Source organism: Stenotrophomonas sp. STEN225 (genome assembly GCF_056756445.1).
Genome location: NZ_JBRRBV010000002.1, coordinates 216,174 through 272,505, shown reverse-complemented (window position 1 = coordinate 272,505; position 56,332 = coordinate 216,174). Strand labels below are relative to the sequence as shown.

Annotated in this window: 51 protein-coding genes (2 of these 51 only partly in view); 22 read left to right on the top strand and 29 right to left on the bottom strand. The window is 66.5% G+C overall.

Annotated elements, in window-relative coordinates; genetic code table 11:
* From ACVOJ1_RS03685 to ACVOJ1_RS03670, 4 genes are all read left to right on the top strand, one after another.
* Positions 1 to 1,303 carry the 3' portion of a PAAR domain-containing protein gene (locus tag ACVOJ1_RS03685; protein ID WP_346480028.1) on the top strand. 410 nt of this gene lie to the left of the window's left edge, so the window shows 1,303 of its 1,713 coding nt (coding positions 411-1,713); its start codon lies off the left edge, out of view; it ends in the stop codon at positions 1,301 to 1,303.
* Positions 1,304 to 1,312: 9 nt separating this feature from the next.
* Positions 1,313 to 2,080, top strand: a complete 768-nt coding sequence (locus ACVOJ1_RS03680) for a PoNe immunity protein domain-containing protein (RefSeq protein WP_111185753.1) — start codon at positions 1,313 to 1,315, stop codon at positions 2,078 to 2,080.
* Between the two features lie 401 nt (positions 2,081 to 2,481).
* Positions 2,482 to 3,255, top strand: coding sequence for a PoNe immunity protein domain-containing protein (locus ACVOJ1_RS03675; RefSeq protein ID WP_111185751.1), 774 nt, complete (start codon positions 2,482 to 2,484; stop codon positions 3,253 to 3,255).
* A 332-nt stretch (positions 3,256 to 3,587) separates the two neighbouring features.
* Entirely contained in the window at positions 3,588 to 6,614 is a 3,027-nt protein-coding gene (locus ACVOJ1_RS03670) for a ligand-binding sensor domain-containing diguanylate cyclase (RefSeq protein WP_111185749.1), read from the top strand.
* 63 nt (positions 6,615 to 6,677) lie between these two features.
* Here the strand turns inward: ACVOJ1_RS03670 and rnt are convergent, their stop codons facing one another.
* The 15 genes from rnt to ACVOJ1_RS03595 form a co-directional block, all read right to left on the bottom strand.
* On the bottom strand, positions 6,678 to 7,262 hold the full coding sequence (gene rnt / locus ACVOJ1_RS03665; RefSeq protein WP_053518226.1) for a ribonuclease T: 585 nt from the start codon (positions 7,260 to 7,262) through the stop codon (positions 6,678 to 6,680).
* A gap of 140 nt (positions 7,263 to 7,402) precedes the next feature.
* A complete protein-coding gene (locus ACVOJ1_RS03660; RefSeq protein WP_111185747.1) occupies positions 7,403 to 7,933 on the bottom strand; it encodes an HvfX family Cu-binding RiPP maturation protein in 531 nt (176 codons plus the stop codon).
* Positions 7,934 to 7,956: 23 nt separating this feature from the next.
* Positions 7,957 to 8,712, bottom strand: coding sequence for an HvfC family RiPP maturation protein (locus ACVOJ1_RS03655; RefSeq protein ID WP_346480027.1), 756 nt, complete (start codon positions 8,710 to 8,712; stop codon positions 7,957 to 7,959).
* A complete protein-coding gene (locus tag ACVOJ1_RS03650) occupies positions 8,705 to 9,583 on the bottom strand; it encodes an HvfB family MNIO-type RiPP peptide maturase (protein WP_111185743.1) in 879 nt (292 codons plus the stop codon). Before ACVOJ1_RS03650 ends, ACVOJ1_RS03655 begins: the two co-directional genes overlap by 8 nt.
* Positions 9,570 to 9,920 (bottom strand): HvfA family oxazolone/thioamide-modified RiPP metallophore, encoded by a 351-nt coding sequence (locus ACVOJ1_RS03645; protein ID WP_053518199.1) that lies wholly within the window; start codon positions 9,918 to 9,920, stop codon positions 9,570 to 9,572. Before ACVOJ1_RS03645 ends, ACVOJ1_RS03650 begins: the two co-directional genes overlap by 14 nt.
* 257 nt (positions 9,921 to 10,177) lie before the next feature.
* Entirely contained in the window at positions 10,178 to 10,885 is a 708-nt protein-coding gene (phoU, locus tag ACVOJ1_RS03640; RefSeq protein WP_053518201.1) for a phosphate signaling complex protein PhoU, read from the bottom strand.
* 67 nt (positions 10,886 to 10,952) lie between these two features.
* The gene (pstB, locus tag ACVOJ1_RS03635; protein WP_053518202.1) at positions 10,953 to 11,783 is read right to left on the bottom strand and encodes a phosphate ABC transporter ATP-binding protein PstB; all 831 of its coding nucleotides are present in this window, start codon (positions 11,781 to 11,783) and stop codon (positions 10,953 to 10,955) included.
* A gap of 19 nt (positions 11,784 to 11,802) precedes the next feature.
* A complete protein-coding gene (gene pstA, locus ACVOJ1_RS03630) occupies positions 11,803 to 12,666 on the bottom strand; it encodes a phosphate ABC transporter permease PstA (RefSeq protein ID WP_053518203.1) in 864 nt (287 codons plus the stop codon).
* Entirely contained in the window at positions 12,666 to 13,634 is a 969-nt protein-coding gene (gene pstC / locus ACVOJ1_RS03625; protein WP_053518204.1) for a phosphate ABC transporter permease subunit PstC, read from the bottom strand. The genes pstA and pstC overlap by 1 nt, the downstream gene beginning before the upstream one ends.
* A gap of 82 nt (positions 13,635 to 13,716) precedes the next feature.
* The gene (gene pstS, locus ACVOJ1_RS03620) at positions 13,717 to 14,805 is read right to left on the bottom strand and encodes a phosphate ABC transporter substrate-binding protein PstS (protein WP_346480026.1); all 1,089 of its coding nucleotides are present in this window, start codon (positions 14,803 to 14,805) and stop codon (positions 13,717 to 13,719) included.
* Positions 14,806 to 15,124: 319 nt separating this feature from the next.
* Positions 15,125 to 16,144, bottom strand: a complete 1,020-nt coding sequence (gene pstS / locus ACVOJ1_RS03615) for a phosphate ABC transporter substrate-binding protein PstS (protein ID WP_053518207.1) — start codon at positions 16,142 to 16,144, stop codon at positions 15,125 to 15,127.
* Between the two features lie 208 nt (positions 16,145 to 16,352).
* Positions 16,353 to 17,564: an OprO/OprP family phosphate-selective porin gene (locus tag ACVOJ1_RS03610; RefSeq protein WP_065174723.1), complete on the bottom strand. Its 1,212-nt coding sequence runs from the start codon at positions 17,562 to 17,564 to the stop codon at positions 16,353 to 16,355.
* A gap of 193 nt (positions 17,565 to 17,757) precedes the next feature.
* On the bottom strand, positions 17,758 to 18,447 hold the full coding sequence (nth, locus tag ACVOJ1_RS03605) for an endonuclease III (protein ID WP_065174724.1): 690 nt from the start codon (positions 18,445 to 18,447) through the stop codon (positions 17,758 to 17,760).
* The gene (locus ACVOJ1_RS03600) at positions 18,447 to 18,800 is read right to left on the bottom strand and encodes a hypothetical protein (protein ID WP_053518210.1); all 354 of its coding nucleotides are present in this window, start codon (positions 18,798 to 18,800) and stop codon (positions 18,447 to 18,449) included. The genes nth and ACVOJ1_RS03600 overlap by 1 nt, the downstream gene beginning before the upstream one ends.
* A 4-nt stretch (positions 18,801 to 18,804) precedes the next feature.
* On the bottom strand, positions 18,805 to 19,587 hold the full coding sequence (locus ACVOJ1_RS03595; RefSeq protein ID WP_065181203.1) for an enoyl-CoA hydratase/isomerase family protein: 783 nt from the start codon (positions 19,585 to 19,587) through the stop codon (positions 18,805 to 18,807).
* 167 nt (positions 19,588 to 19,754) lie between these two features.
* On the opposite strand from ACVOJ1_RS03595, the gene ACVOJ1_RS03590 reads away from it, so the two are divergent.
* The 3 genes from ACVOJ1_RS03590 to ACVOJ1_RS03580 all read left to right on the top strand — a co-directional run bounded on the left by ACVOJ1_RS03590 (position 19,755) and on the right by ACVOJ1_RS03580 (position 22,334).
* Complete coding sequence (locus tag ACVOJ1_RS03590) at positions 19,755 to 20,456, top strand: FKBP-type peptidyl-prolyl cis-trans isomerase N-terminal domain-containing protein (protein ID WP_005408797.1); 702 nt, start codon at positions 19,755 to 19,757, stop codon at positions 20,454 to 20,456.
* Positions 20,457 to 20,631: 175 nt separating this feature from the next.
* A complete protein-coding gene (locus ACVOJ1_RS03585; RefSeq protein WP_111185739.1) occupies positions 20,632 to 21,435 on the top strand; it encodes a CoA pyrophosphatase in 804 nt (267 codons plus the stop codon).
* Positions 21,432 to 22,334 carry a sulfurtransferase gene (locus ACVOJ1_RS03580; RefSeq protein ID WP_065181205.1) on the top strand — a complete coding sequence of 301 codons (903 nt, stop codon included), beginning with the start codon at positions 21,432 to 21,434 and terminating at the stop codon, positions 22,332 to 22,334. Before ACVOJ1_RS03585 ends, ACVOJ1_RS03580 begins: the two co-directional genes overlap by 4 nt.
* A 71-nt stretch (positions 22,335 to 22,405) precedes the next feature.
* Here the strand turns inward: ACVOJ1_RS03580 and ACVOJ1_RS03575 are convergent, their stop codons facing one another.
* Positions 22,406 to 22,972, bottom strand: coding sequence for an N-acetylmuramoyl-L-alanine amidase (locus tag ACVOJ1_RS03575; RefSeq protein WP_065174726.1), 567 nt, complete (start codon positions 22,970 to 22,972; stop codon positions 22,406 to 22,408).
* A gap of 72 nt (positions 22,973 to 23,044) precedes the next feature.
* On the opposite strand from ACVOJ1_RS03575, the gene ACVOJ1_RS03570 reads away from it, so the two are divergent.
* Positions 23,045 to 23,572, top strand: coding sequence for a hypothetical protein (locus tag ACVOJ1_RS03570; RefSeq protein ID WP_197571505.1), 528 nt, complete (start codon positions 23,045 to 23,047; stop codon positions 23,570 to 23,572).
* Positions 23,573 to 23,717: 145 nt separating this feature from the next.
* Entirely contained in the window at positions 23,718 to 25,856 is a 2,139-nt protein-coding gene (rlmKL, locus tag ACVOJ1_RS03565; protein ID WP_263177877.1) for a bifunctional 23S rRNA (guanine(2069)-N(7))-methyltransferase RlmK/23S rRNA (guanine(2445)-N(2))-methyltransferase RlmL, read from the top strand.
* Positions 25,857 to 25,887: 31 nt separating this feature from the next.
* Here the strand turns inward: rlmKL and ACVOJ1_RS03560 are convergent, their stop codons facing one another.
* The 6 genes from ACVOJ1_RS03560 to aptA all read right to left on the bottom strand — a co-directional run bounded on the left by ACVOJ1_RS03560 (position 25,888) and on the right by aptA (position 32,123).
* The gene (locus ACVOJ1_RS03560) at positions 25,888 to 26,214 is read right to left on the bottom strand and encodes a DUF3325 domain-containing protein (RefSeq protein WP_053518217.1); all 327 of its coding nucleotides are present in this window, start codon (positions 26,212 to 26,214) and stop codon (positions 25,888 to 25,890) included.
* Positions 26,211 to 27,839, bottom strand: coding sequence for a PepSY-associated TM helix domain-containing protein (locus ACVOJ1_RS03555; protein ID WP_128987830.1), 1,629 nt, complete (start codon positions 27,837 to 27,839; stop codon positions 26,211 to 26,213). Before ACVOJ1_RS03555 ends, ACVOJ1_RS03560 begins: the two co-directional genes overlap by 4 nt.
* Complete coding sequence (locus ACVOJ1_RS03550; protein WP_053518219.1) at positions 27,836 to 28,150, bottom strand: DUF3649 domain-containing protein; 315 nt, start codon at positions 28,148 to 28,150, stop codon at positions 27,836 to 27,838. Before ACVOJ1_RS03550 ends, ACVOJ1_RS03555 begins: the two co-directional genes overlap by 4 nt.
* 276 nt (positions 28,151 to 28,426) lie before the next feature.
* The gene (locus ACVOJ1_RS03545) at positions 28,427 to 29,713 is read right to left on the bottom strand and encodes a DUF445 domain-containing protein (protein WP_065174730.1); all 1,287 of its coding nucleotides are present in this window, start codon (positions 29,711 to 29,713) and stop codon (positions 28,427 to 28,429) included.
* A gap of 115 nt (positions 29,714 to 29,828) precedes the next feature.
* Positions 29,829 to 30,707 (bottom strand): ParB N-terminal domain-containing protein, encoded by an 879-nt coding sequence (locus tag ACVOJ1_RS03540; protein WP_111185731.1) that lies wholly within the window; start codon positions 30,705 to 30,707, stop codon positions 29,829 to 29,831.
* 63 nt (positions 30,708 to 30,770) lie between these two features.
* Positions 30,771 to 32,123, bottom strand: a complete 1,353-nt coding sequence (gene aptA / locus ACVOJ1_RS03535) for an omega-aminotransferase AptA (protein ID WP_111185729.1) — start codon at positions 32,121 to 32,123, stop codon at positions 30,771 to 30,773.
* Positions 32,124 to 32,270: 147 nt separating this feature from the next.
* Between aptA and ACVOJ1_RS03530 the strand changes: the two genes are divergently transcribed.
* Together ACVOJ1_RS03530 and ACVOJ1_RS03525 are read left to right on the top strand one after the other, a co-directional pair.
* Positions 32,271 to 33,767, top strand: a complete 1,497-nt coding sequence (locus tag ACVOJ1_RS03530; RefSeq protein ID WP_346480025.1) for an aldehyde dehydrogenase — start codon at positions 32,271 to 32,273, stop codon at positions 33,765 to 33,767.
* A gap of 149 nt (positions 33,768 to 33,916) precedes the next feature.
* On the top strand, positions 33,917 to 35,197 hold the full coding sequence (locus ACVOJ1_RS03525; protein ID WP_053516563.1) for an MFS transporter: 1,281 nt from the start codon (positions 33,917 to 33,919) through the stop codon (positions 35,195 to 35,197).
* Here ACVOJ1_RS03525 and ACVOJ1_RS03520 read toward each other — a convergent pair whose 3' ends face one another.
* Both ACVOJ1_RS03520 and ACVOJ1_RS03515 read right to left on the bottom strand, forming a co-directional pair.
* Positions 35,198 to 35,659: a bacteriohemerythrin gene (locus tag ACVOJ1_RS03520; RefSeq protein WP_053516564.1), complete on the bottom strand. Its 462-nt coding sequence runs from the start codon at positions 35,657 to 35,659 to the stop codon at positions 35,198 to 35,200.
* A gap of 86 nt (positions 35,660 to 35,745) precedes the next feature.
* Positions 35,746 to 37,089: a diguanylate cyclase gene (locus tag ACVOJ1_RS03515; RefSeq protein ID WP_111185685.1), complete on the bottom strand. Its 1,344-nt coding sequence runs from the start codon at positions 37,087 to 37,089 to the stop codon at positions 35,746 to 35,748.
* Positions 37,090 to 37,447: 358 nt separating this feature from the next.
* Here ACVOJ1_RS03515 and ACVOJ1_RS03510 point away from each other — a divergent pair, with 358 nt between their 5' ends.
* Positions 37,448 to 37,858, top strand: coding sequence for a hypothetical protein (locus ACVOJ1_RS03510; protein WP_227255205.1), 411 nt, complete (start codon positions 37,448 to 37,450; stop codon positions 37,856 to 37,858).
* 39 nt (positions 37,859 to 37,897) lie between these two features.
* On the opposite strand, the gene ACVOJ1_RS03505 is transcribed toward ACVOJ1_RS03510, so the two are convergent.
* The 3 genes from ACVOJ1_RS03505 to ACVOJ1_RS03495 form a co-directional block, all read right to left on the bottom strand.
* Complete coding sequence (locus ACVOJ1_RS03505) at positions 37,898 to 39,478, bottom strand: MASE1 domain-containing protein (RefSeq protein ID WP_065176206.1); 1,581 nt, start codon at positions 39,476 to 39,478, stop codon at positions 37,898 to 37,900.
* A 194-nt stretch (positions 39,479 to 39,672) separates the two neighbouring features.
* Entirely contained in the window at positions 39,673 to 41,274 is a 1,602-nt protein-coding gene (locus ACVOJ1_RS03500) for an MASE1 domain-containing protein (protein WP_164152733.1), read from the bottom strand.
* A gap of 98 nt (positions 41,275 to 41,372) precedes the next feature.
* On the bottom strand, positions 41,373 to 42,650 hold the full coding sequence (locus ACVOJ1_RS03495; protein WP_111185689.1) for an NAD(P)/FAD-dependent oxidoreductase: 1,278 nt from the start codon (positions 42,648 to 42,650) through the stop codon (positions 41,373 to 41,375).
* A 161-nt stretch (positions 42,651 to 42,811) separates the two neighbouring features.
* Between ACVOJ1_RS03495 and ACVOJ1_RS03490 the strand changes: the two genes are divergently transcribed.
* The 10 genes from ACVOJ1_RS03490 to ACVOJ1_RS03445 all read left to right on the top strand — a co-directional run bounded on the left by ACVOJ1_RS03490 (position 42,812) and on the right by ACVOJ1_RS03445 (position 55,078).
* A complete protein-coding gene (locus ACVOJ1_RS03490) occupies positions 42,812 to 43,573 on the top strand; it encodes a gamma-glutamyl-gamma-aminobutyrate hydrolase family protein (protein WP_065176208.1) in 762 nt (253 codons plus the stop codon).
* Positions 43,570 to 44,967, top strand: a complete 1,398-nt coding sequence (locus tag ACVOJ1_RS03485; protein WP_053516570.1) for a glutamine synthetase family protein — start codon at positions 43,570 to 43,572, stop codon at positions 44,965 to 44,967. Before ACVOJ1_RS03490 ends, ACVOJ1_RS03485 begins: the two co-directional genes overlap by 4 nt.
* A gap of 93 nt (positions 44,968 to 45,060) precedes the next feature.
* On the top strand, positions 45,061 to 46,170 hold the full coding sequence (locus ACVOJ1_RS03480) for a polyamine ABC transporter substrate-binding protein (protein WP_346480024.1): 1,110 nt from the start codon (positions 45,061 to 45,063) through the stop codon (positions 46,168 to 46,170).
* 150 nt (positions 46,171 to 46,320) lie between these two features.
* The gene (locus ACVOJ1_RS03475; protein ID WP_346480023.1) at positions 46,321 to 47,487 is read left to right on the top strand and encodes an HlyD family secretion protein; all 1,167 of its coding nucleotides are present in this window, start codon (positions 46,321 to 46,323) and stop codon (positions 47,485 to 47,487) included.
* Positions 47,484 to 49,040 (top strand): DHA2 family efflux MFS transporter permease subunit, encoded by a 1,557-nt coding sequence (locus ACVOJ1_RS03470; RefSeq protein WP_053516574.1) that lies wholly within the window; start codon positions 47,484 to 47,486, stop codon positions 49,038 to 49,040. The genes ACVOJ1_RS03475 and ACVOJ1_RS03470 overlap by 4 nt, the downstream gene beginning before the upstream one ends.
* A complete protein-coding gene (locus tag ACVOJ1_RS03465; protein ID WP_346480022.1) occupies positions 49,040 to 50,581 on the top strand; it encodes an efflux transporter outer membrane subunit in 1,542 nt (513 codons plus the stop codon). The genes ACVOJ1_RS03470 and ACVOJ1_RS03465 overlap by 1 nt, the downstream gene beginning before the upstream one ends.
* 164 nt (positions 50,582 to 50,745) lie before the next feature.
* On the top strand, positions 50,746 to 51,882 hold the full coding sequence (locus ACVOJ1_RS03460) for an ABC transporter ATP-binding protein (protein WP_193395569.1): 1,137 nt from the start codon (positions 50,746 to 50,748) through the stop codon (positions 51,880 to 51,882).
* Entirely contained in the window at positions 51,879 to 52,811 is a 933-nt protein-coding gene (locus tag ACVOJ1_RS03455; RefSeq protein WP_053516578.1) for an ABC transporter permease subunit, read from the top strand. Before ACVOJ1_RS03460 ends, ACVOJ1_RS03455 begins: the two co-directional genes overlap by 4 nt.
* Entirely contained in the window at positions 52,808 to 53,650 is an 843-nt protein-coding gene (locus ACVOJ1_RS03450; RefSeq protein WP_005415928.1) for an ABC transporter permease subunit, read from the top strand. Before ACVOJ1_RS03455 ends, ACVOJ1_RS03450 begins: the two co-directional genes overlap by 4 nt.
* A 63-nt stretch (positions 53,651 to 53,713) precedes the next feature.
* The gene (locus tag ACVOJ1_RS03445; protein ID WP_065181219.1) at positions 53,714 to 55,078 is read left to right on the top strand and encodes an NAD-dependent succinate-semialdehyde dehydrogenase; all 1,365 of its coding nucleotides are present in this window, start codon (positions 53,714 to 53,716) and stop codon (positions 55,076 to 55,078) included.
* Positions 55,079 to 55,135: 57 nt separating this feature from the next.
* Here the strand turns inward: ACVOJ1_RS03445 and ACVOJ1_RS03440 are convergent, their stop codons facing one another.
* Together ACVOJ1_RS03440 and ACVOJ1_RS03435 are read right to left on the bottom strand one after the other, a co-directional pair.
* The gene (locus ACVOJ1_RS03440) at positions 55,136 to 56,158 is read right to left on the bottom strand and encodes a magnesium and cobalt transport protein CorA (protein ID WP_053516581.1); all 1,023 of its coding nucleotides are present in this window, start codon (positions 56,156 to 56,158) and stop codon (positions 55,136 to 55,138) included.
* A 6-nt stretch (positions 56,159 to 56,164) separates the two neighbouring features.
* Positions 56,165 to 56,332: the final stretch of a lipoprotein N-acyltransferase Lnb domain-containing protein gene (locus tag ACVOJ1_RS03435; protein WP_346480021.1), read on the bottom strand. 1,062 nt of this gene lie beyond the right edge of the window; 168 of the gene's 1,230 nt are visible here — the last part of the coding sequence; the start codon falls outside the window, past its right edge; it ends in the stop codon at positions 56,165 to 56,167.

Here is a 56,332-nt window from a genome sequence, read left to right as displayed (position 1 = left end):
CGGCGACCTGGACTGCACGCCCGCGCGCGGTGTCAGTTACCGGGCGACCCTGTCCGATGGCCGCGTGCTCAGCGGCCATCTCGATGACGAAGGTCGTGCACGCCTGCCGCAGGTAAGCGTGGGGCCGGTGCAGGTAATCTACCAGCACGAGGCCGACAGCACCGACTCGGCTGAGATCGAGGCCTGCCGCGAACGCCTTCGCGCGGCCCTGCAGCGCATCGTGCAGCAGACCCGGCAGGATTTTGCTGCGGACTGGCGGCAATGGAACAGTGCCAGCGCTGCGCATCAGGCCTTCCTGATGGAACTGAATCGCATCGAAGGCCAGGCCAGAGGCACATGGGACTGGGCCAGCGGCAGCGTGGAAGCGGTGTGGCAGCTGGCGGTGCTGCGCTTCAAGGCCGATGCGGAACTGCGCGAACTGAGCGGACTGCTGCTGACGGGCGACTGGGACGGGCTGGATGCACGCATCGCGGGGCATCGTGCAGCAGGCGAGCAGGTGCTGGACAAGGCCAGTGCGATCAAGGAGCAGCTGATCCTGCTGTTCGACGACGGCCCGACCTGGCAGTTGTTGGCGGCGTTCCCCGCGGACTGGGCGAAGGCGGTGCCGCCAGACGAGCTGCAGGAGCTGACCCAGCGCTACGGCAGCCAGTTTGCGCTCGATGTCGTGATCAGCGTGCTGCTGGGCGCGTTCAGCGCAGGCACGGCGGGAACGGCCTATGGCGGCGCAACCTGGGCGGCCCGGATCGGGCGGTTGGGGCAGCGTCTGGCAGCACTGCTGGACGAGCTGGGCGAGGCGTTCACGGCACTGGCGCGGGCATTGCGCTCGCGCAAGCGTCGGCACACGGAAAGCCGGGCGCCGGATGCCGATGGGGTGGTGGAAACCCGGCTGCCGCGCACGCGCGCCGCAGGTGCCGCGTTCGGTGAGGCGAGGGCGCATCAGGCGATGCTGGACAAGGGCCTGACGCCAGTGGGAAAGACCGATGGCGTGTATCGTCCGGGAGAGAATGGCATCGATGGGGTCTACAGCCACCCGGATCCGCCGCCCGACTATGTGATCACCGAAGCGAAGCACAACACGGGCCGGTTGGGTGGACCGTACAGGGACGGTACGCGGCAGATGGACAGCGAATGGATAAACGAGCGTCTTGATTCCAAGGTGGGGGTCGTAGAGGCAAGAAGGATGAGGGATGCGATGAATCAGGGGCGGGTTGAGTCGATTCTGATCAGGGTGGCCGAAGATGGCACGACGCAGTCCTACAAGCTTGGCGTGGACGGAAGGGTGATTGGCCCTTCATCATTTTGAACTGGACCGATGATGCGCGATAGCAGGAAATCCAAGGCATATTTCTCTGGAATCATCGAGTTCCGGCTGGATGAGGTTGCAGAGGTCGTTGATCGTATTGATTCACACAGGTACACCGACGTCGGACGCGCCAATGCATCGAGTTCCGTGTTTTCCCTGCTCCTTCAGATAATGGTCATGCGCTACTCGCGTGGCGACGATCTGGTTGAAGTACTGGGGGGGCTGGAAGAATTGCTGCTTGCAAGGCGGCGCGTTGATCTGTGCGCCGATGCCTTGGGCGCACAGGATCAGATGATTCGTGCAGTGTGGGAGGATCTTCGGCCGGACAGGTACACAAAGTACCTCTGGTGGTTGGCATTCTCGGTTGCCGCGGGTATGGAGGGCTCTTATGTGCGAAGTGCACTTGGCTTGATGAAGCACGCCGGGGAAGACGAGCTTTTCGACAGAGTTGCGATTGCATTGGGAGACACAGGCCGACCCGCTGCCAATCACGTGCTGTATCGCCAGTACCTTCCGCTAGCAAAGGCCGTCGCATCGATCCAGGACCGACCGGGGCTCGTAAAGAAGTTCCTGGATGGCTGGTATGCGGGCAGCCGCAACCTCTATTGGCACGGGAATCACCGTGACGACGACAGCGGCTACATGGGCTACTGGGCCTTTGAGGCCGCGCTGGTCGTGATGCTGTTCGATATCGACGATTCGAGCTTCCGCGACCACGAGTACTACCCGGCCGATCTGGTGGCTTATTACAGGCGTTGTGCTGGCGCAGGTATCTGATGGTCAGGCGGCTCAGATGCTTGCACCGGGTGCGGGGACGAATCGAGCGCGGCGGCGATGCGATCAGCCAGCGGCTTCGTCGCCCGCGACGCGGTCGCCGGAGGTGAGGTGGTGCTGCATCGCCACTACGGCGCCCCTACCCGATACCGAGTGCTCAGCGGCCACATGGATGGCGAGGGCGGCGCACGCGCGCCGCAGGCGCCGCGTTCGGCGAGGCGATGGCGCATCAGGCGATGCTGGGCAAGGGCCTGACGCCAGTGGGAAAGACCGATGGCGTGTATCGTCCGGGAGAGAATGGCATCGATGGGGCCTACAGCTACCCGGATCCGCCGCCTGACATACATTGGTGATGAAAAAATCGGCGACACCGTTTCTTTGATCGGCCCGTGGGACGATGGCGCATGAGTGCGCAGCGTGACACCCGGATGCTGGAGCCGTACTTCACGGATTGGATCGATTATGACTCCGTGGAGGTGGCGCGTATTGATCATTCAATCGCGACTCGAGCCTATCCTCCCAGGGGATGTGTTCTCGGCGCGTCGGATGTGTCCGGTCGCATCCTTCGTCGGTTGGTCATGCGATTCTCAAGGGGCGACGCTATTGTTTCGCTTCATGATGACCTGAACCAGCTGCTTGTTTCGCGTGGGCAGCTTCTGCATCAGTGCGATCAATTGCCTTTGGAGGACCAGAACTATCGCGCACAGTTCGAGGATCTTCGTGAAGATCACTACGTCGATCACCTCTGGTGGCTGGCGATCGCGGTCAGCGCCGGTATGGGCTCGACCTACCTTGCGAGGGCCCTCACGCTGATTGGGAATGCGGGAAAGGATCGACTCTTTGACGAAATCGCGATACTGCTGGTTGAAGATGAAAGAGTTCTGGGGAGGCAGGTGCTGTATCGCCAGTACCTTCCGCTCATGGAAGCAATCGCCTCACCCTCGGACCGGCCCGGTCTCGTAAAGAAATTCCTGGACGGCTGGTATGCAGGCAGCCGCAACGTGTACTGGCACGGCAACCACCGTGACGTCGACAGCGGCTACATGGGCTACTGGGCCTTCGAGGCCGCGCTGGTCGTAATGCTGTTCGACATCGACGATGCGGGCTTCCGCGACCACGAGTACTACCCGGCGGATCTGGTGGCCCATTACAGGCGTCGTGCTGGCGACAGGACGTAGCTGTCCCTCCGCAGAGGCGCCAGGCGAGGGGTCTTCTGGTCCTGCCTGTGGTCACCGCCTGGGCTCGGGAAGGTGTGCCGGACCACGCCCTTCCGCCAGAAATCCGTACCGCCTGCACGGGTGAGCCAGAAAGCCCGCCGTTGCTGCCCGGGGGAGGGGGGGGCACGGCTGGGCAGGCGCGGCGGGCTGGCGTTTGCCCTATCATTCGCGCATCTCCCCAGACGCCCCCCGATGAGCCAGCCTGTTCCCGTCGGCACGCCGCCCCGCGCTGCCTGGGCATTTCCACCTGCCGCCCCGCCTGGCCGCAGTACCCGGCCGCCACTGCTGCGGTGATGGGCGGGCAGGGGGACGACGGGCGCTGGGTGGAGCGTCACGCGTGGGACTGGAGGGCGGTGCTGCGACACAGCCTTCTGTGGCTGCTGCTGGCTGCTGCATTGCCGTTGCATGCACAGAGCGGTGCACCGCCGCTGCGCGACTACGCCATCGATGTGTGGACCTCGCGCAACGGCCTGCCGCACAACTCGCTGCGCGACATCGCGCAGACGCCGGAAGGCCATCTCTGGTTTGCCACCTGGGAAGGCCTGGTGCGCTACAACGGCCTGGATTTCACCGTGTACGACCGCAGCACGCGGCCCGGGCTGCGCGACAACGGCATCGGCGCGTTGTTCGTCGACCGTCAGGGCGGGCTGTGGATCAGCGACTCGCGCGGCAATGTCAGCCGACGTGGCAGTGATGGCCAGTGGCGTGTGTGGGAGCACCAGCCGGATACCCCGCAGGTACTGATCCAGTCGATGCAGATGGACAGCCAGGGGCGCCTGTGGCTGCTCTACGAAGGCAAGGGCCTGGGTTATCTCGCGCCGGACAAAGGCCTTGTCTATCAGGCGCCGGCTGCCGATCTGCCGATGGCGATGAGCTTCACCAAACTGGTGGTGGATGCGCAGGATCGGGTCTGGGTCGGCACGCTCGATGGCCTGGTACTGCGTGACAACGATGGCGTGCTGAAGCGCGCGCCCGCCGCCTGGGGGCTGGGCGCGGGCAGTGGCCTGTCCTGGCCGTACCGGGCGCCGGACGGTGCGCTGTGGATCGTGGCGGGCGAGCGCCTGTACCGGGTCGAGGATGACCGGCTGGTGCTGGTGCACCGGCTGCCGGGCCAGCTGCACCTGACCTCGATGCTGCAGGACCGCCACGGTGATCTCTGGCTGGGCACCGAGAACCAGGGGCTGCTGCGGATTTCCTCGCATGGACTGGAGCGGCTGCCTGCGGGCCTGAGCCTGCCGGGCGGGCGCGTGGTGAGCCTGCGCGAGGATGACGAGGGCAGCATCTGGGTGGGGGCCAACGGCGGCCTGTACCGCCTGCGCGAGACCCTGTTCAGCAGCTACACCGAGCGCGATGGGCTCAGCGGCGATTACGTGCGCACCGTGCTGGAAGATCGTGACCGCCAGCTGTGGGTGGGCAGTGCCAGTGGCCTGGATCGACAGAATGCCGATGGCCGTTTCCAGGCCATGCCGCTGCACAACCGCGGTGGCAAGGCGCCGTCGGTGCTGAGCCTGGCGCAGGGGCCGGACGGCGATCTCTGGGTGGGAACCTTCGGTGACGGCGTCTACCGCCTGTCCCGGGACGGCCGCCTGCGCCACAACTACGCCGCCGACGATGGCATGCCGGGTGGCAACATCCGCGCGATCAGCGTGGATTCGAGCGGGGCGGTCTGGGCCGGAACGCAGAAGGGAGTGGTGCGCATCGACGGCGACCGGGTGCAGGTGTCGCCGGTGGCGGGCATGCCGACCGGGCTGATCACAGCGCTGGAACACGATCACCAGGGCAACCTGTGGATCGGCACGATCGAGGGCATCCGCGTGCTGCGCGGCAACCGTGTGCAGGCGATCGATCTGGCGCCGCTGGGGGGCGGACGCAGTGTGTTCGGCTTCCACCAGCTCGGTGACGCGATGTGGATCAGCAGTGATCGCGGCCTGTACCGCTGGCAGGGCGGGCGGCTGGCCCGCGTCGGCCTGGAGCAGGGCATGCCGGTCGACGCGGTGTTCCAGCTGGTACCCGACCGGCTGGGCAACGTATGGATCAGCAGCAACCGTGGCGTGCTGCGCACCGACATGGCGACTCTCAATGCCGTGGCCGACGGCCGCGCGCCGCGGGTGAGCGTGGAGCGCTACAACGAGATCGACGGCATGGCCAATGCACAGGCCAACGGCAGCTCCGGCCCCTCGGCGATCCTGCGCCAGGATGGCACCTTCTGGGTGGTCACCGCGGGGGGCCTGAGTACGGTCGATCCGCAGCGCCTGCAGCGCTTCCGCGAACGGCGGGCACCGCCAGCGGCGATCGAGAACGTGCAGGTGGACGGCGCGCCGGTGCACTGGGAGGGCGCCGAACGCAATCTGATTCCCGGTGGTCGTCGCCTCGCGGTGAGCTATGTCGGCCTGAGCTACCTGATGTCGGACCGGATCCGCTACCGCACGCGCCTGGATGGACTGGACAGCGGCTGGGTCGAGCGCGGTCCACAGCGCAGCGTGGAGTTCGTTGGCCTGCCACCGGGCGATTACACGCTGCACGTGGCCGCCGCGCACCCGAGTGGCGCCTGGGGCCAGCAGGAAGCCGTATGGAGCTTCAGCGTGGAGCCGTTCTGGTGGCAACGGCGCAGCGTGCAGGCGCTGGGCGGCATCCTGCTGCTGGCCGGGCTGGTGGCGCTGTACCGCTTCCTGCTGCAGCAGCTGAAGGCCAGCAACCTGCGTCTGGCTCGCCGCGTGGACGAGGCCACCTTCGACCTGCAGGCCCAGACCGTCCATCTGCAGGCGGTGAACCAGGAGAAGACCGAGCTGGCCGAACGCCTCGCACGGCAGGCCGAAGCGTTCGAGCGCCAGGCGCGGGAGGATGCGCTGACCGGATTGGCCAACCGCCGCGGCTTTGATGAAACCCTGGCGCGTGACTTCGCACGATCGCAGCGCAGCGGCCACCCGCTATGCCTGGTGGTGCTGGATATCGATCACTTCAAGGCTGTCAACGATCGCTACAGCCACAGTACCGGTGATGCGGTACTGGTCGAGGTGGCGCGGGTGATCGCCACGGCCTGTCGTGACTCGGACCTGCCTGCGCGCACGGGCGGCGAAGAATTCGCGCTGCTGCTCAACGACACCCGGCTGGAGGAAGCCGCGCAGCTGTGCGCGCGGTTGCGGGGGCTGTTCCATGACCACCCGGACTGGGCGGGCGTGGATGGGCTGAGGGTGACCTTCAGTGCGGGACTGGTCGAACTGGAGGCCGAAGACCGCACCCCGGCCCTGCTGTACCAGCGCGCCGACCGCGCGCTCTACCGTGCCAAGAGCGACGGGCGGGATCGCACGAGCATCGGTTGACGCGCCGGCGGTGCCGGCCCACGGTGGGCACCCACGCCTGCGCGGCGAGAGGGGCGCTGACGGTTACCGCGGCCAGGCGTTGGCGATCGTGCAGAACAGCCGTGCCGTCTGCTCGGTGTCGTACACCGCGCTATGCGCTTCGTTGGCATCCCAGCCCAGTCCCGCCGCATTGGCAGCACGTGCCAGCACCGTCTGCCCGTATGCGATGCCGGCCAGCGTCACCGTGTCGAATACGCTGAAGGGGTGGAACGGATTGCGCTTGTGCCCGGTACGGGCGACGGCGGCATTGACGAAACCGAGGTCGAAATGCGCGTTGTGGCCGACCAGGATTGCGCGCTGACAGCCGTACTTCTTCATTGCGGCGCGAACCGGGGTGAAGATATGGTCCAGCGCGGCGCGCTCTTCCTTGGCCAGCCGGAACGGGTGATCCAGGATGATGCCGGTGACTTCCAGCGACTTCGGATCGATTTCCAGCCCTTCGGCCGGCACGACATGCGCGCTGGCGGTCTGCCCGGGGAAGAGCAGGCCGTTCTCGTCCATCTCGATCGGCACCGCCGCGATCTCCAGCAGCGCGTTGCGCTGGGCGTCGAAGCCGCCGGTCTCCACGTCCACCACCACCGGCAGGAAGCCACGGAAGCGTTGTGACATCGCACGCTGCGCCTGCGGTACTGCGGAAACGGGGGCGACGTCAGGTGCGGGGGTGGGGTCGGTCATGCGTGGATTCTAGCAGAGCGTTCCTGAGCGCCCGGTGCGCGCAGCCGGATGGGGCGTTGCGGGCGGCGCGCCAATCAGCGGCATCGCGGACCGGCTCCCGCCCAGGTGCCCCCGCCAGCGCCATGCCGGGCCAGCAGTGCATCGACGCTCAGCCTGCCGGCGCCAGCGAACAGCAACGGCAGCAGCATCGCCATGAACAGCACGGGCAGTTTGAAGTTGCCGAAGCCCTGGTCGCTGATTGCATACCCCATGGCGAGGTCGCCCAGCGAGTGCCATTCCATCGGCCAGTGCACCGCATGGGTCGCCACCACGGTCAGCACCAGCAGGCTGGCAGCGGCAAAGCGGGTGCCGAAACCGACGAGCAGGCAGGCGGCACCCAGCAGTTCGAACCAGGTGGCCAGTTGCCAGTTCAGCGCGGCCGGCAAGTGGTCGAATGGAAACGGAAAGGCCTGCTGCAGGTCAGCGAACCAGTTCTGGCCGTGCAGTTTCTCGAGGCCGGATTCGAAGTACTCCCAGGCCAGCAGTACGCGCAGGCCCAGCGGGGCCAACCAGGGGGCGAGACGGTCCAGCTGGCCACGCGCGGTGGCCAGGATCGGGTAGTTCATCGGGAATCTCCGGGAGTGGGGCGTCAGGGCGGCGGCGTGATCGGGCCGATTACGCCGGCTTGCAGGAACTGTTGCAGCAGGGCGGCACCGGCCTCGTCCAACGCGTGCTCCTCCAGCCCGTGTGCCAGTGCCAGCTGCCGCAGGTAGGTGTTGCCATCGGCGCCGGGCTGCTCGCCGATGCGGGCCAGCAGATGCACCGCCAGTGGGCTGAGGCTGGCGAAACGCACCTCACCGTCAGCATCGCGCCGGACCAGCAGGCCGGTCGGCTCGGCCGGAGCCGTGCGCGGCGCATCGTCCGCGCCAAGCCGGTGGACCGGCCATTGATACAGCAAGGGCCAGGCCAGCGGCGAACGCTGCAGGGCGACCACCCGCGGATCGATCGCGCCGGCCACCGGCAGCGGCTCGGCCTGCAACTGGTACAACGCCGTTTCCACCCACTCGTAGTGGGCCAGCTCGGCCAGCGCCGGATGCGGAAGCTGCGGCTGTGCCTGCAGCCACTGCACGAACTCGGCAGCCAGTTCGGTGAACAGCGGACTGCGGCAGCGATGCGTCGCGAAGTAGCTGCGCACCAGGGCATTCCAGCCCGGTTCACCGAGCAGGCGCACGCAGACCGGGAACCCGTTGCTCAACAGACCCAGCAGGTTGTTGAACAGCAGGCGCTGGTACACCGCTACGCGTCGCGGCTCCATGCCGGCCGGCGCGGCCACGGTGTCCGGGTCGCGCAGATGGGCGGTGAACGCGTGCTGCTGCGCACGCAGCCGTTCCGGCGCTTCAGCCATGCGTGCTGCCTCCGGCTGGGTCGGCCTGCAGGCGGCGGATGGTCTGCAGCTCGCTCTGGAGCTCGGCGTATGGGGGGAAGTTGAAGTCGCGTTCGAGCAGGGTGGGGCGGGGGCCGATGCGCGCATAGGTACGTGCCAACAGCTCCCAGACCGGATCGATCACGGCGCTGCCATGGGTGTCGATCTTCAGGTCCGGCGCTTCATCCAGGTGCCCGGCCACGTGCAGGCAGACGATGCGCTGTGCCGGCAGGCCGGCGATGAACGTGTCGGCGTCGTAGCCATGGTTGCAGGCGTTGACGTAGACGTTGTTGACGTCCAGCAGCAGGTCGCAGTCCGCTTCGGCAAGCACCGCGTTGGTGAAGGACAGTTCGTCCATGGACGGTTCCGGTGCCAGGTAGTAGGACACGTTCTCCACCGCGATGCGCCGGCCGAGCAGGTCCTGCACACGGGCAATGCGCGTGGCGGTATGGCGCACGGCTTCATCGGTGAACGGAATCGGCAGCAGGTCGTACAGATGGCCGTCGTCGCTGCAGTAGCTCAGGTGCTCGCTGTAGAGCGGCACGCGGTGCTCGTCCAGGAACCGGCCAACCTGTGCCAGCAGCTGCGTGTCCAGCGGTGCACTGCCGCCCAGCGACAGCGACAGGCCGTGGCAGCTCAGCGGATGCCGCGCCGCCAGTTCGGCCAGTGCATCGCCTGCCGGGCCGCCTACGTGGATCCAGTTTTCCGGCGCACATTCGAGGAAGTCGAAGTCGCCGGCCGGTGCCTCGCGCAGCGCCTGCAGCAGCGCGCGGCGCAGGCCCAACCCGGCGGCCGCCGCGGGAAGCGGCGACCGCCGGTGGACAGCGCTGGCGCGGACGTCAGTGCTTGCCACCGCACTTGCCTTCGCCGCACTTGCCTTCGGCCGCCTTCTTGTCGCCGGTGCTCTTGGCCTTTGCATCGGTGCCGGCGGCGGCCTTGCCCTTGTCGCCACCACACTTGCCTTCGGCGCTCTTGCCATCGGCGCCGCACTTGCCTTCGGCATGCTTGGCGGCGTCGCCGGTACGCGCGTCGGCAGCCTTGGCATCGGTGGCCTTGGCGGCCTGGCCGGCCACCAGATAGCCCTGCGCCAGATCGCTCATGCTCAGAGCCGAAGCGCTGGCCGTCATGCCCAGGCCGGCGACAAGGGCGGTAGCGGTCAGCAGGGACAGGGTCTTGTTGGTACTGCTCATCGGTTGTGCTCCTGGGTGGTGTGGGCGGGTGCCCGGGTGGCCGGCAGAGGTGCCGGTGGAAGCGATCGTGCGCCGATCCTACTCAACGAATCCTCGCAGAGAACTCAAATTTTCGTGAGATTTTCCGCGCAGTCAGGGGGCGGGGCCTTGCCAGCCAGGCGCGGCGCCTTTGGAAATGCTGGAAGGCCCAAAAAGAAAGGCCGCTGTCGCGCGGACAGCGGCCACTCTGGAGTCGACTCCCGTGTTGCAGTGCAGCGTCAGGGCTGACCGGTGCTGGAGGTTTCGTCGCGCTTCTCGCGCGGCGGCAGCGGCTGCTCTCCATGAACGAGGAACCAGACGTTCTCGGCGATGTTGGTGGCGTGGTCGCCCACGCGTTCCAGATTCTTGGCCATGAACAGCAGGTGGGTGCACGGTGTGATGTTGCGCGGATCTTCCATCATGTAGGTCAGCAGTTCGCGGAACAGCGCGGTGTACTGCGCATCCAGGCGCGCGTCATCCTCGCGCAGGGCCAGCGCCGCCTCGGCATCATTGTCGCGGTAGGCCGCGATGGCGCGGCGCACCTGCTGTGCGGCCAGCCGGCCCAGGGCGCGCAGGCCCTGGATCTGCGGCAGCGGCGGCACCTTGCCCAGTGCGATCGAACGCTTGGCAACGTTCGCCGCGTAGTCGCCGATCCGCTCGATGTCGGCGGGGATGCGCAGGCCCGCGAGGATTTCGCGCAGGTCGCGCGCCATCGGGCCGCGCAGCGCAAGGCGCATCACGTCGTGGCTGATCTGCTGCTCCAGTGCATCGATCGCCTCATCGTTGGCGATGATGCGATGGGCGGCGTTCTCATCGCGCTTCTCGATCACGTCCATCGATGCTTCGAGCTGGGCGACGGCCATCTCGCCCATGCGCACGATTTCGGCCACCAGGCGCTGCTGCTCTTCGTCGTAGCTCTTGACGATGTGGTCGTTGGGAAGATTCATGGTTGTTCCGTCATGTAGAGCCGGGCCATGCCCGACTGGCGTTGTCTGTGAAGAAGCCGCGGTCCGGTCAGCCGAAGCGACCGGTGATGTAGTCCTCGGTCTGCTGCTTGGACGGCTGCGAGAAGATCACTTCGGTGCGGTCATGTTCGATCAGGTCGCCCAGGTACATGAAGGCGGTGTAGTCCGATACGCGGGCGGCCTGCTGCATGTTGTGGGTGACGATGACGATGGTGTAATCGTTCTTGAGCTCTTCCACCAGCTGCTCGATGCGGCTGGTGGAGATCGGGTCCAGTGCCGAAGTCGGTTCGTCCAGCAGCAGCACGTCGGGGCGCAGGGCGACGGCGCGGGCGATGCACAGGCGCTGCTGCTGGCCACCGGAAAGACCCAGCGCGCTCTGGTTGAGCTTGTCCTTCACCTCGTCCCACAGCGCGCCCTGACGCAGTGCCTGCTCGACGCGGTCGCTCATCTCACCCTTGGACAGCTTCTCGTGGTGGCGGATGCCGTAGGCCACGTTCTCGAAGATCGTCATCGGGAACGGCACCGGCTTCTGGAACACCATGCCTACTTTGCTGCGCAGCCGGTTCATCGGGAACTTCGGCGACAGGATGTTCTCGCCGTCCAGCAGCACTTCGCCGCGTGCTTCCAGCTTCGGGTACAGCGCGTAGATGCGGTTGAAGATGCGCAGCAGGGTCGACTTGCCGCAACCGGAGGGGCCGATCAGCGCGGTGACGCGCTTTTCCGGGATCTCCAGGTTGATGCCCTTGAGAGCGTGGAACTTGTCGTAGTAGAAGTCCAGGCCACGCGCAGCGAGCTTGACCGGAGCCGGGGTATGCAGGTTCTCGTGCGAGGCCGGCACGGCGATGCGCTGCATCGGCACGGCATTGGAAAGATCGTTCATGGTGGTTTCCACGGAAAGGTCAGTCATGGGAGATGCGGTTGCGCAGCAGGAGGCCGCGGGCGGCGAGGCTGACCAGCAACACGAAGACGGTCAGCACCAGGGCACCGGCCCAGGCCAGCACCTGCCAGGATTCGTACGGGCTGCCGGCGAACTGGTTCATCACCACCGGCACCGAGGCCATCGGCTGGAACACGTTGCTGTTCCAGTACTGGTTGCCGAAGGCAGTGAACAGCAGCGGTGCGGTCTCACCGGAGATGCGGGCCAGCGCCAGCAGGATGCCGGTGATGATGCCGGCCGAGGCGCTGCGGTAGAGCACCTGCACGATCACCTTCCATTGCGGGATGCCCAGCGACAGCGCCGCTTCGCGCATCTGCGAGGGCACCAGGCGCAGCATTTCGTCGGTGGTACGCACCACCACCGGCAGCACGATGAAGGCCAGCGACAGCGCGCCGGCGAAGGCGGAGAACTGGCCGCCGGTCTGCATCACGTACAGGGTGTACACGAACAGGCCCAGCACGATCGACGGGGCCGACAGCAGGATGTCGTTGACGAAGCGGACCACGGTGCCGGCCTTGCGGGCATTGCCGTACTCGGCCAGCCAAGTGCCGGCCAGGACACCCAGCGGGGTGCCGATGCCGATCGCCAGCGCACACATCACCGCGCTGCCGAAGAAGGCGTTGGCCAGGCCGCCTTCCTGCATCGGCGGCGGTGTCATCTTGGTGAACAGGTCCAGGTTGATGCCGGCCAGGCCCTTCGCGGCCAGGGTGAACAGGATCCAGCCCAGGAAGAACAGACCGAACAGCGCGGTGGCGCAGGACAGCGCGATGGCGACGACATTGCCGATGCGGCGGCGCAGGTACAGCGAGTCAGCGGTGGTGGACATCAGTTGCCCTCCTTGCGGGCCAGGCGCATCAGCATCAGGCGGGCGATGGCGAGCACCACGAAGGTGACGATGAACAGGACGAAGCCAAGCAGCAGCAGCGCCGAGCGGTAGGTTTCAGTGGCCTCGCCGAAGTCGTTGGCGATCAGGGCGGCGATGGTGGTGCCCGGCTCCAGCAGCGACGGCGATAGGCGCACGCTGTTGCCGATCACGAAGGCCACGGCCATGGTCTCGCCCAGTGCGCGGCCAAGGCCGAGGAAGACGCCGCCGATCACCGCCGAACGGGTGTAGGGCAGCACGATGTCCCAGCTCACTTCCCACTTGGTCGATCCCAGCGCATAGGCCGATTCCTTCAGGCGGGTCGGTACGGTCAGGAACACCTCGCGCATGACCGAAGAGATGAACGGGATGACCATGATGGCCAGCACGAAGCCGGCGGTCAGCATGCCGATGCCCAGCGGCGGGCCCTGGAAGATCGGGCCGATGACCGGCCATTCGCCCAGCGTTTCGTTGAGGAACGGGGTGACGTACTCGGTCATCACCGGTACCAGCACGAACAGGCCCCACATGCCGTAGATGATGGAGGGAATGCCTGCCAGCAGTTCGATGGCGGTGCCGACCGGCCCCCGCAGCCAGCGTGGCGCCACTTCGGTCAGAAAGAAGGCGATGCCGAAGCTGACCGGCACGGCGATGACCATCGCGATCAGCGCGGTGACCAGGGTGCCGTAGATCGGAGCGAGCGCACCGAACTTGTTTTCGACCGGATTCCAGTCGGAAGAGAAGAAGAAGCTCAGGCCCTGCATCTGCAGGGCATGACGGCCGCCCCACAGCATCGACAGAGCCGCGCAGGCCAGGGCGATCAGGACGAAGATGACTGTGCCGACCAGCACCCATCGGAACAGTTTGTCGTTGCGGGCATCACGCGCGTCACGCGTGGACGGGGCGGCTACAGGCTGGGCGATGGCATTCATGGGGACGGCAGGGCCAGGAAGGGGCGGGGCGGCACGGCGTGGAAGACACGGTGCCCGCACGCGGCGGGCACCGTCGGGTCCATCACTTCAGTTCGGTCGCCCAGTAGGCCTCGATCTGCGTGACCAGTTCGGCCGGCAGCGGCACATAGTGCAGCTCGTTGGCCTGGGCCTGGCCGTTCTCGAAGGCCCACTTGAAGAAGGCCAGGGTGTCCTGGTTGCGCTTGGCATCCTTCGGCTGCTTCTGCATCAGCATGAAGTTGGTGGCGGTGATCGGCCACGCCTGCTCACCCGGGGCATTGGTGATGACCAGATTGAAGTCCTTGGCGCTGGCCCAGTCGGCGCTGGCGGCCGCAGCGGCGAAGGTCTCCGCGCTCGGCTGCACCCAGGTGCCGGCGGCATTCTGCAGCGAGGTGTACGGCATGGCGTTCTGCAGCGCGTAGGCCAGTTCGACGTAGCCGATCGAGCCCTTGATCTGCTTGACGTACGAGGCGACGCCTTCGTTGCCCTTGCCGCCCACACCGTCCGGCCACTGCACCGAAGTGCCTTCGCCGACCTTGCTCTTCCACTCCGGGCTGACCTTGGACAGGTAGTTGGAGAAGTTGAAGGTGGTGCCCGAACCGTCCGAACGGTGGACGATGGTGATCTTGCCGTCCGGCAGGGTCACGCCAGGGTTGGCAGCGACGATCGCCGGGTCGTTCCAGGTCTTGACCTTGCCGAGGAAGATGTCGGCCAGCAGGGCGCCGCTCAGGCGCAGCTTGCCGGCTTCCAGGCCTTCGATGTTGACGACCGGCACCACGCCGCCGATGGCCGACGGGAACTGGGCCAGACCGGCCTGCGCCAGCTCCTCGCTGCTCAGCGGCTTGTCGGACGAGCCGAAGTCGACCGTGCCGGCCTTGATCTGGGCGATGCCGCCGCCGGAACCGATGGACTGGTAGTTGATCTTGGCGCCGGTGCTGGCGTTGTAGTCGGCCGACCACTTCGACACCAGCGGGAAGATGAAGGACGCGCCGGCGCCGGAGACTTCGGCGGTCACCTTCGCACCGGCGTCAGCCGGGGCAGCGGCACCGTCGGCGGCCGGCTGCTGCGCGGCCTGCTTGTCGCCACCGCAGGCCGACAGGCCCAGGGCGATGGCCAGGGAAAGGGCGGCGAGGCCGGCCGAGTGCAGTTTCATGGTCACTCCATAGCGGGGAAGAGCCGACGGCGTCGGCGGATGCGGCTATGAAATGATGTTTTTGTTACAGCCGTATGACGTCCATGACAGAGGTGTCCTGGATCACGTTCCGACAAGGGTTTCACAGGGGCGTCGCCCACTGCGGACATCCCCGGAGACCGCCGCGGCCGCCCGATCTGCGCACCGGTAGGGTTGCCGGTCCGGTGGAAGGCCGGACCCCACAAACGAGAAGAGCGCGAGATCCCGAGGATCTCGCGCCCGGTGGGGCCGGCGGGGGAGAGAGGACCCGCCGGCCCCGCTCCTGCGGGGGAGGTCTTGCTCAGTACTTCAGGTTCTGGGTCCAGTAGGTCTCGATCTGGCGGACCAGGGTGTCCGGCAGCGGCACGTAATCAAGCTGCTTGGCCTGCTGGTCGCCGTTCCTGTAGATCCAGCGGAAGAACTCCTGCGTGGCCTTGGCACCGGCGACGTTCTTCGGCTGCTTGCGGACCAGGATGAAGTTGGTGGCGGTGATCGGCCACGCATCGGCACCCGGGGCATTGGTCATCACCAGGTAGAAGTCACGGGCATTGGCCCAGTCGGCGCTGGCGGCGGCGGCCGAGAACGAGGCGTCCGACGGCTGCACGATCTTGCCCGCGGCGTTCTTCATTGCCGCGTACGACATCTTGTTCTGCAGCGCATAGGACAGCTCGACGTAGCCGATGCCACCCTTGATCTGCTTGACGTAGGCGGCCACGCCTTCGTTGCCCTTGCCGCCGATGCCCGCCGGCCACTGCACCGAGGTGCCTTCACCGACCTTGCTCTTCCACTCCGGGCTGACCTTGGACAGGTAGTTGACGAAGTTGAAGGTGGTGCCCGAACCGTCGGAGCGGTGCACGATGGTGATCTTGCCGCTGGGCAGGGTCAGGCCCGGGTTCAGTGCAGCGATGGCCGGATCGTTCCAGGTGGTGATCTTGCCCAGGAAGATGTTGGCCAGGGTCGGGCCATCGAGCTTCAGCGCACCCGGCGCGACGCCGGCGACGTTGATCACCGGCACCACGCCGCCGATCACCGACGGGAACTGGGCCAGGCCGGCCGCAGCCAGTTCTTCCGGCTTCAGCGGCGCGTCGGAGGAACCAAAATCGACGGTCGCTGCCTTGATCTGGGCAATGCCGCCGCCGGAACCGATCGACTGGTAGTTGACCTTCTTGCCGGTGGCGGTGCTGTAGTCCGCCGACCACTTGGACATCACGGGGTAGATGAAGGAGGCGCCCGCGCCGGTGACATCGGCAGCATTGGCGGCGAACACGGACGACGCGGCCAGGATGGCGACAGCGGCGCGCGACTTGAAGGCGTGGATCACGGGAGAGACTCCTGGGGTGGTCGAAGGGCGGTTGCCCAACGTATCGGTGCACATTCCATAACCATTCCGTGACACGGAAAGGTCTGTCATATGACGCCGGTGTGACATCGGATGAGGGGATCGCGCTGCGTTACAGGCGTCACCGCACGTGGCAAGGGCACGACCGCAGTCGTGCCCTTGCCGGTGCGTGATGCGATGACGCGGGCTCTTACCAGAAGAACTGCGCGCGGGCTTCCAGGATGTTCGGATCGTCATTGACGAAGCCGCGGGCGCTGGAGCTGTACTTCTTGCTGTCGACCTTCACGTAGTTCAGCATCAGCTTGAAGTTCGAGCGCCAGTACCAGTTGGCGCCGACGGTCCACACATCCATCTTGCCGCCGAGCACGCCATCGACGATCGGCGGGCGACCGGCGACCGGGTTCGCGGCCAGGTTGCCGTCGTTGAGGTCCATGTGGTCGTAGCGCACGCCCAGCTGCCACTGGCCGCTGGCCGGGTTGTTCGGCAGGCCGGTGCCGGGCGTGCCGCCCTTGTAGCTCCAGGTCTCGCCGGTGACATTCCACAGGCCGCTGATGTAGTAGCCGTCGCTGGTGTAGTTGTCGTGGTCGTAGCGCTTGGCCTTGCTGGTGTAGTACTCGGCCTGGGCCTTGAACGGGCCCTGGAAGTACATGGCTTCGGCGCCGACGGTGCTGATTCGGTCGGTGTCGGTCAGGTTGCCGCTGTCGATCAGGCGGGCGGTGGCCAGGTCGGCGTTCGGACGCGCACGCACGCGCAGGGTGTCAGCGTCGGCGTCGTAGTCCACGTAGCTCAGGCCGAAGTGCAGGACCTGGCCCTTCTCGTTGATTGGAGCCCAGGTGCCACGCGCGCCATAGCCGCTGCCATGGGCCAGGTTGCGGGTCAGCTCGCGGCCGAAGGCGCTGGCGGTGACCGACCAGTTGTCCTGGCCGTAGCTGTAGGCGCCACCCAGGCGGCGGGCGATCGCGTAGGTATTGGTGACCGCGGCCTTGGAGATGAAGTCGTTGTTCTTGGTGCTGGACAGCTCTTCCAGGCTGTTGGGCTGCTTGAACTGGCCGACCTGGATGAAATGGTTGGCATTGCCCAGCAGCTTGTACTTCACGTTGGTGTCGAGGAACTTGTCCGCCTTGGCGTCGTAGCCGAGCACCCACTCCACGTTGCCCGGGCCCTTGCCCTTGAGCACCAGCTCGGCGCGGCGCAGCTCGAACTCGCTGTCCTTGCCGTTGCCGGCATCGCCACCATTGAGGTCCACGACGTCGTTGTGGAACCAGTTGCCGTCGGCCTGGACCAGGCCTTCGAAGGTGATTTCCGAACCGCCGATCACGTCGATGGCGACTTCAGCGTGGGCAGCCGGCACATAGAGCGCAGCGGCCACGGCCACCGTCAGGAGTTGGTGATGCAGTTTCATGGAGAGGAGCCTTGCAGGCAGGTGGGAAGATGCGCGCAGGCTAGAAGGTAAAGATTGCGTAAATGTGACAGTTTCCGCGCGCAGTCTGTCCGCCGCGACCCTTGCCACGACTGGGCCCGGCATTGATGCCGGGCCGATATGACGTGGGGATTGCGCTGCGATGGCATTTACCCGCAGGCGCTGCGGGGATGCCTCAGGGGGCCGGTGTCTTGTCCTTGAAGCGGCACAGATCAGCGATCACGCAACCCGGGCAGTCCGGCTTGCGTGCCTTGCAGACGTAGCGTCCGTGCAGAATCAACCAGTGATGTGCGTCGAGCAGGAATTCATCAGGAATCGCCTTCACCAGCCTGTCTTCCACTTCGCGCACGTTCTTTCCCGGCGCCAGTCCCGTGCGGTTCGCAACGCGGAAGATGTGCGTATCCACCGCCATCACCGGTTCGCCGAAGGCCGTGTTGAGCACGACGTTGGCGGTCTTGCGGCCGACGCCGGGCAGGGCTTCCAGTGCCTCGCGATCGCGTGGCACTTCACCGCCATGTTTCTCCAGCAGGATCGCGCAGGTGGCGATCACGTTTTTCGCCTTGGCGTTGAACAGGCCGATGGTGGCGATGTATTTCTTCAGTCCGTCCTCGCCCAGCGCCAGGATCTGCGCGGGCGTGTTGGCAACGGGAAACAGGCGGCGCGTGGCCTTGTTGACGCCGACATCGGTGGCCTGGGCCGACAAGGCCACCGCCACCAGCAGTTCGAACGGCGAGCTGTATTCCAGTTCGGTCTTCGGATGCGGGTTGAGTTCGCGCAGGCGCGTGAACATTTCCACCACGTCGGCGCGCGGCATGCTGCTGCCACGCCGCGCTGGCGCGCGGGCGGCCTTCTTCGCGGTGGCCATCAGCGCTCCTTGCCGGTGGCGCGTGCCTTGGCACGGGCGAGGATGGCGGCAGCGGCGGCGGGCAGCGCAGGTTTCACGTCCGGCGCCGGGCGCGGCGTGCGACGCGCATCGCGTTCGGCGTCGCGGCGGGCCAGGCGCACCGCGCGTGCGCGGTAACGGTCACGTGCGGCCCACGCGCGCTGCAGCTGCTGCCGCGCCTGGCTGAGCACCTCCGGCAGTTCCGGGTGCCCGGGAACCTCGTGTGTGTCGCCTTCGTTGGCGACATAGTCCATCAGACCGGCCTGCAGGGCACCATCAAGATCGTCTGCCTGGACCCGGGCGAACAGCAGCGCGGGGTTGGGTCGGGATGCCATGGGGTCAACGGTTCTGGAAGGCGGGGGGACGGCGTTGCAGGAAGGCACCGGTGCCTTCGCGCATATCCTCGGTGGCGAACAGCAGGCCGAACTGCGCGCTTTCGTACTCCAGTCCCGCCTCCAGGCTGCACTCGCCGCCGACGTGGACCGCATCGAGCAGGGCGCGCAGCGCCAGGGGCGCCGAGCGTGCCAGCTGCCGGGCGATGTCCTGCACACGGGTGTCCAGATCGGCCGCCGGCACCACCTCGTTGACGATGCCCAGCGCGAGCGCACGGGCGGCATCGATGGGCGCACCCAGCAGGCACAGTTCCAGGGTGGCAGCCCGGCCGCAGAGGCGCAGCAGGCGCTGGCTGCCGCCGAAGCCGGGGATCAGGCCGAGATTGATCTCCGGCTGGCCGACCTTGGCCGAGTCAGCCGCAACGCGCAGATGGCAGGCCAGTGCCAGTTCCAGGCCGCCGCCCAGGGCGAAACCGTTGACGCGGGCGATGACCGGCTTGGGCATGCGTTCGATCTGACGCATCAGTCCTTGGCCGAGCAGGGAGAAATCACGTCCCTGAACCGCACTGAGTGTGTTCATCTCGGCGATGTCGGCGCCGGCGACGAAGGCCTTCTGGCCGGCACCGGTCAGCACCACCACACGCACCTCGGGGTCGGCCGCGGCGTCCCTGAACGCATCGGCCAGACCCTGCAGGGTCGCGGCATTGAGGGCATTGAGCTTGTCCGGGCGCTGGACGGTCACGGTGCGGATGGCGCCATCGTCGGTGACAGCGATCAGGTCATCGGCCACGGTGAAACTCCTGAAACGTTAAAAAAGAGTGATTTTGAACTCTGCCCGCGCAGACAGGTCATAGCCTGCGTGGTGAGTAGCGGTTACACGTTGTGGCCGTTATCCTAACCCGTCGCCTCAGGGCGGCGCAGAACGTCCCTGAGTTACCACCCCTGGAGAACTGTTTGATGAAGTTGCGTTCTATCGCGGTCGCCGTCGCGGCCCTGGCCCTGACGGGCAATGCCTTCGCCCAGGACGTCTCGTCCGAAAAGGGCAAGCTGAGCTACTACTTCGGTTACGACTACGGCAACAACCTGGCGGAGCTGACCGGTCGTGGTGAGCAGCTGGACATCAACTCGGTGGTGAAGGGTCTGCAGGACGCCTACGCCAAGAAGCAGCCGGCGATCACCGCCGAGCAGCTGAAGCCGGCCGTTGAAGCGTTCCAGAAGCGCGAGCAGGGTCGTGCCCAGGCCGCCAAGGCCGAGTACGAAAAGGCCGCTGCCGAAAACAAGACCAAGAGCGATCAGTTCATCGCGGCGAACAAGGCCAAGGCCGGCGTGCAGTCCCTGCCGAGCGGCGTCCAGTACCGCGTGATCGAAGCCGGCAAGGGTGCCAAGCCGACCCAGGCCAGCACCGTGCAGCTGGAAGTTGCCGGTCCGTTCCCGTACGGCCAGCGCCCGACCGAGGCCCGCCCGGCCCAGCAGATTCCGTCGATCAAGGTCAGCGAAGTCGAAATGAAGGCCATGCGTGAGACCCTGCTGCAGATGCCGGCGGGTTCGAAGTGGGAAGTCACCCTGCCGCCGGACCAGGCGTACGGTGCCGACCCGCGCACCCCGTTCCCGCCGAACGTGGCCGTGCAGTTCGAGATCAAGCTGGTCAGCGTCAAGTAAGCCTCCGCATCAACATCAACGCGCCGGTGATCCCACCGGCGCGTTTTTGTTTGCGCCGCGCGCGGCCGGCAGCATCGGGCCATGCTCGGCGAAGGCGCGCGGCGAAGGACCGCATGCCGCATCTTCAGCCCGCGCAAATTCAGCGCAATCGCGCTACTGTTGCAACGTGCAAACTATGGAAGACCCGGCGCGTGTTGTCGCAAGCCCCTGCATCGGAACGTGCAAGCTGGATGGCAACCGGCTGTGCCGCGGTTGCCGGCGGCACATCGACGAGATCACACGGTGGTCGTCGATGAGCGACAGCGAACGCAGCCACATCCTGCATCGTGTGCTGCCGCTGCGCGAGCAGCTGCAGCAATCGCTGCACGGCTCGCTGGCCGACCATGATCGCCTGTTGCGCGCATTGCATCCGCTGGCCACCCCGCCCGCCGGTGACGGTTGGAACCGCAGTGAACTGATCGACCTGCTGCCGCCGGGTCCGCCGGTGGAAGCGGCGGTGTTGGCCGGCATCGTGCCGCGTGCCAACGGCGCGCAGGTGATCCTGACCCGCCGCACTGAAACCCTGCGACAGCACGGCGGCCAGGTCGGCTTTCCCGGCGGCCGTACCGAGCCGGATGATCGCGATGCGCTGGCCGCAGCGCTGCGCGAAAGCCAGGAAGAAATCGCGCTGGCGCCTGCGCAGGTGCAGCCGCTGGGCTACCTCGATCCGTTCGTGACCATCACCGGTTACCGTGTCACCCCGGTGGTGGCGGTGGTCGATCCGGATTTCGTGCCCGTGCCGCAGCCCAGCGAAGTGGCCGAGGTGTTCGAGGTGCCACTGGATTACCTGATGGCGGCCGACAACCTGCGCCAGGTCGAAATCAACCATCGCGGCCGCATCCGTCACGTGCTCGAGTACGGCTGGCCTGGCCAGCGGATCTGGGGGGCGACGGCCGCCATTCTCTACAACCTGCGTCGCCGCCTGGAGCAAGTGCAATGAAGCCGATCGATCCGCCGTGGACCACCCTGGTCGATGTCGCCACCCTCGCCGCTGCACTGGGCGAGGACGTGCGCGTGGTCGACGCCCGTGCAACGGCGAGCACCGCCGTGCGTGTGGTCGATGCGCGCGCGTCGCTGGGCGATCCGCAGGCGGGCGAGGGCCAGTACCTGGCCGGTCATGTCCCCGGTGCGGTGTACGCCGATCTCAACCGGGATCTGTCCGACCTCACCCGTGCCGGCCACGGTCGCCACCCGCTGCCGGACAGCGACGCGTTCGCCGCACGGCTGGGTCGCTGGGGTATCGCCCCGGAGACCCAGGTGGTGGTCTACGACGGCAGCGATGGCAGCATGGCCGCCGCGCGCCTGTGGTGGCTGCTGCGCCTGATGGGCCACGCGCGGGTGGCGGTGCTCGATGGAGGCATTGCGGCCTGGCAGGCAGCGGGGCTGCCGCTGGCGACCGGTGCGGGCGAGGTTCCGGCCCAGCCGGCCTATCCGGGGCGCTTTGACACCACGCAGATCGCCAACGCCGACGAGATCACCGCCCGGCTCAAGCATGCGCCGGGCTGGTTGCTGGACGCCCGCGCGGGAGAGCGCTTCCGCGGCGAAGTCGAACCGCTGGATCCGGTGGCCGGCCACGTGCCCGGCGCGGTCAACCGCCCGTTCGCATCCAATGTGCTCGATGGCCGCATGCGCGATACGCAGGAGCTGCGTGCCGAGCTGCAGGGCATCATCGGCAATCGCGATCCGCAGCAGGTCGTACTGATGTGCGGTTCCGGCGTGACGGCGTGCCATCTGCTGCTGGCGATGGAAGCGGCGGGCCTGTCCGGGGCGCGCATCTATGCCGATTCCTGGAGCGGCTGGGTGAGCGACAACAGCCGACCGGTCGCCAGCGGTACCTGAGACAGAACCGGGGTCAGATCCGTTTTCCCGCGCAGAACGGATCTGCCCCCTTCAGGCGGCAGTCCTGCCGGTTACCCGATCGATTGCAGGGGCACCTTCGCCAGCACCCGAGCCCACGGAAACAACGGCCCCGGATCGCGCTTGCGGGCCACGCTCAACGTCGGATCGTCACTGGCCTGCACCTGTTCCCGGTCCAGCTGGTCGTGGCCGGCGATCCGCTGCAGTGACGGGTAGCGCGCCACCAAGGCCAGCAGCAGCTGTTCCAGGGCCTGCAGCTGCGGCTCGGTGTACGGCTCGTCCATCGCCTGGTGACGGCTGTCGAACCAGTCGGGGTAGCGCCCGCTGTTGACCAGCTCGATGCCCAGCGTCCGTGCGTTCATGCCGCGGACGTGGTGGGCCACGCGCTCAGGTGCCACGTACTGCACGACGCTGCCGTCGCGGTCGATGTAGAAATGGCCGCTGTTGCCGGCGCCGCTGTCGTACAGCACCCGCTCGCCATAGGCACGGGCCGTGGCCAGGTCGGGCAGCTCGGTGCAGTGGATCACCACCATCTCCAGCGTGTCCGGCGCGCGCAGCGGCAGAAGGTCGTGATAGGGCAGGGGCTGCAGCAGCAGGCCGGGCAGGAGCGGGTTGGGCATGCGGCGATGCTAGCATTGCGCAATGAACCTGCATTCTCTTTCGTTGTCGGTGCGCGCCTGCGGAGCGTGCGCATGAGCCGCGGTCACTGCATCCTCTCCCATGGCTTCGAGAGCGGGCCGGAGGCCACCAAGGTCACGGCACTGGCCGAGGTCGCCCAGCGCCTGGGCTGGACCCATGAGCGGCCGGACTACACCGATCTGGACGCAATGAGCGGGGTGAGCCGCGTCGGTGACGTGCCGGGGCGTCTGCAGCGCCTGCTGGAACGCGCTGCACATGCGGCGGCACAAGGACCGCTGGTACTGGCGGGTTCCAGCCTGGGCGCCTACATCTCTGCGATCGCCTCGTTGCAGGTGCCGGTGGCGGGCCTGTTCCTGATGGTCCCGCCGACCACCATGGGGCCCATGCCGGCGCTGGACGCCGCAGCGGTCCCCACCACCGTGGTCCAGGCCTGGCACGATGATGTCGTGCCTGCCGCCGGAGTGATCGCCTGGGCGCAGGCGCGCTCGGCGCAGCTGCTGCTGGTGGACGATGGCCACCGCCTGGAGCGGCACGTGGAGGCATCCGCACACGCCTTCGAGCGCCTGCTGCGCCAACTGTGAAGCCGGGGCGCACGGCGCGCCGGCCCGCATTGACTACAATGGCAGCCCCGCCGCCCCCGGCGCGGGCCTGCCGGCCGTGCCCACGGCCCTCCTTTCCGACTGGCGCGGCTCCCCTGCCGCGCCCGACCACCTGCGAACCGATCCCGTGAAATTCTTCGTCTCCTGCGCCAAGGGCCTGGAATACCTGCTTGCCGATGAACTGTCGGCCCTGGGCCTGGACAAGGCCACTGCCACCATTGCCGGCGTCAATGCCGAGGGCGAGCTGGAGCAGGCGCTGCGGATCGTGATGTGGTCACGTCTGGCCAGCCGCGTACTGTGGCCGATCGACGAGTTCGAATGCCCCGACGAGCAGGCGCTGTATGACGGCGTGCGTGCGCTGCCGTGGCATGAGCACATCAAGCCGGAGATGACCCTGGCGGTGGATGCGCATGTGTCCGGCGACAAGATCACCCACGCCCGCTTTGCCGCGCAGCGGATCAAGGACGCCATCGTCGACCGCATGCGCGATGAGGGCCTGGAGCGGCCGTCGGTCAACACCGATCTGCCGGATGTGCGCGTCAACCTGTCGCTGCGCAAGGGCCGTGCCTCGCTGTCGATCGACCTCGGCGGCGGCCCGCTGCACCGCCGTGGCTGGCGGGGGGCCGCGCACGAAGCACCGCTGAAGGAGAACCTGGCGGCCGCGTTGCTGCTGCGGGCGCAGTGGCCACGTCTGCATGCCGCCGGTGGTGGCCTGCTCGACCCGATGTGCGGCAGCGGCACGTTGTTGATCGAAGGCGCGCTGATGGCGGCCGACGTCGCGCCGGGCCTGATGCGCCACGGCAGCCTGCCGCCGAGCCGCTGGCTGGGCTTCGACAAGGTGGCCTGGAAGGCGATCCAGAGCGAAGCGCGCGAGCGCGAGGCCACCGGCCTGGCCGCGCTGAAGCCGGTGATCCACGGCAGCGACATCGATCCGACGGCGATCGAAGCGGCACGCGAGAATGCCGAAGTGGCGGGCGTGGCCCACGCCATCCGCTTCACCCGCGCCGACGTATCCGAGCTCACCTCGCCGGAGCAGGAGATCGGTGCGGTGGTCTGCAACCCGCCCTACGACGAGCGCCTGGCCGCCGATCCGGCGCTGTACCGCGCCTTGGGCAACGCGCTGCAGAAGGCGGTGCCGCAGTGGCGCGCCAGCCTGCTGTGCGGCAACGACGAGCTGGCCTTCGCCACGGGTCTTCGTGCGGCCAAGAAGTACCAGATGTTCAATGGCGCGCTGGAATGCGCGCTGATCGTCTGCGACCCGATCGCGGTGCCGGGGCGTGATCCGGCACTGCCGCGGGAGCTGAGCGAAGGTGCGCAGATGGTGGCCAACCGCCTGCGCAAGAACCTGAAGAAGTTCAAGAGCTGGCGCGCGCGCGAGGACATCACCTGCTTCCGCGCCTACGATGCGGACCTGCCGGAATACGCGGCGGCCATCGATGTCTACGAAGAGGACGGTGGACAGCGCCGTACCTTCCTGCACGTGCAGGAATACGCTGCACCGGCGGCGATTCCCGAGAACGACGTGCGCCGCCGCCGCAACGAACTGCTGGCCGCCGCGCGTGAGGTATTCGGCGTGCCGCCCGAACAGGTATCGATGAAGTCACGCGAGCGTGGCAAGGGCGGCAGCAAGTACGGCCGTTTCGAGCAGCGCGACGAGTTCGTGGTGGTGCGCGAGAATCATGCGCTGCTGCAGGTGAACCTGTTCGACTATCTCGATACCGGCCTGTTCCTGGACCATCGTCCGCTGCGCCGGATGATGGCCGAGCAGGTGCGTGGCAAGCGCTTCCTCAACCTGTTCTGCTACACCGGCGTGGCCAGCGTGCAGGCAGCCGTGGCCGGCGCGGCCAGCACCACCAGTGTCGACCTGTCCGCTACCTACCTGCAATGGTGCTACGACAACCTGGCCCTGAATGGTCAAGGCGGAAACCAGCATCTTCTGGTGCAGGCCGATGCGATGGCCTGGCTGGAAGCCGACCGTGGCCAGTACGATGTGATCTTCTGCGATCCGCCGACGTTCTCCAACTCCGCCCGCGCCGATGATTTCGATGTGCAGCGCGAGCAGCTGCGGCTGCTGCGTGCAGCGGTGGCACGGCTGGCACCGGCAGGCGTTCTGTACTTCTCCAACAACTTCCGCCGTTTCAAGCTGGAAGAGAACGCGATCGCCGAGTTCGCCCAGTGCCGTGAGATCACTGCGCGTACCATCGGTCCGGACTTCGAGCGCAACGCACGCATCCACCGTGCGTGGGAGTTGAAGCGTTTGGGTTGAAGGTTCGCCGGGCATGGCCCGGCGCTACCGGCTATGCCAGCGCCACCACCAGGCCCAGCAACGGCAGGGTGATCGCCAGCGGCACGATCCACCGCGGGCGGTAGGGATACAGCCCGAACGACAGCGTCACGCCGCCCACCGTCATCACGCCCAGCCACTGCACCGGGCCCATGGCCCAGCCATGGTCGGCAACGCACAGGGCGAAGGTGACCGCCAGCAGCAACCAGCCCAGAACCCGCCACTGGGCGCGCCGTGCCGGAACGGCGGCTTTGCCGTGCAGATCGTGCTGGTGCCTTTCCATCGCCAGCGACAACGCGGTGAACGCAGAGAAGGAAAGCGCCAGCGCCAGCAGCATCATGCGCTGGCCTCCACTTCGGTGGCTTCGGTCGGTGCCCTGGGCGCAACGGTTGCCGCGGCACGCTTTTTCTTCTCGGCCGCAGACAGCGGTGGCGTCCAGCGCTGCATGCGCCAGCCGCACAGCGCCAGCATCGCACCGAAGGCGATCATCGACAGGTCGAAGCCCGCCAGCACCCAGTCGCCGCTGCGCAGGGTAATGCCCAGATGGGCGTGGGTGGTCAGCGCGTTGACCACCGGAACCAGCGCGAATGCGGCTGCGCCCAGGTACAGCTGCCACGTCCACATCACCCGTTTCGGCCAGACGAACGCGGCCAGCAGGGCGCCGCCCCACGCATAGAAGAACACGTTGGCTTCGGCATTGGAGCGATCGGCCAGATCCAGCGGCAGCAGCCGATTGCCCCAGAAGTAGGCGGCAAAGGCGATCGGCAGGCCGGCCACGGTACCGATGTTCAACGCATCGACCAGGCGCAGGCCGAAGCCGGTGCGCCCGCTCTTGGCATGCTTCGGTCGTTCCTTCACTGCCCACAGCACCACGCCACTGGCCACCATCAGGCAGCCGACCAGGCCGGACAGGAAGAACAACGCACGCAGCCCCCAGTCGGCGAAGCGCGCCAGGTGCAGGCCATACAGCACGCCACGGGTGGCGGTGGCACCACCGGAGGCCGGGGTCTGTTCCAGCAGCCTGCCGTCCACCATGTCGTAACGCAGCGAAGGCGTGTCGATGGAAAGACGCTTTCCGTCACGCTGGCGGATGTCGATCACCGCGTTGCGCGCGCCCGGATTGGACACGGTGAAGCCGGCCACTTCGGCGCCATGCCAGTGGGCGCGCGCATCGTCCAGCAGGCGGGCGATAGGCAGCGGCGCGGCGCGGCCTTCGGCCGGCGCGGTTACTTCAGGCAGGCCACCGAAGGCTTCGCTGAAGAATTTGTCCTCATCCTGCGGGTAGGCCACTTTCACGCCCCAGGGCAGGTACATGATCATCAGGGTGACGATGCCCGTGTAGGTGATCATCGCGTGGTAGGGCAGCGCCATCACCGCGCTGACATTGTGGAAATCCAGCCAGGAGCGCAGGCCCTTGTCTTTGCGGAAAGTGAAGAAGTCCTTGAAGATCTTCTTGTGGGTGATCACCCCGGTGATGATGGCCACCAGCATGAACATGGCGCAGAAGCCGACCAGGTAACGGGCCCACAGCACGGGGATGTAGTGCAGGTCGAAATGCAGGCGGTAGAAGAAATCTCCGCCGCGCGTCTGGCGGGCGTTCAGTTCGTCGCCGGTGTTCGGGTCGAGCGTGGCATCGCCGAAGGCACCGCGGCGGCCACGGCTTGGATCGGCCAGCTCGGGTGGCAGGCGCCAGAACAGCTGCATGGCCGGGTTGCGCGGCTGTGGCAGGGTCACGAACCAGGTCTGGGCCTGCCCCGCATGGGCCTGCAGGTAGTCCACGCTGCGTTGCGCGGCCACATCGATGCTGACGGTGCTGGCCGGCAGTTCCGGGCGCATCCAGCGGCTGATCTCTTCACGGTAGTAGCTTGCGGTACCGGCCATGAAGATCAGCAGCAGCAGCCAGCCGACCAGCAGGCCGGTCCAGGTGTGCAGCCAGGCCATCGACTGGCGGAATCCGTTCTTCATGCCCAGGCTCCCATCAGCCGCGCGATGCCGGCCATCAGCAGGGCAGGGGCGAGGATGCCGATCCACGCACGCAGGGCACTGCGGGTGGCGAATGCCCACAGCGCGGCACAGGCGGCAACCAGGATGGCCAGCAGCATGCCGGTCAGCACGGTCTGGCCCCGCGCGCCCGGCAGGACGACGGCACAGAACACGCCGGTCATGGAGGCCAGCGCATAGCCACCGAAGATCGCGGCCAGCGAGCGCGACAGGATGCCCCAGCGCGGGTTGCGGAAGAAAACACGGGAGCTGGCGGTTGCGGGCGAGCGGTCCACGGCGGTCCTGTCGGTCGGGGAGGGGATCGAACGCGCCTGCGGCCCCCTTGCGCCCCGCGCACGTCGCCCAGCGTGTCCCATCAATGCAGCGCTGCCCGCGCAGACGGGCAGCCGGAGGTCAGGGCTGTACATGGGCACCGGACAGGTCTTCCTTGCCCGTGCGGCCAAGCGCACCACCGATCAGTAAATGATAGGCATTCGCATTCTGTTAATCAAGGCTGCGTGACGAAAGAGGAGTCGTTCCGTGCCCACGCAGCAGGTCAGCGGACCCGCCGCTCAGAAGCGGAACACCACCGTTGCCGCGTGCAGCAGCAGGCCGATCAGGCCGCCAACCAGCGTGCCGTTGAAGCGGATGAATTGCAGGTCGCGGCCGACGCTCAGTTCCAGCTGCTCGACCAGATGGCGCTCGTCCCAGCCCCTGACCGTCTGTGCGATGTGCGTGGTGACCCCCTCGCGCAGTCGCCCGGTCAGGCGCTGTGCGCCTTCCAGCAGATGCTGGTTCAGTGCATCGCGCAGTGCCGGGTCGGACTGCAGGGTGATCCCCAGCGAGGCGAGGCTGCGCTGCAGGTGGCCGACCAGCGCCGAATCCTCGCGCTGCAGGTCGGCGCGCAGACTGGCGTGGATGCGTGCCCAGAGCCCCTGCACGTACTCCTGCAGGGCAGGATGGTCGATCATCTCCTGCTTGAGCTGTTCGATGCGCTCGGCCAGCGCCGGGTCTTCGCGCAGGCGCTGGACGTAGTTGCCCAGCCACGCCTCGTAATCCTGCCGCAGCGGATGCTGCGGCTCGGCCAGTACCTGCTGCAGCTCCTCCAGCACGGCGCGTGCCAGCCGCTCGGCCAGGCTGTCACCGATCTCGTCGATGGGTTTCACCCAGTTCACCGTGCTTGAGAGCGTCGGCCATTCGCGCTGGATGTAGCGCACGATCAGCTGCGACGCGCGCTCCTTCACTTCCGGCTGCTCCAGCCAGCGTCCCAGTCTCTGCAGGCCCTCGTCCAGCACACGCTGGTGGCGCCCGTCGGCGGTCAGCAGGGCAAGCAGCTCGCCGGCGGTGGATGCCGCGTTCCACTGTCGCAACTGCTGCACCACGAACGCGTGCAGCTGCCGGCGCACCGCGCGTTCATCGAAGAAGTCCAGTGCCTGCAACGCCCAGCCGCGTGCCATGTCGGCCAGCATGCGTGCGCGTGCCGGTTCGGCCAGCCAACTGCCGAGACGGCCAGCCGGATCGAACACCTTCAGCTTGGCCAGCAGCACCTGTGGTTCCAGGAACTGATCGCGCACGAACAGCGCCAGGCTGTCGCCGATGCGCTCCTTGCTGCGCGGAATGATGGCGGTATGGGGAATCGGCAGGCCCATCGGCCTGCGGAACAGGGCGACCACCGCGAACCAGTCTGCCAGCGCGCCCACCGCTGCCGCCTCGCAGAAGGCGGATACCCAGGCCCAGGCGCCGCGCTCGCCCTGCCAGTGGCTGACCGCAAAACCGGCCAACATCAACACAAGCAGGCCCAGGGCGATGGCTTTCAGGCGTCGCAGCTGGGCGCGGCGCGGATCGATTGCGGACGTCATGGCGGCAGTCTAACCGCCACCGGATGATGCCGGCGCATCGGTAGCGCCGGGCCATGCCCGGCGGCTTTTCGGAGCCCGCTGCGCTCGCCGGGCATCGCCCAGCGCTACCCATTCGTTACAGCGCTTCCAGCTGCCTGCGCAATGCCGCCAGCTGCGTGCGCAGGGCATCGTTCTCGCGAGTGAGCGCGACGACGCGTCGGCGCAGCGCCGGCGCATCCTCACCCAACTGCTCCAACGCGGACAGCACTTCCGCATCGCGCAGGGCGATCTCGTCCTCGCTGGGCTCCTCGAACGCCATTTCCGCCGGTTCTGGCTTCGCCGCGCGCGGCTTGCGCTTGGACTCGCGTACGCGCTTGGCGGCCTGCTTCAGTTCGTCCTTGCCGCCTGCGGCTGCCGCGCGCTGCTCTTCCTCGGGCAGGTCGGCCACGGCCGCGGCCGCGCTGATCGAGATCACGCCGGCCTTGACCGCTTCCACGACTTCGGCGGCGGCCTGCGCGTGAATGCGTTCGATCATCCCGACCTGGCTGGTGCTCAGCTTCGCTTCGCGGGCCAGTTCCGCACGGCTGAGTTTCGGCGCGGGTTCCCACGGTGGGCTGTCTTCACCGGCATCGTCGGCCGATGCGGCGGTGCCATCGCTTTCGCGTTGCAGCTGGGCCTGCTCGATCTGCTTGCGTGCCGACAGGATGTCGCGCTTGCGCAGGGCCAGCACGCCGCGCTGGAAATCGGACACGCTGCGGCGGCCCAGGTGCTGTTCGATCATCCACAGGTGCACGTCCTCCATGCTCTGGAAGCGGCTGTTCTGCACCGTGTTGAACGGCAGGCCATGCTTCTGGCAGATGCCGTAGCGGTTATGGCCATCCACCAGGACATCGCCCCACAGTACCAGTGCATCGCGGCAGCCCTCGGCGAGGATGCTGCGCTCCAGCGCCTCATGTTCGTCGGGCGTGAGCGGGTCGATGTAGGCCTTGAGTTCTTCTTTGACGACGATGTCCATGGGCACGGCAACGGGCAGGAACGGAACCGACCATTGTACCTGCTTGCTGTCGCCGGCCCGGGCTTACGCGGTGGCCCGGATCATCTCGCCCAGAGTGCTGGTGATCTGGTCGATCTGGGGCTTGTCCACGATCAGTGGCGGCGACAGCGCGATGATGTCGCCCGTACAGCGCACCAGCAGTCCGCCGTCGTGGAAACAGCGCCGGTAGACCTCGTGACCACGGCTGCCCGGAGCATCCTTGCGCGGGGCCAGCTCGACCGCACCGACCAGTCCGAAGTTGCGGATGTCGATCACGTTGGGGAGCCCCTGCAGGGCGTGCAGCCGCTCCTGCCAGTACTCGCCCAGCTCGATGGCGCGCTCGAACAGGCGCTCCTCTGCATAGACGTCGAGTGTGGCCAGGGCTGCCGCGCAGGCCAGCGGGTGCCCCGAATAGGTATAGCCATGGAACAACTCGATGGCCTGTGCCGGGCCCTGCATCAGGCCGGCGTGCACCGCATCGCTGGCCAGCACGCCACCCAGCGGAACCGCGCCGTTGCTGACTCCCTTGGCAAAGGTCAGCAGGTCCGGCGTGACGCCGAAACGCTGCGCGGCGAACGGCATGCCGACCCGGCCGAAACCTGTGATGACCTCGTCGAACACCAGCAGGATGCCGTGCTGGTCGCAGATTTCCCGCAGCCGCTGCAGATAGCCGGGCGCAGGCAGGATCACCCCCGCAGAACCGGCGATGGGCTCGACGAACACGGCCGCAATGGTGGACGCGTCGTGCAGGCCGATCAGCCGCTCCAGATCGTCGGCCAGTTCCGCGCCCTGGCGCGGCAGGCCCTTGCTGAACGCGTTGCGCTGCAGATCCAGGGTGTGCCGCAGATAGTCCACGCCCGCCAGCTGCAGGCCGAACTGGCGGCGGTTGTTGGGCAGGCCGCCGAGCGCCATGCCGCCGAAGCCCACACCGTGATAAGCCTTCTCGCGGCTGATGAAACGGGTACGCTGGCCTTCGCCGCGCTGGCGGTGATAGGCCAGCACGATCTTCATCGCGGTATCCACCGCCTCGGAGCCCGAATTGGTGAAGAACACGTGGTTGAGCCCGGCCGGAGCCAGCGCGGCCAGGCGCTGCGCCAGCGCGAATGCCGGTGGCGAACCCATCTGGAAGGCGGGTGAGTAATCCAGGGTGCGTGCCTGTTCGACAATCGCCTCGACGATGCGCGGGCGGGCGTGGCCGGCATTGCAGCACCACAGGCCGGCGGTGCCATCGAGAACCTGGCGCCCGTCCACGTCTTCGTAATGCATGCCTTCGGCCCGTACCAGCATGCGCGGCGCGCCCTTGAACTGGCGGTTGGCGGTGAAGGGCATCCAGTACGCCTCCAGGGAGTCGGGGCGCTGGATGGCCAGCTCGTGCACGTCGCTCGCGGGGTTCTTCATGCCGGTTCCGTCGGGTCCGATGCAGGGACTGTAGCGCAGCCGTCATCGCCCGGGCCATGCCCGCCGTGCACCCGGGGCATGGCCTGTCACGGCGAGGTCGCGGCGGCACCGGTATAACCGGAACGACACGCACTGCAGAATCCTGTCATGGCCGATTTCCCCGACCGCAGCCACTGGCAGGCGCTGGCCGGCCAGCTCTCCATTCCCGGCCAGGCCTTCATCGCGGGCCGCTACGTGGATGCCGCCAGCGGTGCCCGCTTCGACTGCGTCAGCCCGATCGACGGCCGCGTGCTTGGCACCGTCGCCGACTGCGACGCGCAGGACGTGGAGCGTGCCGTGCAGGTGGCACGGCGCGCCTTCGAGGCCGGCCACTGGTCGCAGGTGAGCCCTGCGCAACGCAAGCGCGTGCTGTTGGCATTGGCGGCGCTGGTGGAAGCGCATGCCGACGAACTGGCCCTGCTGGAAACGCTGGACATGGGCAAGCCGGTGCGCGATGCGCGGCGCATCGACCTGCCGGGCGTGGTGCGTTGCCTGGCCTGGACCGCAGAGGCGGTGGACAAGCTGTACGGAGAGATCGCACCGACCGGCCCCCGGGAGCTGGGCCTGGTCACGCGTGAGCCTGCGGGTGTGGTCGGCGCCATCGTGCCGTGGAACTTCCCGTTGCTGATGGCCTGCTGGAAGATCGCGCCGGCGCTGGCCATGGGCAATTCGGTGATCCTCAAGCCTTCCGAGCGCTCGCCGCTGACGGCGTTGCGGCTGGCAGCGCTGGCCAGCGAGGCCGGTCTGCCTGATGGCGTGCTCAACGTTCTGCCGGGCGATGGTGCCCGCGTGGGCGAGCCGCTGGCGCTGCACAGGGATGTCGACGTGCTGGCCTTCACCGGCTCCACCGCCACCGGCGCCAAGCTGCTCGAGCATGCCGGGCGCTCCAATCTGAAGCGGGTCTGGCTGGAGTGCGGCGGCAAGAGCCCGCATATCGTGTTTGCCGATGCGCCCGACCTGGAGCGGGCGGCCAAGGGGGTGGCGCAGGGCATCTTCTTCAACCAGGGAGAAGTCTGCACCGCCGGCTCGCGGCTGCTGGCGCAGCGTTCGATCCGCGAGGAGTTCGTGCATCGGGTGATCGCCCATGGCCAGCGCATGCAGCCGCGTCACCCGTTGGAGGCCGACGCACCGATGGGTGCCCTCGTCGATGCCGCGCATGTGGACAAGGTACTGGCGGACATCGCCATGGCCGAAGCTGACGGAGCGCGCCTGCTGCTGGGGGGACGCCGCGCCGAGGTGGAAGCAGGCGGCTGCTACGTGCAGCCGACCGTGTTCGACCAGGTCCGGCCGGAACAGGCCCTGGCGCGCGAGGAGGTGTTCGGTCCGGTGCTGGCGGTGCTGGGTTTCGACGACGAGGCCGAAGCGGTGCGCCTGGCCAATGACAGCCGCTACGGCCTGGCGGCGGGCGTGTGGACGCGGGACCTGGGCCGGGCACACCGCGTTGCGCGGCAGCTGCGCGCGGGCAGCGTCTGGGTCAACGGCTGGGACGGCGGTGACATGACCGCCCCCTTCGGGGGCTACAAGCAGTCCGGCAATGGGCGCGACAAATCACTGCATGCCTTCGACAAGTACAGCGAGATCAAGGCCACCTGGATCCAGCTGTAGCAGCGGGTCGCGCCCCGAAGGGAGTGGCGGCACCACCGCCCTGAACACATCGCATCGCGTGTGGCTGCATCCGTGTCGGCTGAAACCATCGTCACGCCTGCCGGGTCATGCGTGGCAGAATCGGACGATCCGGATTGCCTGCCTTGCCGATGTCGACGATCACCGCTGCCGCGTCACCCGTGAATTCCCCTCGCCGTGTACTGCTGGCCAGCCTGATCGGCACGACCATCGAGTTCTTCGACTTCTACATCTACGCCACCGCCGCGGTGCTGGTGTTCCCGCATCTGTTCTTTCCGGAAAGCAGTGACCAGGCCGCGCTGCTGCAATCCCTGGCCACGTTCGCCGTGGCGTTCATCGCGCGGCCGGTGGGTTCGGCGGTATTCGGCCACTTCGGCGACCGCATCGGCCGCAAGGCCACCCTGGTCGCGGCATTGCTCACCATGGGACTGTCGACTGTCGCAATCGGCCTGCTGCCGACCCATGCGCAGATCGGGCTGTGGGCTCCGGCGCTGCTGGCGCTGTGCCGGTTCGGCCAGGGGCTGGGGCTGGGCGGCGAGTGGGGCGGGGCGGTGCTGCTGGCAACCGAGAACGCACCACCGGGCAAGCGCGCGTGGTACGGCATGTTCCCGCAGCTGGGCGCGCCGCTCGGTTTCCTGCTGTCGGCAGGCATCTTCCTGGTGCTGGGCCGAAGCATGGGGCAGGACGACTTCCTGCAGTGGGGCTGGCGTATTCCGTTCGTGGCCAGCGCATTGCTGGTCGGGCTGGGCCTGTGGGTGCGCCTGAACATCCATGAGACGCCGGACTTCCAGAAGGCACTGGAACGCAGAGCGCCGGTGCGGCTGCCGATGTGGACGGTGCTGCGCGACCATCCCGTGCCGATGCTGCTGGGTACGCTGGGCGCATTCGCCACCTTCGTGCTGTTCTATCTGATGACGGTATTCAGCCTGGGCCATGGCACGGCGGTACTCGGTTACAGCCGCGAGCAGTTCCTGCTGATGCAGATGGCCGCCATGCTGTTCTTCGCGCTGGGCATCCCGCTGTCGGCGCGCTACGGCGACCGTTGGGGCACCCGCCGGACGATGATCGTGGCCAGCCTGCTGATCCTGGGCTTCGGCCTGCTGTTTGCGCCGTTGTTCCAGCCCGGCAGCCCGTGGCTGGTGCTGGGCTTCCTGTGCCTGGGTCTGTTCCTGATGGGCCTGACCTATGGCCCCTGCGGCACATTCCTGGCCGAGATCTATCCGGTCGAAGTGCGCTATACCGGCGCATCGCTGTCGTTCAATCTGGCCGGCATTCTCGGTGCGGCGCCCGCTCCGTACCTGGCGACCTGGCTGGCCGAGCGCTTCGGCCTGGTCGCGGTCGGCTACTACCTGTGCCTGACCGCGGTTGCGACGTTGGCCGCGCTGGTGGCACTGCAGCGTCGCGTGCGCTGATCAGCCGAAGATCCGCTTGAGCGTGCGGCCCAGCCAGCCCCCGCCCTGGTGTTCACGGGTGAACTGGTTCAGATGTGACTTGACCTGTTCGGCGTAGGCCTGGTCGTCGCCGCGGATGTGGTTGAACAGCCAGCGCGAGAGCATCGTGCGCAGCTCGTCGCTGATGTCCTCGCCGGCCTGGAACCGCAGCCGGTACTCGGCCACGCGCTTGATGAAGACCTCATGCACGCGCTTGTGGGCAGCGCAGAACGGATATCCGGCTTCCTCCATCAGCTCTTCTTCGAACGCGAAGTGCGACATGGTGTAATCAACCACCTCGTCGATCACTTCGCCGACAGCAGCACGCTGCATGCTGGCCTGGGCCACATGCAGGTGATTGAGCATCTCGATGATGCGGCGGTGTTGTTGGTCGATCACATCGATGCCGATGTTCAGATCGTCCTGCCAGACCAGTAATGCCATCCCCGGCTCCCCTTCATGCGTGATGTCGGGGCCGACTGTAGGGCTGCTGCCGGCAGGCAGCGTTGATCTGGATCAAAGCGGATCGATCAGGGCAGGGCGGGCTCGCGCGGACGCAGCGGGCTGCCCATGGTGGTGCAGCTGACCCGGTTGCGGCCACCGGCCTTGGCCAGGTACAGCTGACGGTCGGCCTCGGAAATCAGGCGATGCAGCGCATCGCGCTGCGGGCGGAGGCAGCACAGGCCGATGCTGACGGTCATGCGCAGTGTGGCGGTGCCGATATCCACTTCCAGCGCCGCGATGCGCTGGCGGAGTTCCTCGAAGTAGAGCATTGCCTCGTCCTGCTCCATGTCCGGCACCAGCAGGCAGAACTCCTCGCCGCCGAAGCGCGCGATCAAGTCCTGGCTGCGCGCATGCACGGCCACCGCCCCGGCCACGGCACGCAGGGCGTCATCGCCGGCCTCATGGCCGTGCGTATCGTTGATGTGCTTGAAGTGATCGATGTCGATCATCGCCACCGCCACGCTCTGGCCATGGGTCTGCAGCTGGGGCAGCTGGCGCTGGCTCTGTTCCAGGAAGCAGCGGCGGTTGGGCAGGCCGGTCAGGAAGTCCCGGGTGGCCAGATCCTGCAGGGTGCCGATCAGCTCCAGCTGGTCCACGTTCTGCGACACGCGGCAGAAGAATTCCTCGCGCGAGAAGGGCTTGCGCAGGAAGTCGTTGGCGCCGTTCTTCAGGAAGCGCGGAATCAGTGATGCGTCGGTATTGCCGGAAATGCCGATCACCGCCACCTTGTCGCGCGAGCGCAGGGTGCGCAGGCGGCGGGTGAATTCCACGCCCTGCATGCCGGGCATCTCCTGGTCGACCACCGCCAGCCGGATCGCAGGATGGGACTCGATCGCCGCCAGGCCTTCATTGCCATCGGCAGCCTCGTACACTTCGTGGCCGTACATGCGCAGCAGCGCGGCCGCATAGCCGCGTGCCGAGGGCGAATCGTCCACCACCAGCGCGGCGATGCGACGGTTGCGTTCCAGGCGCTGCACCAGCCACACCAGATAGTCGATGCTGCCGGGCGTGTTCTTCAGGACGTAGTCGATGATCTGCTGCTGCAGCACGCGCTTGCGCAGATCCTCGTCATACACGCCACTGACCACCACGGTGGGCAGATCGCGTTTCAGGAAGAATTCGACCACCGCGTCCCTGTCGCCATCGGCCAGAACCAGGCCGGTCAGGACCAGGAACCAGCCGCCGCTCTCATTGAGCAGGCGGTCGGCCTCGGCCAGGGTGGAAGCGACCACGACGGGCAGCTCCAGGCGCTGTTCGATCGCCTCGCGCAGCATGCCGGTGAAGGCACGGGAGTTTTCGACCAGCAGGATCCGCTGCGGAAGCGGATCGGCGAGGTCGCCATCGACGGCGGCCTGCGGCAGGACGGGCATGATGCGGAGGCTCACGTCAGGGAAGTCTTGGCACGGGTAGCGGCGGTTTCGGCCGTAACTTTAGTGGTGGTAGCGCATGCGTTGTCATCGCGTGAACGCCGGCCGACACGTTCAGTGTCGGGGCCCGACGAGCGGAGTGGCGGAAGTTCTGCTCGTGGCGCTGGTGCTGGATGATGGTTATGCTGGCTGCGCCACCCTGCCGGCGGCCTGAGGTTGACTCCGTCCGGCTGAGGCAGCCCGCAAGCGAGGCCGAGAGCCCATCCAGTCATGGGGTGGCGAAGTGAGTTTGCCTGGCGTTGTCCAACCGAACACGGGGGTGAGTGTGAATTTCTCTGGTCTGCGTTTTTTGATGCCTGCAATGACTCTGTTGTCTGCACCTGCCGTCGCCGAGGCGGCATGCTGCCCGAGTGACGACAACGGAACACATATGGCTCAGGCGGGGCTTGGTGAGTCCCGTCCAGCAGCGACGAATCTGAGTGCAGATCCGAACTGGCTGGTGTATGGGTTCGAGCGTGAGGGAATCAACTATTATCAGGTGAATGACCTCTCCGGACAGGTCCTGCTGATAATCGGCAAGGTTGACACCACGTTCTGGACGCTCCCGGCCGGCAAAAGTCCGATTACCGTGTCATTGCCGTCGCAGCGGCTGGCATTGCCGGAAAAGTCCCAGCGGCATGTGGTACTCAGGCAAGCCGAGTTCTCGCTGGTCGTCTATGGTGCTGGTAGCAACGCAACGTGGGCGATCGAACTGCCGGCTACGAGTCGCTGAAGCATGATCTTTTCCTTGATCGAGGCGGATGAGTGAGAGTCAGGTGATGTCGGCGCGAGCAATCCACGCTGCATGCGTGCTGCCGTGGGTTGCACCCGTGGCCGTTTCCTGCAGTAGCACTCTTACGCGGTTCTGACGTGTCTGCACTTTACCGCCATAGGCCAGTGCACGTGAACTCAGGCGCTCGACGATCAGTTTTGCGGTTTCCAGCGACAAGTGGCGATCTCTGTCCAACAGAGATGCACTGATCAGGATGCCCTGTTGACCATGCAGGCTGCCGCAGCGTGCTTGGATCTGGATCTGCCCCCGTTCGTGTTTGAGCAGCAGTGCGACCGTTTCGGTAAGGGTTCGATAGGCAGCAAGCTGCAGTGCAATGCTCAGCCTGCAGGGGTCGCCCGTCATGCGGGGGAGCGCAACCCTGCTGGTCCGGTCCCAGTTTTCGCTGATGCCGCTGACCTGCAGGGCAACATACAACCCGACCTGCTCGACTTCGGTTGGATACACCAGGCTTGTGAGTTCACGGAACTGGCGTGAATGTGTCGTCGAGGTGTGCAGCAGATCCATTGCAGGTGCATGGTGTCCGTGCATTTTCAGAAGATCGGCAGTCTGGTTCAGTGATTTCTCGACGCCGTCTGCGATCTTCCTGAGATCAAGCGCCCGCTGCCTCAGATCGAGTTCGCTGGCCATATGAGCAGTTCTCGAAAGTCTGGCCGTCTGACTCCCATCCAGATCATGGCGCGCATGCTGATGATAGTGCTGAGTGATGCGGGAACCGAGTAGAAGAAGCGCCGTCCCTGCAACGGCAATGAGCTGCTGCATCATGAATGTTCGCTGGTCGAACGAACCAGGCAGTCCTGATGCTGGTGTTGTCATTGCAATCACTATGTTCAACAGCGGAACACCCACAGCTGCTCCTCGCCAGCCATGGATGCAGGTCAAGGCAACAACCGGCAAAGCCATCACCAGTTGCAGGGATGTCTTGGTGGCATCTGGGAGCTCGACACCCGAGGCCATGAATGCGCCCAGTGATATCAGTAGTGTCAATGCGGCTACGGTAGGCGCGTGCTTCCAAAACTTCCACTCGTACAGTGACCGGCGCCGGATCCAGAGCAGTGCGAGTGGGGCGACAGTCAGTATTGCGATGTAATCACCGAGCACGAAGCGGACAGCTCGTGTCGCAAATGGCACGGAAGACGGGTTCTCGGAGAGCAGGTGGGCCAAGCCCAGTTTCAATGCGGTGGCGATGAGCGCGGCGGAAACCGCCATCGAGAGAAGCCAGCCCTCCGTTGTCGCGGTCATGAATCTGCGATGCGCCCGCACGACCAAGGCTACTGCTGGCATGAGGAACACGGAGCCCAGGATCACCCAAGCCAGCCCATACTTCCCGATGAGTGGATATCGCATCTGGGCAAAGTAAGCATATTCGCCAAGCAGCAGATAGGGCCAGAGGCGGGGAGGGCAGAGCAGCAGCGCAGCGACCCGTATGCCTGCCGGCAGGTAAAACTGGTCGAGCGAGACCTGACGAGCGGCCCAGCACGTGACGGCGTACATCCCAGCGATGAAAAGTCCGATGGGGCGTATCCGGAAGCTCAGCTCGACATCGTTCTTCCACCAGTTCAATCCCAAGCCTCCCTTGCTCGTACCATGGTGGCGTTCCATCCACTCTGGACGTCTACACCTCTGGCGACAGTATCGGCAGATTCCCGCCTACGCAATCGGATCTCTTCTTCGTTACCTGGCTCTTTGCCGCCGACACCAGTTCAGCACTGCTGCGAATTAGTGACATCCATCGCGCTTTGACTGGCAATTCTGTGTCAGGTTGCAGATTGCCGACCTTGGTCGAACGGCCACGGCGCATCTGGACAGTGTGCTGCCAGAGGGGCCTGCGGATAGGTGGCCAGCCCATCCAGCAAGGCGATCCGGATCCTGTTTTTCTGAACATCGACGACCCCGGAATAGGCGACGATCCGGCCCAATAGCTGTGAACGGACCAGTTCCTGAGTCTGTTGCGAAAGCGCATGGTGAGGATCGACAAGAGCGGCGGAAATCAGTACTCCGTGCATCTGTCTGAAGACGCCGCACCTGATGCGCACGGAGATCTGACCGGGCTCATACCTGAGCAGCAACGATACGGCCTCAACCACGGTCCGGTATGCGGCCAGCTGCAGATCCACTCCCAACTGACATGGGTCGCCCGTCAGCCGGGGCTGCGTAACCCGGTGCGTATTGTCCCATGCCTCCCGCACGCCACCTGCACGAAGAGCGACGTAAAGCCCGAGACGCTCCAGGGCGGATGGGTAGATCATGCTCGCCTGCGCGCGGAATTGGCGCGAATGGACTTCTGATGTGTGTTTCAGGCTGTTGGCGACAGCGTGGTGCCCTTGCGCGTGCAGCCAGTTCACCATCTCGTTGAGCGACAGGTCCATCCCCTCGCCCAGCCTGCGCAGGTGCGCCGCTCGCTCTCGCAGATCCATTTCGCTGGCCATGTGCGTACTGCGGGCCAGTTTCATCGAGTTTCTGCCGTCTTCCTCACGCAGCCGATGCTGGCTCTGGAAATGCGTGATGCGCGCACCCAGCAGCAACAGGGCGACGCTGGCGATGGCCATGGCCTGCTGGGTGGCAAAGGTCGCCTGATCGAATGATGCGGGGTGGTCAGAAGGGGTGCTCAGACCAAGAATCATGTTCACTGCGGCGACACCGACGGCCGCCCCGCGCCATCCCAGCAGGCAGGTCAGGGCGATTGCGGGAATAGGCAGGATCAACAACAACTGCAGCGAGCCAGGGGCCGTGATCGAGGCGGGTACCGGCGTCGCCTGCAGGCCAATGACCAGCATGGCTACTAGTGCTCCGACTGTGGCCGCAACGGACCGGGGTGTCCATTGTTCCTCGGCGCGACGGATCCAGAGCAGCGCGAGTGGCGCCAGGATGAGGATCCCAGTGAAGTCGCCCAGCGCATAGCGCATTACGTTGGTGATAAACGACGCGTTATGCAGCGGCTCCCAGAGCAGGTACGAGATTCCGAGGTTGAGCAGGCTGATGATCGTCGCGGCACAGACCGCGATCGAGATCACGCCGAGGACCGTGGTGCGCGCAAGCAACTTCCGGTGCATGCGTACGATCAGCATCACTGCCGGCATGAGAAATGCCGAGGCCAGAAGCACCCATGCCAACCCGTATTTTTCGAGCAGCGGAATCCGCAGATGGGCGAAGTAGGCGTACTCGCCCAGCAACAGGTAAGGCCACAGGCGCGGTGGACAGAGCAGCAAGGCGGCCACACGCACACCTGCCGGCAGGTAGAACTGGTCTACCGAAAGTTTGCGCGTGGCCACGCAGGCGACGGCATAGATGAGCATCAGCACCAGTCCCTGGGGACTGATCCGGATGTTCACCGGTAGACCTTCCTTCCACCACTGCATCCACGTGCTCCCCCTGCTCCTGTGCAGATTATGCAAACAATCGGTGTGAAGGGATCAAGTCGCACTGCCGTGGAGTCCCGTCAAGGGCGCTGATATCGTCACCACAACGCATCCCGCAGCCTGTACCACGACATCGCAGCCACCAGCAGCGGCATGCGCAGCAGGCGCCCGCCCGGGAACGGCGCGTGCTTCAGGCGCTGGAACACGTCGAGGCGCTCGCTCTGGCCGGCGATTGCCGCGGCGATCACGTCACCCGCAAGGCCGGCTGCCGCCACGCCGTGGCCGGAGAATCCCTGCGCGAAGTACAGATTGCCGTCCAGCCGTCCCCAATGCGGGGCGCGGTTGCGGGTGATGTCGACATAGCCGCCCCAGACCTGATCGAGAGCGACGTCGGCCAGCTGCGGAAAAACCGCGTGCATGCGTCGCTGCATCACTCCGCGCAGCCCGGGCGGCGGTAGCGCCGAGTAGCTGGCGCGGCCCCCGAACAGCAGACGGTGGTCGTGGCTCAGGCGGAAATAGTCCAGCGCCCAGGCAGTGTCTGCTACTGCCATGTCATTACGGATCAGGGCGCGGGCCCGTTCGGGGCCGAGGCACGCACTGGCACCGATATAGGTGCCTACCGGCATGATGCGGTGCTCCAGCACTGGCAGCAGGCCCTGCAACCAGGCATTGCCGGCGATCACCAGATGCGCGGCGCTGACGCTGCCGTGCGCGGTGTGCAGGGCCGGGCGAGGCCCGCGCTGCACGCGGGTGACCGCAGAGTTCTCGTGGATGACCACCCCGGCCGCGCGCGCTGCGTCGGCCAAGCCGCGCGCATACGCCAGGGGGTGCAGGTGCGCGCTGAGTGGATCGAACATGGCCGCGCGATAGCGCGGGCTGTCCAGCTGCCCACGCAGTGTCTGCCGATCCCACCACTGCATCGGGTAATCGTATTGCTGTTGCAGGTGCTCGCAGTGGGCACGCAGCTCGCGCTCGTGGCGGGCACGGATGGCGACGCTGGCGTGGCCCTCACGCCAATGGCAGTCGATGCCGTAGCGGTCGATGCGGGTGCGCATGGCCTGCACGGCGTCACGTGACCAGTCGAACAGATGGCGGGCATCGTCCCGGCCCAGCTGCCGTTCCAGTTCGTCCACCTCGCAGCCATAGCCCACCAGCGCTTGGCCACCGTTGCGACCGGACGCGCCCCAGCCGATCCGCTGGGCGTCCAGCAGGACCACGTGCTGGCCGCGTGAGGCCAGTTCCAGCGCCGCCGTCAGGCCCGTGTAGCCTGCACCGAGCACTGCGACATCGGCCTGCACGTCGCCCTGCAACGGAGGCAGGGCGGCCGGCTCCGGCAGGCTGGCGGCATACCAGCTGGCTGGAAACGCGGACGTCACTGCGGGCCTCGCGGGCGCAGGGTGGGAAGACGGGGCGCAGGAGGTTGATCGGCGTTCACGCCCCCAGTTTCGCCGATACTTGGCACCTCGCGCGTGATGGCGACGACTTGCCGCACTCGCGCACCTGCGGGTAACGTGTCTGCACGCCAAGGAGTTTCCCCATGCGTCGCCTGCCCTGGGTGGGCCTGCCCACCGACAGTACGGTGCTTGGCCATCATCGCTTTGCGGTGGCCGGCGAGAAGTATGTCCGCGCCCTGGCCGAGGCGGCGGAGGTCACGCCGCTGGTGCTGCCCAGCCTGCAGCCGCCACTGCCGGCGCGCGATTGGCTGCAGGGCCTCGACGGTCTGCTGCTGACCGGTGCGGTCAGCAACATCGAGCCGCAGCATTACGACGGTGGCCGCAGCTGGCCCGGCAATGCGCATGATCCTGCGCGCGATGCCAATGCCTTCGCACTGCTGGACGAGGCGCTGGCGATGGACCTGCCGGTGCTGGCGATCTGCCGTGGCTTCCAGGAATTGAACGTCGCCCTGGGAGGCAGCCTGCATCCACAGGTCCATCGGGTACCCGGGCTGGCCGATCATCGCGAAGATCCGCAGGCACCCGTGGACGTGCAGTACGGGCCGTCCCACGCGGTCACACTGGTGGCGGATGGGTGGCTGGCGGACTGGCACGGCGAGGGGAGGGTGCAGGTCAATTCGGTGCACGGCCAGGGCATTGCCCGCCTGGCCAGCGGCCTGCAGGTCGAGGCCCGCGCCGATGACGGGCTGGTCGAGGCGGCACGCAGCCCGCGCCACCGCTTCGTGCTCGGCGTACAGTGGCACCCGGAGTGGCGCGTCATGCAGGCGCCGTTCTATCACGCTATTTTCCGTGCGTTCGGCCAAGCTTGCCGGCAGCATCAACAGAACCAACTGGATTCCCGATGAGTTCCCGAACGCGCCCGCGCAAGACGGCAACGCCCCCCGCACCGCAGGAGAGCAGCCTGCTGCGCTGGCTGAAGGAGCGGCGTATCACCGAAGTCGAATGCCTGGTGCCCGACATCACCGGCAACGCGCGCGGCAAGATCATTCCCGCCGATAAGTTCTCGCACGACTACGGTACCCGCCTGCCCGAGGGCATCTTCGCCACGACTGTCACCGGCGAGTTTCCGGATGACTACTACGAACTGACCTCGCCGTCGGACTCGGACATGATGCTGCGCCCGGATCCGGACACCGTGCGCATGGTGCCGTGGGCCGCCGATGCCACCGCGCAGATCATCCATGACTGCTACACCAAGAATGGCGAGCCGCATGAGCTGGCGCCGCGCAATGTGCTGCGTCGCGTGCTGGCGGCCTACGCCGAGCTGGGCCTGCGCCCGGTGGTGGCGCCGGAACTGGAGTTCTTCCTGGTGCAGAAGAACACCGACCCGGATTTCCCGCTGCTGCCGCCTGCCGGCCGCTCCGGTCGCCCGGAAACAGCGCGGCAGTCGTATTCGATCGATGCGGTCAACGAGTTCGACCCCATCCTCGACCTGATGTATGACTACGCCGATGCCATGAAGCTGGACGTGGACACGCTGATCCACGAATCCGGCGCGGCACAGCTGGAAGTCAACTTCACCCACGCCGATGCGATGGATCTGGCCGACCAGGTTTTCCTGTTCAAGCGCACCATGCGCGAGGCGGCGATGCGCCACGGCGTGTACGCCACTTTCCTGGCCAAGCCGATGGAGAACGAGCCGGGCAGCGCCATGCACATCCACCAGAGCCTGGTGCGGGTGAGCGATGGCAGCAACGTGTTCGCCGGTGAGACCGATGCCGAAGGCGAGTTCAGCCCGGTGTTCGGCCATTATCTTGGGGGGCTGCAGAAGTATGCGCCGCAGGCGATGGCGTTCTTCGCGCCGAACGTCAATTCCTATCGCCGGCTGGTGTTCGGCGAGGTGTCGCCGAGCAACGTGCACTGGGGCTTCGACAACCGCACCTGCGGCCTGCGCGTGCCGCTGGATACACCGGAGAACATGCGGGTGGAGAGCCGATTCGCGGGCTCCGACGCCAATCCCTACCTGGCGATGGCCGCCACCCTGGCCTGTGGCCTGCTCGGCATCCGCGAGCGGCTGGCGCCGGATGCGCCGGTCACCGGCAGCGCCAAGGAGCTGGGCTACGACCTGCCGCGCTCGCTGGGCGAAGCGCTGGACGGGCTTGAGCGCTGCGGCGAACTGCAGGCGCTGCTGGGCGAGCGCTTCTGCCGGGCCTACATCTCGGTCAAGCGCAAGGAGTACGAGACCTTCTTCCGTGTCATCAGCTCGTGGGAGCGCGAGTTCCTGCTGCTGAACGTGTGAAAGCGTGGAATAGAAAAATCCGCCGCCGGGGGGTAGGCTGGCATCCGTCGCCGGCCCGAGACCGGCCCCCCTCCCCGCATTCTGGAGCACCCGATGAAGCTGCGTATCCTCACGCTCGGCCTGGCCTCCGCCATGCTCGCCGCCTGTGGCGGTGGCAACGGTGGCAGTCAGGACAGCCAGGTCCTGAACGTCTACAACTACAGCGATTACATTGCCGAGGACACCATCCCGACCTTCGAGAAGGAAACCGGGAGCAAGGTGACCTACGACGTGTTCGACAGCGATGAGATGGTCGAGACCAAGCTGCTGGCCGGCAACAGCGGCTACGACGTGGTGGTGCCGACGCTGAACTTCTTCGGCCGGCAAATCCAGGCGGGCGTGTTCCTGCCGCTGGACAAGAGCAAGATCCCGAACCTGGCCAATCTGGACCCGGCGGTGATGAAGCGCATCGCCACCCAGGATCCGGACAACCGCTACGGCGTGCCGTACATGATCGGCACCACCGGCATCGGCTACAACGTTGACATGCTGAAGGAGCGTTTCGGCGGCAGCGCCGACATCGCCAACAGCTGGGACCTGGTGTTCAAGCCGGAGAACATCAGCAAGATGAAGGACTGCGGCGTGACCATCCTGGACACGCCGGCCGACATGATCCCGATCGCACTGCACTATCTGGGCCTGGACCCGCACAGCGGCGATCCGGCCGAGCTGCAGAAGGCGGCCGACCTGTTGAAGTCGATCCGCCCGTACGTGCAGAACTTCCACTCCTCGCAGTACGTCGGTTCGCTGGCCAACGGCGGCACCTGCCTGGTGGTCGGCTGGTCGGGTGACATCATCCAGGCCCGCGACCGCGCCGAGGAGGCCAGCAACGGCGTGCATGTCGCCTATTCGATTCCGAAGGAAGGCGCACCGCAGTGGTTCGATATGCTGGCGATCCCGAAGGACGCCAAGCATCCGGAAGCCGCTTACAAGTTCATCAATTACCTGCTGGAGCCGAAGGTCGCTGCGGCCAATACCAACTTCATCCACTACGCCAACCCGGTGCCGACCGCGACTCCGCTGGTGGACGAGGCGATCCGTACCGACCCGACCATCTACCCGCCGGCCGATGTGGCCGCGAAGATGTTCACCTATTCGATCAACACCCCGGAGACGGACAAGCTGTACACCCGTCTGTGGACCGAGGTGAAGACCGGCAGGTGAGATGACGGTGGCGCCGGGCCATGCCCGGCGGATGCGGGCAGACGTCAGCGCACAGGAAACGGAGGCCAATGGCCTCCGTTTTTTTTTTCACCTTGCCTCCGCATCGCTTCCCCTACCGTCCCGTATGGCACCGACCACCGCCTTCAGACAATGACCGAACAGCCCCAGCGCGCCGACGCCGCCCCTGACGAAACGCCTTCCACCGAGGACAAGCCTTCGCCGCTGAAGAACCCCAAGGTCCGCTGGACGCTGGCCATCATCGGCGTCGTCGTGGTCATCGCCCTGGTTGCCTGGCTGATCTACCACCTGCTGGTCGGCCGCTACCTGCAGGACACCAACAACGCCTATCTGCAGGCCGACGCTGTCGCGGTCGCTCCGCGCATCAACGGTTACGTCACCGAAGTGCTGGTGCAGGACAACCAGTGGGTCAATGCCGGCGAACCGCTGTTGCGCATCGACCCGCGCACCTACCGTGCCACGCTGGACCAGGCCGAGGCCGTGATCGCCGTGCGCGAAGCCGACATCGCCGCTGCTGCCGCTGGGGTGCAGGGCCAGCAGTCCAGCCTGCTGCAGGCACGCACCCAGCTCACCGCGGCCGCCGCCTCGCTGCGTTTCGGCCGGTCAGAGCTGGCGCGCTTCACCCCGCTGGCGGCCAGTGGTGCCGACACCCATGAACACGTTGAAAGCCTGCGCCACGATGTCGAGCGCGCCCAGGCCCAGTACGACGCGGCCAAGGCACAGATCCAGGGCGCGCAGAGCCAGATCGAAGCCAGCCAGGCCCAGCTCGAGCAGGCCCAGGCCGGACTGAAGCAGGCGCAGGCCGACGCTGCGCAGGCCAGAGTGGCGTTTGAGGACACCGAGCTGCGCGCCCGCATCGACGGCCGTGTCGGCAACAAGACCGTGCAGGTCGGCCAGTTTGTTGCTGCCGGTACCCGCACCATGACCATCGTGCCGGTTGCTTCGCTGTACCTCGTTGCCAACTTCAAGGAAACCCAGGTGGGCCTGATGCGCGCCGGCCAGGCGGCCGAAATCAAGGTCGATGCGTTGCCAGGCACCCCATTGCGCGGCACGGTGGAGAGCATTTCGCCGGGTACCGGCTCGCAGTTCGCGCTGCTGCCGCCACAGAACGCCACCGGCAACTTCACCAAGGTCGTGCAGCGCGTGCCGGTGCGCATCCGGGTGGACGCAGGTGCCGAAGCACGCAAGGTGCTGGTGCCGGGCATGTCGGTGGAAGTGACCGTCGATACCCGCAATGCAAAGGATGCGCGCGAGCGCACCCAGGACGAGGCCGAGGCCATGGCCGCGCCGGCGCGATGAACGCCACCCGTGCCCACGCAGCACCTGTCGCCGGAGGCAAGGCGGATGCCGCGGCCTGGCTGGCCGTGGCGGCCGGCACCATCGGTTCGTTCATGGCTACGCTGGACATCTCCATCGTCAACGCCGCGTTGCCCACCATCCAGGGCGAAGTGGGCGCCAGCGGCACCGAAGGCACCTGGATCTCCACCGCCTTCCTTGTCTCGGAAATCGTGATGATTCCGCTGACCGGCTGGTTCGTGCGCACGCTGGGCCTGCGCACTTTCCTGCTGATCTGCGCCACGCTGTTCACTGCGTTCTCGGTGATGTGCGGCCTGGCCGATTCGTTGCCGATGATGATCGCCGGACGGGTAGGGCAGGGTTTTGCCGGTGGTGCGCTGATCCCGACCGCGCTGACCATCGTCGGCACGCGGCTGCCGCCGAAGCAGCAGCCGCTGGGCACGGCGCTGTTCGGCATGACCGTCATCCTGGGCCCGGTGATCGGCCCCTTGCTGGGCGGCTGGTTGACCGAGAACGTCAGCTGGCACTACGCGTTCTTCATCAACGTGCCGATCTGTGCCGGCCTGGTTGCCCTGCTGCTGCTCGGCCTTCCGCATGAGACGTCTGATTGGGGTGGGCTGCTGCGCGCAGACTGGCTGGGTATCGTCGGCATGACCGCCGGCCTGTCCGCGCTTACCGTGGTGCTGGAAGACGGCCAGCGCGAGCGCTGGTTCGAATCGACGATGATCGTGGTTCTCAGCATCGTCTCGGTGCTGGGCTTCGCGCTGCTCGCGCTTTCGCAGTTCACCAGCAAGGCGCCGGTCATCCGCCTCAACATCCTGTTCCAGCGCAGTTTCGGCGCAGTGTTCGTGATGGTGATGGCGGTGGGCATGATCCTGTTCGGGGTCATGTACATGATCCCGCAGTTCCTGGCGATCATCGCCGGCTACAACACCGAGCAGGCCGGCTATGTGCTGCTGCTGGCCGGCCTGCCGACCATCCTGCTGATGCCGTTGATGCCGAAGATGCTGGAAACGGTCGACGTACGCATCATGGTGTTCGGCGGCATGCTGTGCTTCGCCGCTGCCTGCTTCGTCAATCTGGGGCTGACTCCGGACAGCATCGGCCCGCACTTCGTCATAGGCCAGCTGCTGCAGGGCTGTGGGCTGGCGCTGGCGATGATGGCGCTGAACCAGGCGGCCATCACCTCGGTGCCGCGCGAGTACACCAGCGATGCGTCCGGCCTGTTCAACGCCGCGCGCAATCTCGGCGGCTCGATCGGGCTGGCCATCATTTCCACTTTCCAGGAACGCCGCACCACCCTGCACATCGATGCGATCGGCAGCAGCGTTACTGCAAACTCGACCATCGCCCAGGACGCGCTGCATGCCTACGGCCAGCAGCTGGGCGACGCGACCCAGGCGATGGCCGTGCTGGCGCAGACGGTGCAGATGCAGGCGATGGTGATGGCCTACAACGACCTGTTCTGGATCTTCGGCCTGATCGTGGTGGCCACCCTGCCGCTGGTCTTCCTGCTCAAGCCCCTGCCCAAGGGCGTTCCATTGGCGATGCACTGATGACTTCGACGACCTTGCCCGTTTCCCCCCTTCTGCGCCGGCTGTGCCCGGCCACCCTGCCGCTGCTGCTGGCGGGCTGCATGGTGGGGCCGGATTACGTGAAACCGGACGTGGCCACGGTCGCTACCGCGCAGGCGCAGCTCCCACGCGCGGCGCAGGCCGGCGTGCAGCCTGCCAGCCCGCCCAGCCAGTGGTGGCGCGCGCTCAACGATCCGCTGCTGGACCAGCTGGTGGACGAGGCGCTGCGCAACAGCCCCAACCTGCGCGCAGCCCAGGCCAAGCTGCTGGCCTCGCGCGCGCTGCAGCGCCAGCGCCGCGCCGAGCAGCTGCCCAGCGTGGGCGCGGCGGCGGGCTACGCCAACATCAAGGCACCGGATTCGCTGGAAAACAGCGTGCGCGGTCTGGGCGAGAACATCGCCGGGGTGGCCGAGGCCAACGGCCGTCCGCAGGAGGCGGCGCAGCTGCGCCAGCAGTTCGCCGATATCGATCTGGACACCGAGCTGTACGTGGCCGGCTTCGACGCCAGTTGGGAACTGGACCTGTTCGGCCGCCGACGCCGCGCGGCCGAGCAGGCCGCCGCCGAAGCCGAGGCCAACGCCGCAGCACTGGCCGATGCGCAGGTGCAGCTTGCCGCGGAACTGACCCAGGTCTACCTCGGCTACCGCAGCAGCCGCGAGCGTATCGCCCTGGCCGAGCACAACCTCCGAGCCGCCGATGAAAGCCTGCAGCTGACCCGTCAGCGCCGCCAACGCGGTGCCGATTCGGACCTGCAGGTGGAGCGCGCGCAGGCCCAGCTGCAACAGCAGCAGGCTGCGCTGCCGCCGCTACAGGCACAGGCCGACGAAGCCCGAGATGTGCTGGCCCTGATGGTAGGCCGCGAGCCGGGGGCGCTGGATGCGCGGTTGGCGGCAGACCAGCCGTTGCCGGTGCTGCCGGCCAACGTGCCGGTGGACGATGCGGGCGCGTTGATCCAGCGCCGGCCGGATGTGCGCAAGGCTGAGCGCGAGCTGGCGGCATCCTCGGCGCAGATCGGCCAGGCGATCTCGGCGTATTTTCCGCAGGTGACCCTGCTGGGCAGCATCGGCGCGGGCGCCACCTCGGTTTCCGACCTGGGGCGGGATTCAGCCGCCACCATCGTCGCCCCGTTCCTGCGCTGGTCGCTGTTCGACTTCGGCGTGAACAAGGCCCGTGTGGCCCAGGCCCGGGCCGGCAATGAGGCCCGGTTGGCGGCCTACGAGGGCACGGTGCTGGCTGCACTGCAGGATGCCAATACCGCGTTGGCGCGCTTCGGTGCGGCCCGGCAGCAACTGCAGGCCAGTGTCCGCGCCGAGGCTTCGGCGGACCGTTCGCTGGCGTTGATGAGCCAGCGTCGACAGGCGGGTGCCACCTCGCAGATCGATCTGCTGGACGTACAGCGCCAGCGGCTGCAGGCGCAGGATGCCGCCGCCCAGGCGCGGCTGCAGTTGCTGGTGCGGTACGTGGCGCTGCAGAAGAGCCTGGGGCTGGGCTGGCAGGAGGCACCGCCGGTGGCTGTTCGCTGATCCTCTCCGCCGGGCCAGGCCCGGCGCGACCGGAGCCCGGCCAGGCGGGTAGCGCCGGGCCAAGCCCGGCGGGCAACGGCCGCTCGCCATACCCCGTCATACCGTCATCGCCCCCTGGCCGGTAGAATGGCGCCCGCTGTCCACCGCCCGCTCCCGGAGCCCCCATGCCCGTTGAAGCCCAGCCGGAAGCCGCCGCCGTTGATTCGGTGAGTGCGCCCGGCTATCTCTCCATTCGTGACCTGCGCAAGGAATTCGACGGTTTCGTCGCCGTCGACGACGTCAATCTGGATGTGCGCAAGGGCGAGATCTTTGCCCTGCTGGGCGGCTCCGGCAGCGGCAAATCCACCCTGCTGCGCTGCCTGGGCGGCTTCGAGACACCCACCAAGGGCAGTATCACCCTTGATGGGCAGCGTCTGGACGCCTTGCCGCCCTATCAGCGGCCGGTCAACATGATGTTCCAGTCCTACGCCCTGTTCCCGCACATGACGGTCGAGCAGAACATCGCGTTCGGCCTCAAGCAGGACGGGCTGGGCAAGGATGCGATCGGCAGGCGCGTCGGCGAAATGCTGGAGCTGGTGCAGATGGGCCACCTCGGCAAGCGCAAGCCGCATCAGCTGTCCGGCGGACAGCAGCAGCGCGTGGCGCTGGCACGCTCGTTGGCCAAGGGCCCCAAGCTGCTGCTGCTGGATGAGCCGATGGGTGCACTGGACAAGAAGCTGCGCTCGCAGATGCAGCTGGAACTGGTCAGCATCATCGAATCGTCGGGCGTGACCTGCGTGATGGTCACCCACGACCAGGAAGAAGCGATGACCATGGCCACCCGCATCGCGGTGATGGATGCGGGCTGGATCCAGCAGGTCGGCAAGCCGGACGAAGTGTACGAGCAGCCGGCCAACCGGTTCGTCGCCGAGTTCATCGGCTCGGTGAACCTGTTCGACGGCGTGATCGACGAGGACCTGCCGGAGTATGTGACCGTACGATCGCCGCTGTTCCCGGCGCCGATCTACATCGCCCATGGCATCACTGGATATGAAGGGCAGCCGGTCGCATTCGCGCTGCGTCCGGAAAAGGTGATGATCGGCAAGGACGAGCCGGAAGGGCACACCAACAAGGCACAGGGTGTGATCGAGGACATCGCCTACTTCGGCAGTCACTCGGTCTACCACGTGCGCCTTCCCAGTGGAGCCAAGGTGCTGGCCAACTTCGCCAATTCGCAGCGCTGGGCCAGCGATGGCCTGACCTGGGGTGACAGCGTGTGGGTGCACTGGCGCGACAATGACGGCGTGGTGCTGACCTCATGAGTGTCGCCGGGCTGAAGCGCTGGCTGCCGGGACTGCGCGCCACGGTGATCGGTGTTCCGTATCTGTGGCTGCTGCTGTTCTTCGCAGTGCCCTTCCTGATCGTGTTGATGATCAGCTTCTCGCACAGCCGTGTCGGCTCGCCGCCGTACACCTGGCTGCTGCAGTACGTGGACGGCGGGTTCTCGCTCAAGCTCAATCTCGAGAACTATCTGGCGCTGTTCCGCGATTCGATCTACGCCCAGGCGTTCCTGAGTTCCATCAAGATCGCAGCGATCTCCACCTTCCTGACCCTGCTGATCGGCTACCCGATGGCCTATGCCATCGCCCGGCTGTCGCCGGCGGCGCGCAACGTGGCGATGATGCTGGTGGTGTTGCCGTCGTGGACTTCGTTCCTGATCCGCGTGTACGCGTGGAAGGCGATCCTGGACCGCAACGGCCTGCTCGACCAGTTCCTGCAGTTCACCGGTCTGCAGACGCTGATGACCGGCATGGGGCTGCCCAGGCTGCAGCTGATCGATACGCCGACCGCGGCCTATATCGGTATCGTCTACTGCTATCTGCCATTCATGGTGCTGCCGCTGTACGCCAACCTGGTCAAGCATGACCACCGCCTGCTGGAGGCGGCCTACGATCTCGGTGCGAAGCCGTGGCAGGCCTTCCTGCGCATCACCCTGCCGCTGTCCAGGGCCGGCATCATCGCCGGCTGCATGCTGGTGATGATTCCGGCGGTCGGCGAGTTCGTCATCCCTGAGATGCTCGGCGGATCGGAGACGTTGATGGTTGGCCGGCAGCTGTGGAACGAGTTCTTCAACAACCGCAACTGGCCGGGCGCCTCGGCGATGGCGGTGGCGATGATCCTGCTGCTGCTGGTGCCGATCCTGCTGTTCAACCGTTCCCAGCAGCGCCTGCTGGAAGGGAAGCAGGCATGAGCCCGCGTACCGCCAAGGGCCTGGGTCTGGGCGTGCTGCTGCTCGGCTTCGCCTTCCTGTACCTGCCGATCCTGCTGTTGATGTTCTATTCGTTCAACAGTTCGCGGCTGGCGATGGTATGGGCGGGCTTCTCCACCCGCGCCTACAGCGATCTGTTCGCCGACCGTGCACTGATGGACGCGATGTGGACCAGCCTGGTGGTGGCGTTCTGGACCGCCTGCACCGCCACGGTGCTCGGTACGCTGGCGGCCATGGTGATGACCCGATTCAAGCGTTTCCGCGGCAAGCCGCTGTTCGGCGCGCTGGTCACCGCGCCGCTGGTGATGCCGGACGTGATCCTGGGTTTCTCGCTGATGGCGCTGCTGGCCTCGATGGGGGCCATTCCGGGCTTCCCGGCGCGTGGACTGGCGACCATCTGGATCGCCCACGTCACCTTCACCCTGTGCTTCGTCACCGTAGTGGTGTCTTCGCGCCTGCAGGAAATGGACCTGTCGCTGGAAGAAGCGGCGATGGACCTGGGGGCCAGCCGGCTGACCGTGTTCACCCGCATCACGCTGCCGATCATCGCCCCAGCACTGGTAGCGGGCTGGCTGCTGGCCTTCACGCTGTCGCTGGATGACGTGGTGGTGGCCAGCTTCGTCGCCACGCCGGGCTCGACAACACTGCCGATGAAGGTCTTCGCCTCGGTCCGCATGGGCATCAGCCCGAAGATCAATGCGCTGGCCACGCTGCTGGTATCGGCGGTGTCGATCGCGGCGGTGATCGGCTGGTACATCAACGCGCGCGCCGAGAAGCGGCGCCAGCGCGACCTGCAGCTGGCCCGGCAGGACAACGGCTGATCCGGCAACGCGCGGCTCACGGGCAAGGGCGCACACTGGGGATCTGCCTGAAGGAGATCCCCCATGACTGTCGAGATCATCGATCCCACCACCGGCCAGGTGACCTACCGCCATGAACTGATGGGCGCTGCCGACGTCGAGCAGCGCCTGCAGGCCGCGGCCGACGCATTCCCGGCCTGGGCCGCACGTTCGCTGCAGGAGCGGGGTGCCGTCCTGCGAGGCATTGCCGCGCAGCTGCGCACGCGGCGTGACGAGCTGCAGCAGGCGATGACGCACGAGATGGGCAAGCTGAAGGCCGAGGCATTGGCCGAGGTCGACAAATGCGCGGCGGCCTGCGAGTACTACGCCGATCACGCCGCCGACTACCTCAAGCCCCAGCTGATCGATACCGAGGCACAGCGCAGCTACGTGCGCTACGAGCCGATCGGCTGCGTGTTCGCGGTGATGCCATGGAACTTCCCGGTCTGGCAGGTGTTCCGCTTCCTTGCGCCTGCCTTCATGGCCGGCAACGTGGCGCTGCTCAAGCACGCCAGCAACGTGCCCCAGTGTGCGGACCTGATCCTGGCGGTGTGCCGCGACGGTGGCCTGCCGGCCGGTGTGTTCGACGTTCTGCACATCGACAACGACCAGGCAGCCGAGGTGCTGCGCGATGCGCGGGTGAAGGCGGTGACGCTGACCGGCAGCGAACGCGCCGGGCGTTCGATCGCGTCCAATGCGGGCAGCCAGCTGAAGAAGTCGGTGATGGAGCTGGGGGGCAGTGACGCCTTCGTGGTGCTGGACGATGCCGACCTCGACAAGACCGTGGCGGCCGCAGTGAAGTCACGCTTCGACAACAGTGGGCAGACCTGTATCGCTGCCAAGCGCTTCATCGTGGTGGAGCGCGTGGCCGATGAATTCACCCGCCGCTTCGTCGAGGCCGCTGGTCAGCGCCGGTATGGCGACCCCAGCGAGCGCGAGACCACGCTGGCACCGATGGCCCGCGCGGACCTGCGCGACGAGCTGCACAAGCAGGTGCAGGCGAGTGTGGCCAAGGGGGCGCGGGTGCTGCTGGGCGGCGAGCCGATTGCGGGCACGCATGCCGGCTATCCGGCCACCGTGCTGGACCAGGTCGGGCCGGGCATGCCCGCCTACGACGAGGAACTGTTTGGGCCGGTGGCTGCGGTGATCCGGGTCAAGGATGAAGAGGAAGCGCTGCGCGTGGCCAACGACACCCGCTTCGGGCTGGGCGGCAGTGTCTGGACCGGAGACCCGGTGCGTGGCGAGTCCTTCGCCCAGCGCATGGAATGCGGTGCGGCCTTCGTCAATGCCATCGTCAAGAGTGACGCGCGGCTGCCGTTCGGCGGCAGCAAACAGTCGGGCTTCGGCCGCGAACTGGCGGACCATGGCATCCATGAGTTCATGAACATCAAGACTGTCTACGTGGCCTGATGATGCATTCCGTGTGCCACGGTAAAGAAGCAGCCGAGCCCGAACCTGGGCTCGGCTCTACAACCACCGCGCGCGCTTGAACAACCGGTACAGGCCCACGCAGACACCGCCCACGCCGACGATCATCAGCGGGTACGCCCATGGCTGGCTCAACTCCGGCATGTGACTGAAGTTCATGCCGTACCAGCTCGTGATCAGTGTCGGCGCCGCCAGCAGGGCCGCCCACGCACCCAGCCGCTTCACGGTTTCGCCCTGCGCCAGCGTCACCAGCGAGAGGTTCACGCTCAGTGCGGTACCCAGCATCTCGCGCAGGGTATCGATCACGTCGCTGATGCGCACCGCATGGTCATGCACGTCGCGGACGTAGAGCTTCACTTCGTCCGGAATCAATTCGCCCTGGTAGCGGCGCAGCTGCGCCAGCACGTCCTGCAAGGGGGCCACGGCCATCCGCATCTTGTTCAACTCGCGCTTGAGCTCGTACAGGCGCACCACGGTGCTGCGCTTGTAGCTCTCGGCGAAGATGTCCTTCTCCAGCAGCTCCAGCGTGTCGCGGAAGCGGTTGGTGATCGGCAGGTAGTTGTCGACCACGAAGTCGGTGACGGCATACAGGCAATACGACGGACCCATCTTCAGCAGCTGCGGCTCGCGTTCCACCCGGGCACGTACTGGTGCATACGACAGCGAAGCACCGTGGCGCACGGTCACCAGGAAACGCGGCCCGAGGAAGGCGTGGGTTTCACCGTACTGGATGCGCTCATCGACCATCTGCGCGGTGGTCATCACCACGAACAGCGAGTTGCCGTAGGCTTCCACCTTCGGCCGCTGGTGCGCATTCCGCGCGTCCTCGATCGCCAGGTCGTGCAGGCAGAACTCCTCCTGCAGCTTCAGCAGCACGTCTTCATTGGGGTCGAACAGGCCGACCCAGACGAAGCCGTTGCCGCTGGCGATGACGTCGCTGATGGCGTCCAGGCTGATGTCATGGCGGACGCCCTGCTCATCGTAGTGGACGCAGTTGATGACGCAGGCGGGATTGGCCGAAGCAGGTGCGGCAGCGGAGGCGGGCAGTGACATGCCCGCCATCGTGCGTCAGTGCCGCGTATCCGACAAGTGACGATCGCGCCCCAGCACCCAGGCCAGGGCCGCATGGATCGGCAGCAGCAGCACGATCCATTGCACGTTGTACTGCGCCTGCAGGCTCAGCCAGTGCAGGACCAGCGCTGCCAGGGCCTGCAGTGCCACCAGCCACAGCACGAC

Excerpts from the sequence above, each read along its gene's own strand:
- pstB (WP_053518202.1), bottom strand. The coding sequence starts at position 11,783 with ATGAACGATCTTTCCAATGCCGTGCCGATGCAGCGCATCGCCGTGCCG.
- aptA (WP_111185729.1), bottom strand. The coding sequence starts at position 32,123 with ATGAAGAACCCCGCGAGCGACGTGCACGAGCTGGCCATCCAGCGCCCC.
- ACVOJ1_RS03500 (WP_164152733.1), bottom strand. The coding sequence starts at position 41,274 with ATGCAGTGGTGGAAGGAAGGTCTACCGGTGAACATCCGGATCAGTCCC.
- ACVOJ1_RS03590 (WP_005408797.1), top strand. The coding sequence starts at position 19,755 with ATGAAGTTGCGTTCTATCGCGGTCGCCGTCGCGGCCCTGGCCCTGACG.
- ACVOJ1_RS03660 (WP_111185747.1), bottom strand. The coding sequence starts at position 7,933 with ATGAACTACCCGATCCTGGCCACCGCGCGTGGCCAGCTGGACCGTCTC.
- ACVOJ1_RS03490 (WP_065176208.1), top strand. The coding sequence starts at position 42,812 with ATGCGTCGCCTGCCCTGGGTGGGCCTGCCCACCGACAGTACGGTGCTT.
- ACVOJ1_RS03440 (WP_053516581.1), bottom strand. The coding sequence starts at position 56,158 with ATGGCGGGCATGTCACTGCCCGCCTCCGCTGCCGCACCTGCTTCGGCC.
- ACVOJ1_RS03455 (WP_053516578.1), top strand. The coding sequence starts at position 51,879 with ATGAGTGTCGCCGGGCTGAAGCGCTGGCTGCCGGGACTGCGCGCCACG.
- ACVOJ1_RS03510 (WP_227255205.1), top strand. The coding sequence starts at position 37,448 with ATGACTCTGTTGTCTGCACCTGCCGTCGCCGAGGCGGCATGCTGCCCG.
- ACVOJ1_RS03520 (WP_053516564.1), bottom strand. The coding sequence starts at position 35,659 with ATGGCATTACTGGTCTGGCAGGACGATCTGAACATCGGCATCGATGTG.
- ACVOJ1_RS03530 (WP_346480025.1), top strand. The coding sequence starts at position 32,271 with ATGGCCGATTTCCCCGACCGCAGCCACTGGCAGGCGCTGGCCGGCCAG.
- ACVOJ1_RS03575 (WP_065174726.1), bottom strand. The coding sequence starts at position 22,972 with ATGCCCAACCCGCTCCTGCCCGGCCTGCTGCTGCAGCCCCTGCCCTAT.
- ACVOJ1_RS03585 (WP_111185739.1), top strand. The coding sequence starts at position 20,632 with ATGGAAGACCCGGCGCGTGTTGTCGCAAGCCCCTGCATCGGAACGTGC.
- ACVOJ1_RS03610 (WP_065174723.1), bottom strand. The coding sequence starts at position 17,564 with ATGAAACTGCATCACCAACTCCTGACGGTGGCCGTGGCCGCTGCGCTC.
- ACVOJ1_RS03450 (WP_005415928.1), top strand. The coding sequence starts at position 52,808 with ATGAGCCCGCGTACCGCCAAGGGCCTGGGTCTGGGCGTGCTGCTGCTC.
- ACVOJ1_RS03580 (WP_065181205.1), top strand. The coding sequence starts at position 21,432 with ATGAAGCCGATCGATCCGCCGTGGACCACCCTGGTCGATGTCGCCACC.
- nth (WP_065174724.1), bottom strand. The coding sequence starts at position 18,447 with ATGGCCACCGCGAAGAAGGCCGCCCGCGCGCCAGCGCGGCGTGGCAGC.
- ACVOJ1_RS03515 (WP_111185685.1), bottom strand. The coding sequence starts at position 37,089 with ATGCCCGTCCTGCCGCAGGCCGCCGTCGATGGCGACCTCGCCGATCCG.
- phoU (WP_053518201.1), bottom strand. The coding sequence starts at position 10,885 with ATGAATCTTCCCAACGACCACATCGTCAAGAGCTACGACGAAGAGCAG.
- ACVOJ1_RS03545 (WP_065174730.1), bottom strand. The coding sequence starts at position 29,713 with ATGACGTCCGCAATCGATCCGCGCCGCGCCCAGCTGCGACGCCTGAAA.
- pstC (WP_053518204.1), bottom strand. The coding sequence starts at position 13,634 with ATGAATGCCATCGCCCAGCCTGTAGCCGCCCCGTCCACGCGTGACGCG.
- ACVOJ1_RS03475 (WP_346480023.1), top strand. The coding sequence starts at position 46,321 with ATGACCGAACAGCCCCAGCGCGCCGACGCCGCCCCTGACGAAACGCCT.
- pstA (WP_053518203.1), bottom strand. The coding sequence starts at position 12,666 with ATGTCCACCACCGCTGACTCGCTGTACCTGCGCCGCCGCATCGGCAAT.
- ACVOJ1_RS03540 (WP_111185731.1), bottom strand. The coding sequence starts at position 30,707 with ATGGACATCGTCGTCAAAGAAGAACTCAAGGCCTACATCGACCCGCTC.
- ACVOJ1_RS03655 (WP_346480027.1), bottom strand. The coding sequence starts at position 8,712 with ATGGCTGAAGCGCCGGAACGGCTGCGTGCGCAGCAGCACGCGTTCACC.
- ACVOJ1_RS03600 (WP_053518210.1), bottom strand. The coding sequence starts at position 18,800 with ATGGCATCCCGACCCAACCCCGCGCTGCTGTTCGCCCGGGTCCAGGCA.
- ACVOJ1_RS03680 (WP_111185753.1), top strand. The coding sequence starts at position 1,313 with ATGATGCGCGATAGCAGGAAATCCAAGGCATATTTCTCTGGAATCATC.
- ACVOJ1_RS03570 (WP_197571505.1), top strand. The coding sequence starts at position 23,045 with ATGAGCCGCGGTCACTGCATCCTCTCCCATGGCTTCGAGAGCGGGCCG.
- rnt (WP_053518226.1), bottom strand. The coding sequence starts at position 7,262 with ATGTCACAACGCTTCCGTGGCTTCCTGCCGGTGGTGGTGGACGTGGAG.
- ACVOJ1_RS03470 (WP_053516574.1), top strand. The coding sequence starts at position 47,484 with ATGAACGCCACCCGTGCCCACGCAGCACCTGTCGCCGGAGGCAAGGCG.
- ACVOJ1_RS03670 (WP_111185749.1), top strand. The coding sequence starts at position 3,588 with ATGGGCGGGCAGGGGGACGACGGGCGCTGGGTGGAGCGTCACGCGTGG.
- ACVOJ1_RS03560 (WP_053518217.1), bottom strand. The coding sequence starts at position 26,214 with ATGATGCTGCTGGCGCTGGCGCTTTCCTTCTCTGCGTTCACCGCGTTG.
- ACVOJ1_RS03465 (WP_346480022.1), top strand. The coding sequence starts at position 49,040 with ATGACTTCGACGACCTTGCCCGTTTCCCCCCTTCTGCGCCGGCTGTGC.
- ACVOJ1_RS03525 (WP_053516563.1), top strand. The coding sequence starts at position 33,917 with ATGTCGACGATCACCGCTGCCGCGTCACCCGTGAATTCCCCTCGCCGT.
- ACVOJ1_RS03675 (WP_111185751.1), top strand. The coding sequence starts at position 2,482 with ATGAGTGCGCAGCGTGACACCCGGATGCTGGAGCCGTACTTCACGGAT.
- ACVOJ1_RS03555 (WP_128987830.1), bottom strand. The coding sequence starts at position 27,839 with ATGAAGAACGGATTCCGCCAGTCGATGGCCTGGCTGCACACCTGGACC.
- ACVOJ1_RS03445 (WP_065181219.1), top strand. The coding sequence starts at position 53,714 with ATGACTGTCGAGATCATCGATCCCACCACCGGCCAGGTGACCTACCGC.
- pstS (WP_346480026.1), bottom strand. The coding sequence starts at position 14,805 with ATGAAACTGCACTCGGCCGGCCTCGCCGCCCTTTCCCTGGCCATCGCC.
- ACVOJ1_RS03480 (WP_346480024.1), top strand. The coding sequence starts at position 45,061 with ATGAAGCTGCGTATCCTCACGCTCGGCCTGGCCTCCGCCATGCTCGCC.
- ACVOJ1_RS03460 (WP_193395569.1), top strand. The coding sequence starts at position 50,746 with ATGCCCGTTGAAGCCCAGCCGGAAGCCGCCGCCGTTGATTCGGTGAGT.
- ACVOJ1_RS03485 (WP_053516570.1), top strand. The coding sequence starts at position 43,570 with ATGAGTTCCCGAACGCGCCCGCGCAAGACGGCAACGCCCCCCGCACCG.
- ACVOJ1_RS03645 (WP_053518199.1), bottom strand. The coding sequence starts at position 9,920 with ATGAGCAGTACCAACAAGACCCTGTCCCTGCTGACCGCTACCGCCCTT.